The 56854-nt window shown below is 61.3% G+C and carries 54 protein-coding genes (2 of these 54 only partly in view); 32 read left to right on the top strand and 22 right to left on the bottom strand.

Annotation, left to right across the window (positions count from 1 at the left end; translation table 11 throughout):
* The 5 genes in view from sufC to KJP28_RS11055 are tightly spaced (at most 2 nt apart) and all read left to right on the top strand, a layout consistent with a single transcriptional unit that may run on beyond the window.
* A protein-coding gene (gene sufC, locus KJP28_RS11075) for a Fe-S cluster assembly ATPase SufC (RefSeq protein ID WP_218392595.1) crosses the window boundary here: on the top strand, window positions 1-581 show its 3' portion. Its footprint begins 175 nt before the window's first position; only the last 581 of its 756 coding nucleotides appear in the window; the start codon falls outside the window, past its left edge; the stop codon is at window positions 579-581.
* Entirely contained in the window at window positions 581-1876 is a 1296-nt protein-coding gene (gene sufD, locus KJP28_RS11070) for a Fe-S cluster assembly protein SufD (protein WP_218392594.1), read from the top strand. The genes sufC and sufD overlap by 1 nt, the downstream gene beginning before the upstream one ends.
* 2 nt (window positions 1877-1878) lie before the next feature.
* The gene (locus tag KJP28_RS11065; protein WP_218392593.1) at window positions 1879-2367 is read left to right on the top strand and encodes a YIP1 family protein; all 489 of its coding nucleotides are present in this window, start codon (window positions 1879-1881) and stop codon (window positions 2365-2367) included.
* A complete protein-coding gene (locus tag KJP28_RS11060; RefSeq protein ID WP_218392592.1) occupies window positions 2364-2969 on the top strand; it encodes a Yip1 family protein in 606 nt (201 codons plus the stop codon). The genes KJP28_RS11065 and KJP28_RS11060 overlap by 4 nt, the downstream gene beginning before the upstream one ends.
* Window positions 2962-4176, top strand: coding sequence for a cysteine desulfurase (locus KJP28_RS11055; RefSeq protein ID WP_218392591.1), 1215 nt, complete (start codon window positions 2962-2964; stop codon window positions 4174-4176). Before KJP28_RS11060 ends, KJP28_RS11055 begins: the two co-directional genes overlap by 8 nt.
* A gap of 229 nt (window positions 4177-4405) precedes the next feature.
* Here the strand turns inward: KJP28_RS11055 and KJP28_RS11050 are convergent, their stop codons facing one another.
* Genes KJP28_RS11050 through guaA form a run of 9 tightly spaced genes read right to left on the bottom strand, consistent with a single transcriptional unit; the run spans window position 4406 to window position 12233 of the window.
* Window positions 4406-4555 (bottom strand): hypothetical protein, encoded by a 150-nt coding sequence (locus KJP28_RS11050; protein WP_218392590.1) that lies wholly within the window; start codon window positions 4553-4555, stop codon window positions 4406-4408.
* The gene (locus KJP28_RS11045; protein WP_218392589.1) at window positions 4555-5178 is read right to left on the bottom strand and encodes a TetR/AcrR family transcriptional regulator; all 624 of its coding nucleotides are present in this window, start codon (window positions 5176-5178) and stop codon (window positions 4555-4557) included. Before KJP28_RS11045 ends, KJP28_RS11050 begins: the two co-directional genes overlap by 1 nt.
* On the bottom strand, window positions 5178-6047 hold the full coding sequence (gene ppk2, locus KJP28_RS11040; protein WP_218392588.1) for a polyphosphate kinase 2: 870 nt from the start codon (window positions 6045-6047) through the stop codon (window positions 5178-5180). Before ppk2 ends, KJP28_RS11045 begins: the two co-directional genes overlap by 1 nt.
* Window positions 6048-6072: 25 nt before the next feature.
* The gene (locus KJP28_RS11035; RefSeq protein ID WP_255552364.1) at window positions 6073-7026 is read right to left on the bottom strand and encodes an alpha/beta fold hydrolase; all 954 of its coding nucleotides are present in this window, start codon (window positions 7024-7026) and stop codon (window positions 6073-6075) included.
* A 1-nt stretch (window position 7027) separates the two neighbouring features.
* A complete protein-coding gene (locus KJP28_RS11030; protein WP_218392586.1) occupies window positions 7028-7966 on the bottom strand; it encodes a homoserine O-succinyltransferase in 939 nt (312 codons plus the stop codon).
* 43 nt (window positions 7967-8009) lie between these two features.
* On the bottom strand, window positions 8010-8873 hold the full coding sequence (locus KJP28_RS11025) for an ATPase (RefSeq protein ID WP_218392585.1): 864 nt from the start codon (window positions 8871-8873) through the stop codon (window positions 8010-8012).
* Between the two features lie 57 nt (window positions 8874-8930).
* On the bottom strand, window positions 8931-9794 hold the full coding sequence (locus tag KJP28_RS11020) for a DMT family transporter (protein WP_218392584.1): 864 nt from the start codon (window positions 9792-9794) through the stop codon (window positions 8931-8933).
* Between the two features lie 45 nt (window positions 9795-9839).
* Window positions 9840-10649, bottom strand: coding sequence for an FkbM family methyltransferase (locus KJP28_RS11015; RefSeq protein ID WP_218392583.1), 810 nt, complete (start codon window positions 10647-10649; stop codon window positions 9840-9842).
* A gap of 21 nt (window positions 10650-10670) precedes the next feature.
* Entirely contained in the window at window positions 10671-12233 is a 1563-nt protein-coding gene (gene guaA / locus KJP28_RS11010; protein ID WP_218392582.1) for a glutamine-hydrolyzing GMP synthase, read from the bottom strand.
* A 103-nt stretch (window positions 12234-12336) separates the two neighbouring features.
* Here guaA and KJP28_RS11005 point away from each other — a divergent pair, with 103 nt between their 5' ends.
* Together KJP28_RS11005 and KJP28_RS11000 are read left to right on the top strand one after the other, a co-directional pair.
* On the top strand, window positions 12337-12822 hold the full coding sequence (locus KJP28_RS11005; protein ID WP_218392581.1) for a cupin domain-containing protein: 486 nt from the start codon (window positions 12337-12339) through the stop codon (window positions 12820-12822).
* Window positions 12823-12920: 98 nt separating this feature from the next.
* Window positions 12921-14477 carry a trimethylamine methyltransferase family protein gene (locus tag KJP28_RS11000; RefSeq protein ID WP_218392580.1) on the top strand — a complete coding sequence of 519 codons (1557 nt, stop codon included), beginning with the start codon at window positions 12921-12923 and terminating at the stop codon, window positions 14475-14477.
* 3 nt (window positions 14478-14480) lie between these two features.
* Here the strand turns inward: KJP28_RS11000 and KJP28_RS10995 are convergent, their stop codons facing one another.
* Window positions 14481-14771, bottom strand: a complete 291-nt coding sequence (locus tag KJP28_RS10995; protein WP_218392579.1) for a DUF6477 family protein — start codon at window positions 14769-14771, stop codon at window positions 14481-14483.
* 230 nt (window positions 14772-15001) lie between these two features.
* Here KJP28_RS10995 and KJP28_RS10990 point away from each other — a divergent pair, with 230 nt between their 5' ends.
* On the top strand, window positions 15002-16099 hold the full coding sequence (locus tag KJP28_RS10990; RefSeq protein WP_218392578.1) for a DUF6456 domain-containing protein: 1098 nt from the start codon (window positions 15002-15004) through the stop codon (window positions 16097-16099).
* Window positions 16100-16122: 23 nt separating this feature from the next.
* On the opposite strand, the gene KJP28_RS10985 is transcribed toward KJP28_RS10990, so the two are convergent.
* Window positions 16123-16539: a hypothetical protein gene (locus tag KJP28_RS10985; RefSeq protein ID WP_218392577.1), complete on the bottom strand. Its 417-nt coding sequence runs from the start codon at window positions 16537-16539 to the stop codon at window positions 16123-16125.
* A 178-nt stretch (window positions 16540-16717) separates the two neighbouring features.
* Here KJP28_RS10985 and KJP28_RS10980 point away from each other — a divergent pair, with 178 nt between their 5' ends.
* From KJP28_RS10980 to KJP28_RS10945, 8 genes are all read left to right on the top strand, one after another.
* Complete coding sequence (locus KJP28_RS10980; RefSeq protein ID WP_218392576.1) at window positions 16718-17746, top strand: sensor histidine kinase; 1029 nt, start codon at window positions 16718-16720, stop codon at window positions 17744-17746.
* A gap of 130 nt (window positions 17747-17876) precedes the next feature.
* Window positions 17877-18911 carry a substrate-binding domain-containing protein gene (locus KJP28_RS10975; protein WP_218392575.1) on the top strand — a complete coding sequence of 345 codons (1035 nt, stop codon included), beginning with the start codon at window positions 17877-17879 and terminating at the stop codon, window positions 18909-18911.
* Window positions 18912-19013: 102 nt separating this feature from the next.
* On the top strand, window positions 19014-20486 hold the full coding sequence (pstC, locus tag KJP28_RS10970; RefSeq protein ID WP_218392574.1) for a phosphate ABC transporter permease subunit PstC: 1473 nt from the start codon (window positions 19014-19016) through the stop codon (window positions 20484-20486).
* Entirely contained in the window at window positions 20483-21811 is a 1329-nt protein-coding gene (gene pstA / locus KJP28_RS10965; RefSeq protein WP_218392573.1) for a phosphate ABC transporter permease PstA, read from the top strand. Before pstC ends, pstA begins: the two co-directional genes overlap by 4 nt.
* Window positions 21812-21872: 61 nt before the next feature.
* The gene (gene pstB, locus KJP28_RS10960; RefSeq protein ID WP_218392870.1) at window positions 21873-22631 is read left to right on the top strand and encodes a phosphate ABC transporter ATP-binding protein PstB; all 759 of its coding nucleotides are present in this window, start codon (window positions 21873-21875) and stop codon (window positions 22629-22631) included.
* A gap of 17 nt (window positions 22632-22648) precedes the next feature.
* The gene (gene phoU / locus KJP28_RS10955) at window positions 22649-23383 is read left to right on the top strand and encodes a phosphate signaling complex protein PhoU (protein WP_218392572.1); all 735 of its coding nucleotides are present in this window, start codon (window positions 22649-22651) and stop codon (window positions 23381-23383) included.
* Window positions 23380-24069: a phosphate regulon transcriptional regulator PhoB gene (gene phoB / locus KJP28_RS10950; RefSeq protein ID WP_218392571.1), complete on the top strand. Its 690-nt coding sequence runs from the start codon at window positions 23380-23382 to the stop codon at window positions 24067-24069. The genes phoU and phoB overlap by 4 nt, the downstream gene beginning before the upstream one ends.
* A gap of 134 nt (window positions 24070-24203) precedes the next feature.
* The gene (locus KJP28_RS10945) at window positions 24204-25100 is read left to right on the top strand and encodes a helix-turn-helix transcriptional regulator (RefSeq protein WP_255552303.1); all 897 of its coding nucleotides are present in this window, start codon (window positions 24204-24206) and stop codon (window positions 25098-25100) included.
* 305 nt (window positions 25101-25405) lie between these two features.
* Here KJP28_RS10945 and tsf read toward each other — a convergent pair whose 3' ends face one another.
* Both tsf and rpsB read right to left on the bottom strand, forming a co-directional pair.
* Entirely contained in the window at window positions 25406-26281 is an 876-nt protein-coding gene (gene tsf, locus KJP28_RS10940; protein ID WP_218392570.1) for a translation elongation factor Ts, read from the bottom strand.
* 99 nt (window positions 26282-26380) lie between these two features.
* The gene (gene rpsB, locus KJP28_RS10935; RefSeq protein WP_218392569.1) at window positions 26381-27166 is read right to left on the bottom strand and encodes a 30S ribosomal protein S2; all 786 of its coding nucleotides are present in this window, start codon (window positions 27164-27166) and stop codon (window positions 26381-26383) included.
* 187 nt (window positions 27167-27353) lie between these two features.
* Between rpsB and KJP28_RS10930 the strand changes: the two genes are divergently transcribed.
* The 5 genes from KJP28_RS10930 (at window position 27354) to KJP28_RS10910 (ending at window position 32666) form a co-directional block, all read left to right on the top strand.
* The gene (locus KJP28_RS10930; RefSeq protein WP_218392568.1) at window positions 27354-28247 is read left to right on the top strand and encodes a PfkB family carbohydrate kinase; all 894 of its coding nucleotides are present in this window, start codon (window positions 27354-27356) and stop codon (window positions 28245-28247) included.
* Window positions 28244-29149: a pseudouridine-5'-phosphate glycosidase gene (locus KJP28_RS10925; RefSeq protein WP_218392567.1), complete on the top strand. Its 906-nt coding sequence runs from the start codon at window positions 28244-28246 to the stop codon at window positions 29147-29149. The genes KJP28_RS10930 and KJP28_RS10925 overlap by 4 nt, the downstream gene beginning before the upstream one ends.
* A 104-nt stretch (window positions 29150-29253) precedes the next feature.
* Window positions 29254-30015: a DUF502 domain-containing protein gene (locus KJP28_RS10920; protein ID WP_218392566.1), complete on the top strand. Its 762-nt coding sequence runs from the start codon at window positions 29254-29256 to the stop codon at window positions 30013-30015.
* Complete coding sequence (locus KJP28_RS10915; RefSeq protein WP_218392565.1) at window positions 30012-30623, top strand: LysE/ArgO family amino acid transporter; 612 nt, start codon at window positions 30012-30014, stop codon at window positions 30621-30623. Before KJP28_RS10920 ends, KJP28_RS10915 begins: the two co-directional genes overlap by 4 nt.
* Before the next feature lie 201 nt (window positions 30624-30824).
* Window positions 30825-32666, top strand: a complete 1842-nt coding sequence (locus tag KJP28_RS10910) for an extracellular solute-binding protein (protein WP_418887925.1) — start codon at window positions 30825-30827, stop codon at window positions 32664-32666.
* Between the two features lie 45 nt (window positions 32667-32711).
* On the opposite strand, the gene queA is transcribed toward KJP28_RS10910, so the two are convergent.
* Both queA and KJP28_RS10900 read right to left on the bottom strand, forming a co-directional pair.
* Window positions 32712-33788 (bottom strand): tRNA preQ1(34) S-adenosylmethionine ribosyltransferase-isomerase QueA, encoded by a 1077-nt coding sequence (queA, locus tag KJP28_RS10905; RefSeq protein ID WP_218392564.1) that lies wholly within the window; start codon window positions 33786-33788, stop codon window positions 32712-32714.
* A gap of 1 nt (window position 33789) precedes the next feature.
* Window positions 33790-37110 carry a DUF3971 domain-containing protein gene (locus KJP28_RS10900; protein ID WP_218392563.1) on the bottom strand — a complete coding sequence of 1107 codons (3321 nt, stop codon included), beginning with the start codon at window positions 37108-37110 and terminating at the stop codon, window positions 33790-33792.
* A gap of 87 nt (window positions 37111-37197) precedes the next feature.
* On the opposite strand from KJP28_RS10900, the gene bcp reads away from it, so the two are divergent.
* From bcp to KJP28_RS10885, 3 genes are all read left to right on the top strand, one after another.
* Window positions 37198-37671, top strand: a complete 474-nt coding sequence (gene bcp / locus KJP28_RS10895) for a thioredoxin-dependent thiol peroxidase (protein WP_218392562.1) — start codon at window positions 37198-37200, stop codon at window positions 37669-37671.
* A 442-nt stretch (window positions 37672-38113) separates the two neighbouring features.
* Entirely contained in the window at window positions 38114-39475 is a 1362-nt protein-coding gene (locus tag KJP28_RS10890) for a M23 family metallopeptidase (RefSeq protein WP_218392867.1), read from the top strand.
* Window positions 39465-40016 carry a bactofilin family protein gene (locus KJP28_RS10885; protein WP_218392561.1) on the top strand — a complete coding sequence of 184 codons (552 nt, stop codon included), beginning with the start codon at window positions 39465-39467 and terminating at the stop codon, window positions 40014-40016. Before KJP28_RS10890 ends, KJP28_RS10885 begins: the two co-directional genes overlap by 11 nt.
* A gap of 52 nt (window positions 40017-40068) precedes the next feature.
* Here the strand turns inward: KJP28_RS10885 and KJP28_RS10880 are convergent, their stop codons facing one another.
* The 7 genes from KJP28_RS10880 to KJP28_RS10850 form a co-directional block, all read right to left on the bottom strand.
* The gene (locus KJP28_RS10880; protein WP_218392560.1) at window positions 40069-40878 is read right to left on the bottom strand and encodes a DUF2189 domain-containing protein; all 810 of its coding nucleotides are present in this window, start codon (window positions 40876-40878) and stop codon (window positions 40069-40071) included.
* A gap of 91 nt (window positions 40879-40969) precedes the next feature.
* Window positions 40970-42097: a peptide chain release factor 2 gene (prfB, locus tag KJP28_RS10875; RefSeq protein ID WP_218392559.1), complete on the bottom strand. Its 1128-nt coding sequence runs from the start codon at window positions 42095-42097 to the stop codon at window positions 40970-40972.
* 385 nt (window positions 42098-42482) lie between these two features.
* Entirely contained in the window at window positions 42483-43574 is a 1092-nt protein-coding gene (locus tag KJP28_RS10870) for an ABC transporter ATP-binding protein (protein ID WP_218392558.1), read from the bottom strand.
* Complete coding sequence (locus tag KJP28_RS10865; RefSeq protein WP_255552302.1) at window positions 43567-45252, bottom strand: alpha-amylase family glycosyl hydrolase; 1686 nt, start codon at window positions 45250-45252, stop codon at window positions 43567-43569. The genes KJP28_RS10870 and KJP28_RS10865 overlap by 8 nt, the downstream gene beginning before the upstream one ends.
* 7 nt (window positions 45253-45259) lie before the next feature.
* A complete protein-coding gene (locus tag KJP28_RS10860; protein ID WP_218392557.1) occupies window positions 45260-46411 on the bottom strand; it encodes a carbohydrate ABC transporter permease in 1152 nt (383 codons plus the stop codon).
* Window positions 46411-47415 carry a carbohydrate ABC transporter permease gene (locus tag KJP28_RS10855; RefSeq protein ID WP_218392556.1) on the bottom strand — a complete coding sequence of 335 codons (1005 nt, stop codon included), beginning with the start codon at window positions 47413-47415 and terminating at the stop codon, window positions 46411-46413. The genes KJP28_RS10860 and KJP28_RS10855 overlap by 1 nt, the downstream gene beginning before the upstream one ends.
* A gap of 93 nt (window positions 47416-47508) precedes the next feature.
* The gene (locus KJP28_RS10850; RefSeq protein ID WP_218392865.1) at window positions 47509-48867 is read right to left on the bottom strand and encodes an ABC transporter substrate-binding protein; all 1359 of its coding nucleotides are present in this window, start codon (window positions 48865-48867) and stop codon (window positions 47509-47511) included.
* Between the two features lie 258 nt (window positions 48868-49125).
* Between KJP28_RS10850 and KJP28_RS10845 the strand changes: the two genes are divergently transcribed.
* The 8 genes from KJP28_RS10845 to KJP28_RS10810 form a co-directional block, all read left to right on the top strand.
* Entirely contained in the window at window positions 49126-50181 is a 1056-nt protein-coding gene (locus KJP28_RS10845; RefSeq protein WP_218392555.1) for a LacI family DNA-binding transcriptional regulator, read from the top strand.
* Window positions 50178-51506: a GH1 family beta-glucosidase gene (locus KJP28_RS10840; RefSeq protein ID WP_218392554.1), complete on the top strand. Its 1329-nt coding sequence runs from the start codon at window positions 50178-50180 to the stop codon at window positions 51504-51506. The genes KJP28_RS10845 and KJP28_RS10840 overlap by 4 nt, the downstream gene beginning before the upstream one ends.
* A 23-nt stretch (window positions 51507-51529) precedes the next feature.
* Window positions 51530-52519: a glucokinase gene (locus tag KJP28_RS10835; RefSeq protein ID WP_218392553.1), complete on the top strand. Its 990-nt coding sequence runs from the start codon at window positions 51530-51532 to the stop codon at window positions 52517-52519.
* Window positions 52520-52562: 43 nt separating this feature from the next.
* Window positions 52563-52901 (top strand): STAS domain-containing protein, encoded by a 339-nt coding sequence (locus tag KJP28_RS10830; RefSeq protein ID WP_218392552.1) that lies wholly within the window; start codon window positions 52563-52565, stop codon window positions 52899-52901.
* Entirely contained in the window at window positions 52898-53266 is a 369-nt protein-coding gene (locus KJP28_RS10825; RefSeq protein WP_218392551.1) for a response regulator, read from the top strand. Before KJP28_RS10830 ends, KJP28_RS10825 begins: the two co-directional genes overlap by 4 nt.
* Before the next feature lie 4 nt (window positions 53267-53270).
* Window positions 53271-55562, top strand: coding sequence for a chemotaxis protein CheA (locus tag KJP28_RS10820; RefSeq protein ID WP_218392550.1), 2292 nt, complete (start codon window positions 53271-53273; stop codon window positions 55560-55562).
* A gap of 38 nt (window positions 55563-55600) precedes the next feature.
* Window positions 55601-56035, top strand: coding sequence for a chemotaxis protein CheW (locus KJP28_RS10815; protein ID WP_336245327.1), 435 nt, complete (start codon window positions 55601-55603; stop codon window positions 56033-56035).
* 89 nt (window positions 56036-56124) lie between these two features.
* Window positions 56125-56854 carry the 5' portion of a CheR family methyltransferase gene (locus tag KJP28_RS10810; protein WP_336245335.1) on the top strand. The gene runs 71 nt beyond the window's last position, so only the first 730 of its 801 coding nucleotides appear in the window; the start codon lies at window positions 56125-56127; its stop codon lies off the right edge, out of view.

The following is a 56854-nucleotide window of genomic DNA, read 5'->3' as shown; positions in this document are numbered from 1 at the left end:
AAGGGTCAGCGACGCTGGAAGGCGAAGACCTTCTGGACCTCGAGACCGAGGAACGTGCAGCCGCTGGCCTGTTCCTTGCGTTCCAATATCCGGTGGAAATCCCGGGGGTTGGGAACATGACCTTCATGCGCACGGCTGTGAACGCACAGCGCAAGGCGCGGGGGCAAGAAGAATTGTCGGCGACCGATTTCCTCAAGGAAATCCGCGCAAAGGCCAAGGATCTCAAGATCGACGCGGAGATGTTGAAGCGCCCGGTTAATGTGGGCTTTTCCGGTGGTGAGAAGAAGCGGAACGAAATCCTGCAAATGGCGATGCTCGAGCCGAAAATGTGCATCCTCGACGAGACCGATTCCGGGCTTGACGTCGATGCGATGAAGCTGGTGTCGGATGGCGTGAACGCGCTGCGTGACGACAATCGCGCATTCCTCGTCATCACGCATTACCAGCGGCTGCTCGACCATATCGTGCCCGATGTCGTGCACATCATGGCCAATGGGCGTATCATCAAGTCCGGCGGCCCTGAACTCGCGCTCGAAGTCGAGAAGAACGGCTATGCGGACCTGAAGCAGGAGACCGCCTGATGTCGGCTCTGAAACAACGCAAGATGGATGCGCTCGACGCGCGGCTCGCGGGACTGACCGCGCCTGAGGGCGGCGTCTGGATCACCGAAGCTCGCGCTGCGGCCCGCAAGCGGCTCGAGGCGATGGGGCTGCCGGGCCCGCGTGACGAATACTGGCGCTTCACCCGCCCCGACACGCTCAACGCGGTGGAGGCGCCGGTCGCAGCCGTGCTGGACCACGGCGACGAAACTCCGGTCTTCGGCGAGGTCGATCGTCTGAAGATCGTCTTCGTCGATGGTGTCTTTGTCGCGGAGGAGTCAGACGACCTGACGCTCGAGGGTGTCGAGGTCGAACGGCTGGCCGTCGCGGCATCTGCCGACATACATTGGGCCAAGGACATCTACGGCGAGATCGAAGCCCTCGGGCAGACCCCCGTGGACCGCCCCCATGCGGCGCTCAATACCGCCTTCGCGACCGACGGCGTGCTCATCCGTGTGAACGGGAAGCCGTCGAAGCCGATTTCCATAATCTACCGGCACGAAAGCGAAACTTCGGATGCCTATCTGCATCACGTGGTGAAGCTCGAAGAGGGTGCCGAACTCACACTATTGGAGAACGGTCCGGCGGCAGCACGGTTTAACAAGGTCGTGGAAGTCGACATCGCTGATCGTGCCCGGTTCCACCACGTCCGTGCGCAGGGACGCGACCACGAACGTCGTGCCGTGACCGGCCTGTTCGTGCGTCAGGGGGCGGAAAGCCTGTTCAAGTCATTCACGCTCACGGCCAACGGGCGGCTCACCCGCAACGAAGCCTATATCGAGATGCAGGGCGACAATGCGTCGGCCCATATCGCGGGTGCGGCTTTGGGTCATGGTGACTTCCACCACGACGATACGGTTTTCATCAAGCATGACGCCGAGAATTGCGAAAGCCGACAGGTCTTCAAGAAAGTGCTCCAGAAGGGCGCGACCGGCGCGTTTCAGGGCAAGATCCTTGTGGAACGCGGCGCGCAGAAGACCGACGGGTACCAGAAATCCCAGTCGCTGCTTCTGGACGATGACGCCGTGTTCCTCGCCAAGCCTGAACTCGAGATCTACGCCGACGATGTGGCCTGTTCGCATGGGTCGACGTCGGGCGCGATCGACGAGGACATGATGTTCTATCTTCGCGCCCGGGGCATAGACAAGGAGACCGCGATGGATCTTCTGGTACTGGCCTTTGTCGCGGAAGCGATGCTGGAAATCGAGGACGAAGGCTATGCCGAAGAAATCACAGGTCGTCTGGAGGCGTGGCTTCATCGCCGCCGGCAGGGTTAACCATGTCGGTCGTGCGTGACATCGGGCGCGCCTATTTGCAGCCGCGTGCCGTGTTCAGAGAAAGGGTGGTGGGTGCCGACCGCGAAGGGCAGGCGCTCGCGATCCTGTTCGCGGCCTGCGTTCTGATATTCGCGAGCCAGGCGCCTGTGAAACAGCGTCTCGCTCTCGAAACCGGCGCTGATTTCCAGCAGGAAATGGGGGGCGTGTTGTTCGCCTGGCTCTTCATCGTGCCCCTGGCGGCGTATCTGATCGCCTGGGCGAGCCATGGCATTGCACGGCTGATCGGCGGCAAGGGAACCTCGTTCTCGGCCCGTATAGCGCTTTTCTGGGCGCTTCTGGTCGCGAGCCCGCTTTGGCTGCTGAACGGCCTTGTCGCGGGTTTCATCGGTCCGGGTCCTCAGGCCGAAATTGTCGGCGCAGTGGCGCTACTGGCGTTTCTCGCACATTGGGTGGTCAACCTCAGCGTTGCCGAACGGGAGGAGATCGCGTGAGGTTCGAGCCGGGATATCTGTTCGGCATGGCGTTGCAGTCGATCCCCGAACCGCGCAAGGTCGCCCGCGACCTGTTCGCGCTCGGCATTCCGCGCGACACGCTTTGGCAGATGCTCGCACTGCTATTGGTGATTGGCGCTGCCATCGGGGTCGGCTCCTCGATGCTGTTTCCGGTCGCACCGGAACTTGAAGGGTCGATTCTGGGTCGTCCCATGCTGGTCGCCGGTCTCGAGGCGGGTGTCGCCGTGATGACCGTTTTCCTGATCTATCACATCGGACGCGGGGCAGGTGGGACCGGGACGTTCGATCAATCGCTGGTCACGGTGATCTGGCTCAACTTCGTGCTCCTGATCGTCCAGTTCGGCGTGTTCATCCTGAGCCTGTTCGCCGCGCCGATCGCCGCGCTTCTGTGGATGGCCGGCGGCGTCGCCGGTTTCTACATCCTCAGCCATTTCATAGCCGAGATGCATGGATTCACGTCGGCCGGCAAAGTTTTTGCGGCGATCCTGTTGATCTCGTTCGTCGCGGTCGCCGTGCTGTCCGTGATCCTGGCCCTGATCGGTTTCGGGACCGGCACCGTCGAGGAGTTGGGCAATGTATGACGTCGAAAAAATCCGCGCCGATTTCCCGATCCTGGGCCGGGAGGTGAACGGCCAGCCTCTTACCTATCTCGACAATGGTGCGAGCGCGCAGAAGCCGCAGGTCGTGATCGACGCGGTGACGCGGGGGTATGCCCAGGAATATTCCAACGTACACCGGGGTCTGCATTACCTGTCGAACCTGTCGACCGAACGATACGAGGCCGTACGCGGCACCATCGCGCGGTTCCTGAACGCGCCGTCCGAAGATCACATCGTGATGAATTCCGGCACCACGGAAGGTATCAACATGATCTCCTATGCCTGGGCCGCGCCACGGATGGGCGAGGGCGACGAGATCGTATTGTCGGTGGCGGAGCACCACGCCAACATCGTGCCGTGGCATTTCCTGCGCGAGCGGCAGGGCGTGAAACTCGTCTGGGTCGAACCGAGGGATGACGGGTCGATTACCGCCGAGGACGTGCTGGAGGCCGTGACCGAGCGCACCAAGCTCATCGCGATCACGCAATGCTCGAACGTGTTGGGCAGCGTCGTGGACGTGAAGGCGATCAAGGCGGGTGCAGGCGACGTGCCGGTGCTGGTCGACGGAAGCCAGGGCGCGGTGCATATGCCGGTGGATGTGCAGGATCTGGGCTGTGACTTCTACGCGATCACCGGCCATAAGCTCTACGGGCCTTCGGCGTCCGGCGCGATTTATGTCCGTCCCGAGCGGATGGACGAGATGCGTCCTTTCATGGGCGGCGGTGACATGATCCATGAGGTGACGCGCGATGCGGTCAGCTACAATACGCCGCCGATGAAATTCGAGGCCGGCACACCGGGGATCGTGCAGATGATCGGGCTTGGCGCAGCCTTGGAATACCTCATGGAGATCGGGATGGAGAATATCGCGGCGCATGAGGCCAGACTCGCCGCCTATGCGGCCGAGCGGTTCGAAGGGCTGAACTGGCTCAACGTGCAGGGCAAAGCGCCGGGCAAGGCCGCGATCTTTTCGCTGACCGTCGAAGGTGGCGCACATGCGCATGACCTGTCGACGATCCTCGACAAGAAGGGCATCGCGATCCGAGCCGGTCACCATTGTGCCCAGCCGCTCATGGAGCATCTCGGTGTGCCCGCAACCGCGCGCGCGTCGTTCGGCATGTACAACACGACCGACGAGGTCGACCGGCTGATCGACGGGCTTGAGCTTTGTCACAGGCTGTTCGGCTGATTGGCTGATTGGCTGAGCAGTTTCGGATCACGCTGGCGCGCGATCCGACCGACCGGGGGGCCAGCCCCCCGGGCCCCCCGAAGTATTTAGGGAACAATGAAGAAGTTCACGTCGTGCAGTGGCGAGGTTGGGCGAGCCGGTCGTGGAATTCGTCCGAGTCCGCGCGGCGGCGTTCGAGACATGCGGTTTGCGCGACCGTCTGGATGAGCGCCGCGTCTGTGGAGGAGAACTAAGCGATCTGGAACCGGGTGCGCAGGAACTCGGTCTCGGGCGTTGCGATGGTGTGCGTGACGAGCACCTCGGCGACGACGACCGTGCTCCTGTTCGCAAAGGCAAGACCCGAATTGAAGTAGGCCCAGTTTCGGAGGTGTAAGGGCATCAGGCGTCCGGTTTGATCAACCCCAGACCGCGCAGGTAGATGCCGATCCCGCTTTCGAGAAGGTCCTCGGGCGGGAAGGGCGATTTGGTCCCTGGCGAGCCGCGCGAGAAGAGTTCGACGACGCCGTGAGACATGGCCCAGACATGTGCGGAGACCATGCGGGCGGGGGGGCGCCGGTCCTCGGGAAGCTCCGACATGAGGCTTTCGGCGGCGCGTTCGAGCGTCGCGAAGGCGCGGGCCGAGACATGGGCGAGATCCGGGTTTCGATTGATCGAGATCCCGCTTTCGAACATCGAAATGTAATGGCCGGGAAATTTCCGCGCGAAGGCGAGATAAGCCCGGCCTGTCGCCTCGAACGAGGCCAGCGGCGATGGTTGGCCTTTTTCATAGGCATGTTCCATGAGGTCCGCGAAGATCTCGTACCCCTGACGCGCGGCTTCTGCGATCAGGTCTTCACGGCCTGCAAAATGGCGATAAACCGCGGCTGGCGTGACGCCTGCCTGTTTTGCGGCTTCTGACAGCGTGAACCCGGTCGGCCCCTTTGCCTCGATCAATTCGAGGGCCGCCTCGACCAGCGCCTGTTTCAGGTTGCCGTGGTGATATCCGCGCTTTTTCGTGGGCATCAGCGATCCCACGCTCGCGTGGAGATGGCGATTTTCGGATCGGGCGGCGTCGTGACGCTTTCGTCCTTGCGCTCATAGTCGATCCCCTGAAGCACCTGGGCGATAGCTGCGACACGGGCGCGGCGTTTGTCGTCCGAGCGGACGACCGTCCAGGGCGCGAAGGTGAAATCGCTTTTTTCGAACGTCTCGGCAATCGCCTCGGAATACTGGCTCCAGCGGTTCAGACCTTCGACGTCGATCCAGCTCAGTTTCCATTGTTTGTAGGGGTCCTGTTCGCGGGCGAGGAAGCGGCGAAGTTGCTCCGCGCGCGACACGTTGAGCCAGAGCTTGACGAAGTGATAGCCCTCGTCGACCAGCATGTTCTCGAACTCGGGGAGTTGGCGGAAGAAGGCGGCACGCTGCGCATCGGTGCAGAAGTCGAAGACCTTTTCCACGACGCCACGGTTGTACCACGACCGGTCGAAGAGGACGATTTCGCCCTCGGTCGGAAGCTGGCGGACGTACCGCTGGAAATACCATTCGCCCGCCTCGCGGTCGGAGGGCTTGGGGAGCGCCACGACACGGGCGACACGCGGGTTGAGATACTCGCGCATCCGCTTGATCGTGCCACCCTTTCCGGCCGCATCGCGGCCTTCGAAGAGCACCACGACGCGTTTGCCGGTTTCCTTTACGTCGGCCTGCAATTTCACGAGTTCAAGTTGAAGTGCGGCGAGCCGATCCTCGTAGTCGCCTTTGTCCATCCATTCGTCGTAGGGATGGTTCGGGTCGAGGATTTCCTTCTTCGACGCGCCCTCGATCGCCTCGCGCACATCCTTCGGCGCTTTTTCGGTGAAATATTCGGTGATTGCGCCGTCGAAGGGCAGGGCCATGTTAGTCTCCATTACATTATGGACACTATGGCGATTTCGCCCCCATGCGCAACGCTACGCGATCCACTGCGGCGACGATTTCGGACGTATGTGTGTGGTGAAGCATATGGCCCGCGCCGGGGATGCGGGTGAGATTGCCGTCTTCGACCTGGGCCACGAGCTTCTCGGCGTGCACTTCGACGCCCACGATGTCGTCGGCTTCTCCGTGAACCACCTCGACGGGAACGGTGATCTCGCCATAGCGGGTTTCCTGCCCGCGAAGCTGTTCGCGCAGATCGGTACGCTGCTGGGCGTTGGCGCGCAGACGACGCGGGCTGAGGTTCAGCCTCGGGCCGAAATGGTCGATGTAGCCTTCGGGCATGTCGTCGGGGCGGAATACCGCTTCGACCATGGAGTTCAGGCGGTTATCCGACATGATTGCAGCAACAGCATGGGAGAGAATGGGTCCGACCACGGGCCACGACAGGACCCGGTAAGACAGATCGAGCGGACCCTCCCAGGTGTGGGTCGCCCCGGCGATTGAGACGAGCCCCCCGATTTGATCCGCGTCCCGCAAGGCCCAGTTCGCGGCCAATGCGCCGCCGTAGCTTTGCCCCGCAACAATCGGATTTTGCAGGTTTATTTGTGCGGCCGCTGACGTGAGTAGGTCGACCTGATCGCTGACCGTCACGCCGCTATCGTCGAGCCGGGGGGTATAACCGAGGCCGGGCCGGTCGAAGGCGGTCACGCGATAGCCAGCTTCGACAAGTGCGGGCAGAAGCCGAAAGGTCGCGTCGCGTGTCGAGCCCATTGAACCGTGGATCAGCACCACGTCGGGGCCTTGTCCTTCTTGCACGTAGTGAACCTGATGGCCGTCGACGACCACGAATTCACCTTCGGGCGGGTAATCCTTTTCCGCCCAGATGGTGCGCATATTGGCCGCGAGAAAGGTCACGATAACTAGTGCGAGCGCGGAAAAGAGCGTGCCGTACAACCCCATGTCAGCCACGGCGATCCTCGACCGTCGAACCGATCTTGTCCACATCGAAGGGGGTGGTCAGGTACATCTCCGCGATCCAGTTGCCGTAAAGCAGATGTGCGTGCGATTTCCAGCGGTTTCGCGGTGGCTTCGATGGGTCGTCGCCCGGGTAGTAGTTCATCGGCACGTTGATTGGCGCGCCCTTGGCCACGTCGCGGTCGTATTCCTGCTTCAACGTGTCCGAGTCGTATTCGAAATGGTTGAAGATGTAGAGCGCACGGTGTTTCGGGTCTTCGATCAGGCAGGGGCCGGTATCGTCCGAGCCGAGCAGGGTCACGAGGTCTGGCACCTCATCGACATCCGACTGAGCGATCTCGGTCCAGCGGCTGACGGGAATGACGAAATTGTCCGAGAACCCGCGCAGGTAGGGCGAGATCGGCGACAGGTTTTCCTGCGGGAAACAGCCGAAGGATTTCTCCTCCAGCATCAGTTTGGGGATGCCGTGGAAATGGTAGAGCATCGCCATGCCGCCCCAGCAGACGCCGAAGGTGGAATGCACGTTGGTCTGGGTCCAGTCCATGATCTCGACCATCTCGTCCCAATAGGTCACTTCCTCGAACGGCAGATGTTCTATGGGGGCGCCAGTGATGATGAGGCCGTCGAATTTCTGCTCCTTCACATCCTGGAAGGCCTCGTAATGCGCGCCGATATGGGCCTGCGACGTGGTCTTGGAGATATGTTCGGTCGGGCGGATGAGTGTCAGTTCCACCTGAAGCGGAGACGCGGCGATGAGGCGCGCGAATTGCGTCTCGGTCTCGATCTTCTTGGGCATCAGGTTCAACAGCGCGATCCGCATCGGGCGGATTTCCTGACGCTCGGCTTCCTCGGCCTTCAGCATCATGATCCCTTCGTCGCGCAACGTGTTGTAGGCGGGCAGGGTGGAGGGGATCTTGATGGGCATTGGGTTCCGGTCTCCGACGAAAGGTCTGGATGAGATAAGGGGTCTAGCTCCGGGCCTCAAGAGCGCGCGAAATGAGCGCCGAGAAGTCCGCAGGCGAGCGGACCTGCGCGACGTCATCGGCCGACACCTTGACGCCCCAGCGCTCTGCCATCGCCGCATAGCGCGGCTGTCGGTGGGCCAGTGCGCGGGCATAGGTTAAGCGGATGAAATCATCTGGGTCGACCTCGTGTTCCTTCAGCTTGCGGGTCGAAAGGTATTCGTCCCAGCAGGCCTCCAAGAAACGGGGCTGGTAATACATTGGTTTCGGCGCACGTGAAAAACGCCGGATCAGTTCCTCGGTATGGGCCTCGGAACCCTCAATCCAGACAAGGAGAAGGTTGCGTGACAGGAGCGAGAGCAACTCGTCGTCCGGATCGTCCGGGTCGACGACCTCGCAGATAGACCCACCGGAATCGCAGACGAAATCTTCGTAACCATAGAGCGCGCGCGCGCGGTCGATGAAGCGCACGGTATCCTTGAGTGCAGCGATTTCGGCGTCGCGATGCTGACGCTGACGTTCCATGTACTCGGAGAACGGCAGGCCACCTTTGGCCGGATCACCGGGTTTTCCCAGATAGGTGGACAGCGGTGCCAGGTTCTCGAACGTGATGTTCGAGGCGATGTAAACGCTGTCGGTCAAGAGCAGTTCGCGCAGGAACGGGTTCTTCATCGCTTCGCGTTTGAAGTTGTCGGCGATGTATTCGCCCATATATCGCGTGCCGATGCGGTAATCGACCGAGTAATGGAACCACGCGCCTTCATCGCGAAGCATGTTGGAGAGGTAGGTCTTGCCCAGTCCCGACATCCCGAACAGCAGCGCATGTTTGCCCTTGGCATCCTGCCAATCCTGAGCCGTCTCGTAGGTCATCTGTGCCTCATACTCGCCTTGCCGCTTTGGTAGCGGTCGGGGGCAGGCTGGGCAAGCCTAGCGGCTTTCGCGGACGCCGGCGCGGAGGTTGACATAGTTTGCCGTGAGAATGATCGCGGCCCCGATTACGACGGCGCGTTCCAGCGGTTCCTGATACAGCACCCAACCGACCGCCGCGATCAGCGGCAAGCGCGCAAAATCGATGGGCATGACCAGGGTCGCCGGAGCCAGTGCCAGAGCTGACGTCAGGCAGAAATGCGCGAAGAGGCCCGCGCAGCCGATCACGAACAGCCATGGCGCGGAGACGAGTGTCGGAAGTGCGATGTCACCGTCCAATCCAGCCATGACGAGGCCAAAAACGGCCTGCATGGTCGTCAGGAAAAACAGGATCGTACCAAGACTTTCGGTGCGGGTGAGGCGGCGCGTGAACACTGCGGAACCGGCAAAGCCGATGGCCGCGCCAGCGGCAGCGAGGATGCCCGGTGTAAGCGGCTCGGTCCAGGGTCGCGTCAGAACCAGAATGCCCACGAAGCCGAGTATGGCGGCGAATGCCCGGACGCGGGTGATGTGTTCGCCGAGAAAGATGGGTGACATGAGAAGCACCCATAGCGGCACGGTGAATTCGATCGCGAAGACCTGCGCCAGCGGTGTCACCCCGACGGCAAAAAACCAAAGGTTCTGCCCGGTGAAATGCGACAGGTTTCGAACCGTGTGAAGCCCGATCCGTTCGAATCCGATCTCGCCCCAACGCCGGGCAAGGCTCAGGGCGGCGGTCACGATCACGATACCGACCAATGAGCGGTAGAACATGATCTCGAACGTGTCGTGGTCGAGCGATATCTCGCGCCCTGCCACTGCCATGGTCGAGAAACTGGCAATCGCGCCGATCATCCAGAAAGAAGATTTAAGGATGGGGTTCATGGCGCTGCGTTCATGTTCGTGACGACGTGATAGACCATTCGGCGGTCAGTCGCGTTTCTTCGGCGTGAACGCGAAGACCGTGTTGGGGGCGAAATTCACGTTCGGCAATTCGGTCTCTTGCACGTAAATAACGTCCTGACGCAGATGTGCGACCTGGCGATAACCCTTTTCGTCGAGAAGAAGATCAAGCTCGATTGTCGGGTTCTCGATCGTCATGCACCGGAAACTGTATTTCTCGAACGGAAAGGACCGAAGCGCGATCCATTCCGCGCCCTCTATGTCGAGAGACAGGAAATCAATCACGGAAGGCGCTCCCGCCGCGTCGAGTTCCTTCTCAAGCGTGGTCGTCGGAATGTCGACAACAGTCGCATCCGCCAGTTCTTCACCCCGGATTTTCGCGTTGTTGTCGGTTTCGTTCGACACGATCCCGCCGAGCATCCCGTTGTCGATCCGGAATTTCACCGTCTCGCCAGCCGTGTCCGTGACGCAATCAGTCACGAGAGGGGAGCGGCGTGCGGCGCGGATCTTGTCGTGAAACTCCGGGTTCGGCTCGAACAGAAGCCCGGTCCAGTTCAGGTGCTTTTCTAGAAAGTAGGTATTGCTGATATAAACGCCGTCCGCGCAGGCGAGATCGACGAAGTAGCCGTTTTTCGGCAGTCCGTTTTTCTCATAGTCGAGGACATTGTTCACCAGAAAGTCGACCTGACCTTTCTGGTCGCGATAGGTGAACTTGCGATTGCGGCGCAGGATCGCGGTGTTGGCGTTAGAGCCGTATTCCGATGGATGAACGATTTTCGCGCGGGTTCCGTCACCGGACGTCTTCCCTGAATCACGCTTCGTCTTGGTTCTGAACATGTCGTTGCAATGGCCTTCGTTCTATTCCCACTCGATCGTGCCCGGAGGCTTCGAGGTGATGTCGTAGGTCACACGGTTGATCCCGGGCACCTCGTTGATAATGCGGGTCGCGGTTTCGCCTAAAAATTCATGGCTGAAAGGATAATAATCTGCCGTCATCCCATCGACGCTGGTCACGGCACGCAGCGCACAGGCGTAGTCGTAGGTCCGCCCGTCGCCCATGACGCCGACGGTGCGCACCGGAAGGATCGCGACGAAGGCCTGCCAGATTTCGTCATACAGCTCATGCCGTCTGATCTGGTCGATATAGACCGCGTCCGCCTTTCGCAGGATCTCCAGCTTGTCGCGGGTGATCTCGCCGGGGCAACGGATGGCGAGGCCGGGGCCGGGGAAGGGGTGGCGGCCGATGAAGCTTGCCGGCAGCCCAAGCTCATGGCCCAAAGCGCGGACCTCGTCCTTGAAGAGCTCGCGCAGGGGTTCGACCAGCTTGAGGCCCATCTTCTCGGGCAGCCCGCCCACATTGTGGTGCGACTTGATCGTGACACTCGGGCCACCCGAAAAACTGACGCTTTCGATCACATCCGGGTAAAGTGTGCCCTGGGCCAGGAACTCGGCCCCGTCGATCTCGCTCGCGTATTTCTGGAACACGTCGATGAAGAGCTTGCCGATCGTCTTGCGCTTGGTTTCCGGGTCCGAGACGCCCTCGAGCTCGCCAAGAAACAAGTCGGACTCGTCGGCGTGGATGAGCTTCATGTTGTAATGGTCGCGGAACATGGTCACGACCTCGTCGGCTTCGTTCAACCTCAGCAGCCCGTGATCGACGAATACGCAGGTCAGCTGATCCCCGATCGCTTCGTGCAACAGCACCGCCGTCACCGAGCTGTCGACCCCGCCGGACAGGCCGCAGATCACCTGTTTGTCACCGACCTGTTCGCGGATCTTGGCAATCGCCTCGTCCTTGTAGGCGCCCATGGTCCAGTCGCCTTCGAACCCGGCGATGCGCACGAAGTTCTCGTAGAAGGTCGGGCCGTTCGGCGTGTGATGCACTTCCGGGTGGAACTGCACCGCGTAGAACCGTCGCTCAACATCGGCAGTGATCGCGAACGGCGCGTTGGGTGAGGTGCCGTAGACCTCGAACCCGGGCGCGATTTCGGACACATGGTCGCCGTGCGACATCCAGACCTGCTCGCGCCCTCCGACGAACCAGCCGAACAGAAGGTCGCTTTCCGCCCCGGTCGGCTCGACATAGGCGCGGCCGAACTCGGCGGTTCCGTGGCCGCGCTCGACCTTGCCGCCGAGCATCTGCATCATGACCTGCTGGCCATAACAGATGCCAAGGATCGGCACATCGAGGTCGAAGACGCTTTCGGGCGGGCGGGGTGAGCCTTCGTCGATCACGCTGGCCGGACCACCTGAAAAGATCACCGCTTTGGGCGCAAAGTCCTTCAGGAACGCGTCGGTCACGTTCTGATAGGGGTGGATTTCGCAATAGACATTCAGCTCGCGAAGGCGACGCGCGATAAGCTGCGTGACCTGGCTGCCGAAGTCGATGATGAGAAGGCGGTCGTGCGAAGTCGTTTGCATAGCCGCTGATTAGGACCCGCCGCCCGCCCGCGCAAGACCAAAGCGCGGTTTGCAGGCTGCGCGGGGTGCGCATATTCTGCAAGGCAGCATGAAAGGGCGCAGGATGGGTGACGACGTTTATCTCGTGAAGGCCGAGGAAATTGCCGCGATGGAGGGTTTGTCGAAGTCGCATTTTCTGAACGACAACGCGCAACGTGTGAACAAGTCGCTGGGTGACGTCACCGGGCTGACGGGGATCGGGTTCCACATCATCGAGGTCGAACCGGGCCACGAGACGACGGAATTCCATCGCCACTACCACGAGGACGAATGCGTCTATGTCCTCTCCGGCACCGCCACGGCGCGGATCGGGGAGGACGAGCACGATATCGGACCGGGTGATTTCATCGGTTACCGAAAGGGTGGCGCGGCGCATTCGATCTTGAATACTGGCACCGAGACGTTGCGCTGTATCATCGTCGGCGAAAGGCTTTCCCACGATGTCGGCGACTATCCCGACAAGGGAAAACGTATTTATCGTCAGGCCGGGATGCCATGGAACCTCGTCGACATGGACGCGATCACCGAGCCGAAGGGCGGCGCGAAGTAACCGCGCATCAAGTCGCTTTCACGCGCGAAACGTCGCAAATTCGACGCAGCTTTTCCGGTGGACAGGTAAAAACGGACAAAGGCCATCGGGAGTAGAACATGTCCGAAGATCAAGCAGCACCCGCACGTCGCGGTCGAGGTCGGTCCGGAGGCGGCGCGGCGCGCCGCGCTGAGCGGACATCGGTCAAGTTCGATGTCGCCCCGACGATCCAGCGCAAGATCAAGCCGCTCGAGTATCTCGACGAAGAGGCGTTGACGATCATCGAGACGAACGCGGAGACCGTGCTGGAAGAGATTGGCGTGGTCTTTGCAGAAAACCCCGGCGCGCTTGCGCGTTGGCGGGAAGCCGGGGCAGACGTTCGCGGCGACCGTGTCCATATTCCGCGTGGCTTGGCGCGAAAGCTGTGCGAAACCGCACCGCGCCAGTTCACCCATCATGCGCGAAACCCGGAGCGTTCGGTCGAAATCGGCGGCAACAATCTCGTCTTCGCGCCGGTCTATGGCCCCCCGTTCGTGCGCGACTATGACGGCGGGCGTCGGTACGCGACGATCGAGGATTTTCGCAACTTCGTCCGTTTGGGTTACATGTCGAAGTGGCTGCACCTGTCCGGCGGCACGCTGTGCGAACCGACGGACGTGCCGGTGAACAAACGCCACCTCGATATGATCCACGCCCATGTCACCCTGTCCGACAAACCCTATATGGGCGCCGTCACCGACCACGAATGGGCGCGGGACTGTGTGAATATGTCGAAGATCGTCTTCGGAGATGACTTCGTCGACCAGAACGCGGTGATGACGTCGCTCGTCAATATCAACTCGCCGCTGACCTTCGACAACGTGATGATGAACACGCTCGAGGTCTATGCGGCGGCGGGTCAGGCCTGCATCGTCTCTCCGTTCATCGTCGGCGGGGCGATGGCCCCGGTCTCGGTCATGGGGACATTGACACAGGTGCTGGCAGAAGTGCTGGCGGGCGTGGCCTATTCCCAGCTCGTGCGCCCCGGCGCACCTGTCATCTTCGGCGCGTTCGTGACCTCGATCGACATGAACTCCGGCGCCCCGACTTTTGGAACGCCCGAGGCCACGCAGATCACGACGGGCGCCGGACAACTCGCCCGGCGCGTGGGTTTGCCGTTCCGGTCTGCCGGCGGCTTCACCGGGTCCAAGATCAATGACGCGCAGGCTGGCTACGAGAGCGCCAATTCCCTTCAGATGGGTCTGAACGCCGGTGTGAATTTCATGCTTCATGCCTGTGGCTGGCTCGAGGGCGGGCTGGTGTCGAGCTTCGAGAAATTCGTGATCGACGCCGACCAGCTCGGCACGCTCCACAAACTGGCCGCCGGGATCGCCACGGACGAGAATGCCCAAGCCATGGACGCGATCCGCGAGGTGGGGCCGGGGGGGCACTACCTTGGCTGCGCTCACACGCAGGCGAACTTCAAGGAAGCGTTCTGGGCGTCGAAGGTGTTCGATTACAAAGCGTTCGAGACCTGGGAAGACGAAGGCGCGCGCGATACGGCGACGCTTGCCTCGGAAAAGGTCGCGGCGATGCTCGCGAATTACCAGGCGCCGGCACTCGATCAGGGCATTCGTGAAGCGCTCGATGCCTATATCGCCAGGCGTAAGGAAGAGATGCCTGACGCCTACACGTAGCATTCAAAGCGGGCGCGGTCCCTTTAGGAACCGGGCCTCCGCCAGGATGGCCGTGAGCACCTGAATGTGGCGCGGCGTGGAGTATCCAGCGTCACCGCGGCGCCGGGTTTCATTCAGTTGGGCTTCTTCGCCCAAGAGATATTCAAGCGCGCCATGAGGCGCGAGACCGACGCTTTTCCCAAGTACCCGCGCAAGATCCCGGTCACGATCGTATGCCGTTGCCGCGTGGCGGGCTGCGCTGAGAAGCAGGGCCGGGCGTTTCAACCGGGACAGAGCCAGAAGAACGTCAGACATTTGCACACCTCCGAAGGATGATTCGGATCGGTTATCGCACAACTAAAACGGGTGTTGCGTCGCGCGATTGAGGTGCGTTCGGTGCGTTTGCGATGTGTTATCCACAGTCTAACAGGCTGATTTTATGCCGAACTGTGTAGGTAATCCACCATGTTTCCGGTTTGCCTGTGGATAAAAATACATCCTAAGGTTGAGTCGTTTCCAATTGGTGGACAATCAGGAGGGATTGGATGCACGCGCATCTCAACGGGCACACGTGCCCGAAACCAGCCTTGCCCGACTGGGTCCCGGACCCGGTGAAGACCTACCTCGCTCACCTCGAGGGAGGAAACAGTTTCCGGCATATCGCCCGAAAGCGCGGTTGCCATGCGTCCACGATCATGCGGCAGGTCCGACGGACCGAGGGTCTGAGAGACGATCCGCTGGCCGATGCTGCGCTTTCGACCCTGGAAACATTCTGGCGCACCGGGGGATCCGGGTGCGCAGGTCGAAAAGGAACGCATATGTCTCTGGCCGGAACCGAACGGGAGCGGAAAAAGCTCGACCGAGATATTCAGCGCGCGCTCAAGGCACTGACCGAGCCGCGTGCTTTACTCGTCATTGCGGAAGGTGTCGAAGATGCCGTGATCGTTGCGAATGAAGAAGGCGACCGGCCGGTGCGTCGCGCTGTCATTCCCCGAGAAGTGGCCGAGATCATGGCTCTGAAGGAATGGATCGAGGGGCGGATGAAAGGCCGCCTGGGGCGTTACGCGATCACGGCGGCGGGGCGCGCGGAACTCGGGCGTCTTCTGGCACGGACCGAGTCGCAAAGGGCGCAGGGCAGGGGCGAAGCGGACGAGCGGATCGACGGAAGCATTCCGAAGGGCCGCCTCAGCCGGTCGGCCGGGACGGAAGCGCCTCTCAGGGTTCTGGCGCGTCGAAAACGGGGCAATGGACAGGCGTTTCTCGCCGCACCCCTCGTCCAGGCCGCCGAGAGGTTCCGCGAAAGCTTCGAAATCGCGCGCGTCTCGGGTGCACTCGGCGATGATCTGGCAGCGCTGATGGAGGGTCGCGTCAAGGCGCCGGTCCGGCAAGAGGGCGCCACGGCGCTGGCGGTCTCACGGGGTGAACTGGCGCTCGGGCATCTCGTCGATGCAGTCCGCGCGATCGGGCCCGAACTTGCGGAAACCGTGGTCATGGCCGTCTGCGAGGAATGGGGCATGGAGAAGATCGAGAAAGAATACGAGTTTCCCGCACGATCCGGGAAAATCGTCCTTCGCATCGCACTCCACGCGCTCGCCCGCCATTACGAAAAGGTCGGATCGCAAGACCACGATCTCATCTTCTGACGCGGCAATCGGGCTCTGTTCTCTCAGGCGACCGGTACGGCGCGGGCTTCTTCGAAGTACACGAGATCAAAATCCAGCTTCGGAAACTGCCCGCGCACTTCGGCCCTCACGAGGTCCGGGCGCGGCAGTTTCGGTGAAAGCGCCCGGTAACGCCCTGAATACCCGAAGCGTTCAAGGCAGTTTGCCAGTTCAAGACAATCGAAACGAGGTGTCACCAGAGGCGACAGGACCACGTCAGGCGCGATGGCCAGGAAGCGTTCCTCTGTCAACGTTTCGAATGCGACGAATGTCCGCTGCGCGTTGGCGCCGGCCTGCTTCGCGACATAGCCATCAGGTGTCTCGCCGATGACGAGCACGCGAAGGGTGCCGGTTTCTGGTGTTGGAGATATCGTGTTCGACGGGTCGTCGGTTGTCTCCCGACGTGCCTGAATGAGAGTCAAAGCTTCTGCGCCCCCAGGGAAAGGGTTTCAACTAGGTCCTGACTTCAATCACGCGATATTACCTTAGGTTGTGCTCTCGAAAGAATCAATCGACTGAGTCGAAAAGGCACGTTTAAAGATGCCTAACTCTCGACGTGTCCCATTTTCGCCGCGTAAAGAGAGTGCCAACGGGGAACATATGGACCGAAATCACTTTCTCAGCGCCATACCGATACCGGCCGCCTGGATTGGGCCAAATGACCGTATCGACGCGATGAATCCGCAAGCTGTCGCGCTTTTCAGCGAAGCGGTTCTCGGTCGCCATTATGCCACCGTGTTTCGTCAACCCGCACTGCTCGGCGCCATAGAAACGGCTTTGGACGAAGGGCGGGCGACCCATGGGCGTCATGCAATGCTGCGCGTGGGGCGGGAACGCAATTACGACGTTCTCGTCACGCCGATGTCACGTGGTGCAGAGGGGCTGATCCTGACATTCGAAGACATCACTGCCGCCGAACAGGCCGGCGAAATGCGATCCGAGTTCGTCGCGAACGTAAGCCACGAATTGCGCACGCCGCTTACGGCGATTTCCGGGTTCATCGAAACGCTGCGGGGGCCGGCCCGCGATGATTCGGACGCGCGTGCACAGTTTCTCGAGATCATGGAGCGTGAGACCCGACGCATGCACCGGCTTGTCGATGACCTGCTGTCCCTTGCGAAGGTCGAGGACACGGAAGGTCAGCGCCCCACGGACACCGTCGATGTCGCGGGTCTTCTGACAAGTGTTGCGCGGTCCTTCGGCCCGAAGGCGGAAGAGCGCGGTGTCGAGATCGTGCTCGACGGATGTGCGGCACCGGTGGTCGTGCCCGGCGATTCCGACCAGCTGACCCAGGTGTTTAACAACCTCGTCGAGAACGCGATCAAGTATGGTGGGTCCGGGGGTATCGTAACCATCGCGCTGGAACAGGTCGGCCACGATCCCCGCCTGCGCGGGCCCGGCGTCATCATTCGCGTCGAGGACAAGGGGGATGGAATCGACGACCGCCATCTGGGCCGTCTCACCGAGCGGTTCTACCGCGTCGACACACATCGGTCGCGCGGTATGGGCGGCACGGGGCTGGGTCTCGCCATCGTAAAGCACATCATCAACAGGCACCGTGGGCGGTTGCGTATCACGTCCGAACCGGGGCAGGGCAGCCGCTTCGAGGTCGCGCTGCCGGTCGCGTGACTTATGCCCAGGTTTCTCGCGGTCTGTTACACAGTTGTTACAAACCTGTCACAAAAGGATAGCAGACTCACCCTAGGACCGCGGGCAGTCGCCATTCGGCGCCTGTTGCAAAACAATCCAGGAGACTGACATGTCCTTCGTGAAACTGACCGCCTCGACCTTGGCGATCGCTGCCGTTTCTGCGTCCGCTGCCGTGGCGCAATCTCGTGAAAACGTGCAGATCGCAGGGTCGTCGACCGTGCTGCCCTATGCCTCGATCGTGGCTGAAGCATTCGGCGACAACACCGACTTCCCGACGCCCGTCGTGGAATCGGGTGGCTCGTCTGCCGGTCTCAAGCGCTTCTGTGAAGGCGTGGGCGAGAACACCATCGACGTCGCCAACGCATCGCGCGCCATCCGTGACAAGGAAGTCGAAGCCTGTGCCGCCAACGGCGTGACCGACATCATGGAAGTGCGTATCGGCTACGACGGCATCGTGTTCGCGAGCCAGAAAGATGGCCCCGCCTTCACCGCATTCGAACCGACCGACATCTTCAATGCGCTTGGCGCGAAGGTCCTGGTAGACGGCGAAGTCGTCGATAACCCCTACAACACCTGGGCCGAATTCAACGCCGAACTGCCCGACGTCGAAATCGCCGCGTTCATCCCCGGCACCAAGCACGGCACCCGTGAAGTGTTCGAGGAAAAAGTGCTTCTGATCGGCTGCGAAGAAACCGGCGCGATGCAGGCGATGATCGACGGCGGCATGTCCGAAGACGACGCCGAAGACGCCTGTCTCGACGTGCGCACCGACGGCAAGTCGACCGACATCGACGGCGACTACACCGAAACGCTCGCCCGTATCGACGCCAACGTGAACGGCATCGGCGTGTTTGGTCTCGCGTTCTACGAAAACAACACCGACAAGCTCAAAGTGGCGACCATGTCGGGTGTCGAACCCAAGACCGAAACCATCGCGTCGGGTGAATACCCGGTGTCGCGTCCGCTGTTCTTCTACGTGAAGAAAGCGCACATCGGCGTCATTCCGGGCCTCAAGGAATACGCTCAGTTCTTCATCTCCGACGAACTGGCCGGCCCGAACGGCCCGCTTGCCAACTACGGCCTGGTGTCCGACCCCGAATTGTCGGCCACGCAGAGCATGGTTGAAGGCGAAGAGACCATGTAATCCGGCTCGCCGGATAATAAGGGGGCGGCATATTCCGCCGCCCCCACGCCTTTTAGGAACTTTTTAAGCTCCACGAAACGCAACCTGAACCCTGGGGGGCAAATGCCTGTTTTCTGGCTCATCCTGATCGTCCTGGCGATCGCAGCGGCCGGGTTCGTCGTCGGGCGATCCCGTGCGCTCTCCTCCGCCGAGGGCGATGCGCGCAAGCTTCACTCCTTGCCGAGCTTTTACGGCAACAACGTGGTCATCAAGGCAATCGTGCCTGCATTCCTTGTGATGATCGTCTGGCTGCTCGCGCAACCGCTTGTCGTCGCGTCCAGCGTCTCGGGCCTGATCCCTGAAAGCGCCATACCGGACAATTCGTCACGCGGGCTGGTGATGGCCGAGGTTCGCCGCGCGGCAGACGGGCTGGACGCAGCCGTTGCTTCAGGCGGCATGACCGAGGATTTCGCCAGGAATGCCCGCGCCGATTTCAATGACGTGACGGAAAGGCTTCAGGAAGCCGGTGCCATCGTGACCTCGCAGGTGACGCAGCCCGTCTTGCGGGCCGCTCAAAGGTTCCGTGTGCTCAATGCGACCGGAAAAACGCTGATGAGCGGCGCCGTGATCGCGCTGTCCATACTCGGGGCGCTTTGGGGGATCCGGGAAACCAAGGCCGAGTTCCGGGCACGCAACACGGTCGAGACGTCGATCAGGATGCTCCTGATCGCAGCCGCGTCCATTGCGATCCTGACGACGGTGGGCATCGTCCTGTCGCTCGTGTTCAACACCGTCGAATTCTTCCGGCTCTATCCAGCGTCGGACTTCTTCTTCGGGACCACCTGGTCGCCGAGTTTTTCCGGGCGAGGGGGCTCATCCGAGCTCGGCGTCCTGCCGCTTCTGTGGGGCACGTTCTATATCTCGATCGTCGCGCTGCTCGTCGCCGTTCCGATCGGTCTGTTCTCGGCCATCTATCTTTCGGAATATGCCTCGTCGCGGGTGCGCTCGGTTGCCAAACCGATGCTCGAGGTGCTCGCCGGCATTCCGACCATCGTCTATGGTCTTTTCGCACTCCTGACGGTCGGGCCACTCCTTCTGTCTGTCTTCGGCCCCAACGGGCTGGGCTGGATGCAGGCAGGAACGGCAGTGATGACCGCTGGCCTGGTCATGGGAATCATGCTGATCCCCTTCGTCTCGTCGCTCTCCGACGACATCATCAACGCCGTTCCACAGTCCATGCGAGATGGTTCCTACGGCCTGGGCGCAACCCAGTCCGAGACCATTCGCCAGGTCGTGCTGCCGGCCGCGCTGCCGGGTATCGTCGGCGCGATCCTTCTGGCCTCATCCCGCGCCATCGGTGAAACGATGATCGTCGTGCTCGGGGCAGGGGCGGCGGCCAAGCTCGACCTCAACCCGTTCGAGGCGATGACCACCGTGACCGCCAAAATCGTGAGCCAACTCACGGGCGACGCCGATTTCGCTTCACCCGAGGCGCTGGTCGCGTTCGCGCTCGGTATGACGCTGTTCGTCATCACGCTCGGCCTCAATGTCTTCGCGCTCTACATCGTGCGCAAATACCGGGAGCAATACGAATGACCGACGCAACCGTTCAAGGCGGCGCACCGGCCCCGCGCGGCTCGATCCATTCAATCGACGCGCGCACCGCGAAGCGTAACCGCGCCGAAAAACGCTTCCGCACCTATGGCAAGATCGCGATCGGAATTGGGCTGTTCTTTCTGGTCGTCCTGTTTGCCTCGATCATCCGCTCCGGCGCGCCGGCGTTCACCCGGACCGTGGTCGATGTGCCATTCACCCTGACGCAAACGCAATACGAAGAAGCCGAAGGCACCCTGTTCAAGACCAAGGCCTATTCGGATTTCTTCATCGCGGCGCTCGACAACCAACTGCGCGAACAGGGCGTGGAGGCGGAGTTCGACGCCGATACCATCGAACGTCTGCTCGGCAAGGTGGGGAGCACGATCCGCGAATATTATCGCGCCAACGAAAACCAGTTGGGCGAAGAGGTCAGTTTCAGCCTGGCCACCTCATCGCGCGTGGATGGCTACCTGACCGGGCGCGTGACGCGCGAGTCGATGACCGACAGCCGGTTCCTCATGGCCGCCGACCTCGACCTCGTCGACCGGCTGGTCGAAGGCGAGATCATCACCAGTGAGTTCAACTGGCCTTTCATCACCGGCGCCGACAGCGGCGTCGACAACCCGGGCGGGGCAGGGATCGGCGCATCGGTTGTCGGCTCGTTCTTCATGATGCTGGTCGTTCTGTTCCTGTCGCTTCCCATCGGTGTCGCGGCATCGATCTACCTCGAGGAGTTCGCGGTACAGAACCGGTTCACGGACCTGATCGAGGTGAATATCTCGAACCTCGCGGCCGTGCCGTCGATCGTGTTCGGTATTCTCGGCCTCGCCGTTTTCATCCAGTTCATGCATCTGCCGCAATCCGCGCCGCTGGTGGGTGGGCTTGTCCTGACGCTGATGACACTGCCGACCATCATTATTTCGACGCGCGCCTCGCTCAAAGCGGTGCCGCCGTCGATCCGCGAAGCGGCCCTCGGCATCGGCGCGTCGAAGATGCAGACCGTGTTCCACCACGTCCTGCCGCTCGCCATGCCCGGCATTTTGACCGGCACGATCATCGGGCTGGCGCAGGCGCTCGGGGAAACCGCGCCGCTTCTGCTCATCGGCATGGTCGGTTTCGTGGCGCGCGGCTATCCAGACGGGTTTCTGCAGGGCTTCGTGGAGCCGAACTCGGCCATGCCCGCACAGATCTACACCTGGGCTGCACGCGCCGACGTGGCCTTCTACGACAAAGCCTGGGGCGGGATCATCATTCTGCTGATCTTCCTCATGATCATGAACATTGTCGCGGTGGTTCTGCGCCGTCGCTTCGAGCGCCGCTGGTAATCGCGGGTAGGGGAACCTTATGATGAAAGACAATATCGATACGAAGGTCGGGGTGGACGCGATGGAAACCAAGTTCAATTGTCGAGACGTGCAGGTCTATTACGCCGACAATCACGCGATCAAAGACGTGAACGTGGACATCCTCGACAAGACCGTGACCGCCTTCATCGGGCCGTCTGGCTGCGGCAAGTCGACCTTCCTGCGCTCGCTCAACCGCATGAACGACACGATCCCGATTTGCCGGGTCGAGGGCGATATCCTGCTTGATGGCGAGGATATCAACGATGCGAAAGTCGACCCGGTTCAGCTTCGCGCGAAGGTCGGCATGGTGTTCCAGAAGCCGAACCCGTTTCCCAAGTCGATCTACGACAACATCGCCTACGGTCCGCGCATTCACGGGCTCGCGCGAAACAAGGCCGAGTTGGACGAGATCGTCGAGAAGTCGCTGCGTCGCGGCGCGATCTGGGACGAAGTCAAGGATCGGCTCGACGCGCCCGGAACCGGCCTTTCCGGCGGTCAGCAGCAGCGCCTGTGTATCGCCCGTGCGGTCGCAACTGAACCGGAGGTGCTCCTGATGGACGAACCCTGCTCGGCGCTCGACCCGATCGCCACCGCTCAGGTCGAGGAACTGATCGACGAACTGAAGGCAAACTACTCGGTCGTCATCGTCACGCACTCGATGCAACAGGCGGCCCGCGTCAGCCAGAAGACCGCGTTTTTCCATTTGGGCAACCTCGTGGAATACGACGACACCAACGAGATTTTCACCAATCCTCGCGATCAGCGAACGGAAAGCTACATCACCGGCCGGATCGGGTAGGGAGACAGGAAACCATGATGAGTGATCAACATATCGCCTCGGCGTTCGACCGCGATCTCGAGGCCTGCCAGGCGCTCGTGATGAAGATGGGCGGGCTTGTGGAAGAGGCCATTCGCGCGAGCGGCAAAGCCCTCAAGTCCCGTGATGTCGAAGAGGCCGAACAGGTCCGGCGCGGCGACAAGCAGATCGACGAACTGGAAGAGATGATAAACACGCAATGCGCCACTTTGCTCGCGCTGCGGCAACCGGCCGCGCGGGATCTGCGCACCGTTCTGTCCGTGATGAAGATTGGCGGCAACCTCGAACGCATCGGGGATTATGCCAAAAACATTGCGAAGCGGACCGAAGTGCTTGCCCAGATGCAGCCCATCGAAGGCACCTCCAGTGCGATCCGGCGGATGACAAAAGAAGTCGAATCCATGCTGTCCGACGCGCTGGACGCCTATATTCGCCGGGATGCGACCGCTGCAAACGAAGTGCGGCACCGCGACCTTGAAATCGACCAGATGTATAATGCCCTGTTCCGCGAATTCCTGACCTTCATGATGGAAGACCCACGCAATATCACGGCCTGCATGCATCTTCATTTCATCGCCAAAAACATCGAGCGCATGGGCGACCACGTGACGTCCATCGCCGATCAGGTCATCTATCTTGCGACCGGCGAGATGCCCGAAGAGTCCCGACCGAAATCGAACACCGAGATCTATCAGATGGACGGTGGGGACGGCAGCGACGAGGCAGATGAATGAGCGCAGAGAAACCTCTCGTGCTCCTCGTTGAGGACGAGCCGGCCCAACGCGAGATCCTGCGCTACAATCTGCGGTCGGAAGGATATGACGTGTCGATGGCCGAGAACGGCGATGACGCGATGGTTCTGGTCGACGAGATCGGCCCCGACCTGATCCTGCTTGACTGGATGTTGCCCGGCGTATCAGGAATCGAGATCTGCCGCCGCGTGAAATCGAAACGCGAGACCTCGGACATTCCCGTCATAATGCTGTCGGCCCGGTCCGACGAGATGGACCGCGTGCGGGGTCTGGAAACCGGCGCCGACGATTACATGATCAAGCCGTTTTCCGTGCAGGAGCTCATGGCACGCATCCGCACGCAGCTCCGACGGACAAGACCCGCATCGCTGGGGCAGGCGCTCTCATACGACGATATCCTGCTCGACGGTGAAACCCATCGCGTGTCCCGCGGCGGTGAAGCGATCAAGCTGGGGCCGACCGAGTTCCGTCTGCTGTCGACCTTCATGGAGAAACCGGGACGCGTGTGGAGCCGTGAGCAATTGCTCGACCGTGTCTGGGGTCGTGACGTTTACGTCGACACCCGGACCGTCGACGTTCACGTCGGGCGGTTGCGCAAGGCGCTGTGCCAACACGGCGGGTCGGACCCGCTGCGAACCGTGCGGGGGACGGGGTACGCTTTGGGCTGAGCCCGGCCTCATGGTTAATGCGTATAATCGGTATTATGTAAAGTGCGCATATTGCCCGACTCTGTATGATATCAACGGCCTACGCTCCTGCGTCCGGTGTACGGCCCAATTGCATTCCGCAATGATTTTGCAATTTGAAGGTTTCCCTCTCGACAGCAAGCGCTAACATGTGTCTGTTGGACTGGAACCACGGGAAGCCGCGCGCCTCGAGAACGCGGTACCAGATACGGGAAGGCTTTGAACCGATGCTGGAATTCCTCGACCAGCTCGTGCGCACATCATCGCTACAGCACGTCTGGCACCTGAACTGCGTTCGTATGAAGTCCTACGGATTCGACCGCCTGATCTACGGCTACACGAAATTTGCGACTCAACATGGTGTCGGCGAGCTGGAAGACGCGCTGTTCCTGACGAACCACGATCCGGATTATTTCAACGAATTCATCGGCGGTAAGATGTTTCTTCACGCGCCGCTGACTCGCTGGGCGCGGCAGAACCGAAGTGGCTCGACGTCCTGGGGCACGATCTGGACCGACCGTGCGAACCTTTCCCCCGAAGAACTTAACGTGATCGCGTTCAATCAACAGATGGGCGTCACAGCCGGATACACGATCGCGGTCCCTACCCTGTCCCCGCGCTCATACGCGCTGTTCGCCTTGACTGGTGCACGTGGCCACAACCAGGCTGACCTCGACCGCATCTGGGCGGAGTTCGGTCGCGAGATCGAAGTTTTGTGTAATCTGGTCCACCTGAAAATCGCTTCCTTACCGATTGAAACCAAACGAACAAAACTCTCCAAACGACAGCTTGAGGCGCTCGAATGGGTTGCGGAAGGCAAATCGAACCAGGACGTTGCAACGATCATGGGTGTTTCGGTCCCGACCATCGAGAAGCACCTGCGGCTGGCGCGCGAAAAACTAGGCGTCGAAACGACGCCCCAGGCGGTCGCGAAACTGACGTTCCTCAACCAGATGTACGTGCGTAGCCACAGCGACACATTCCGCCTGAACGATGAAATCGGAAAAATCTGACACTCGTTGATTGTTTCTGCTTTCGAAACAATTAAGCGCGCCTCTTCATGTGTCACTCCCTGTCCCATGTGTGAGGCAGACAGGTTACAGGTAAGGAAAACCTTACTGGTGATCCGGAGGTGAATCGCGGAGTATCGGAACGTTCCGTGAGTGGTGGCTTTTTAGGCCTTTAGGAACGGGGATGGAGCGCCCGCGATTACGGGATGTTCCATCCCAATACTCTCGACACGAAAACGGCGCATGAGTTTCCCCATGCGCCGCGACGCGGACCAGACCCCGGCCTGATCCGACGGTGTCCTTGAAGATCAGCCTTGTGCGGCTTTCGCCACTTCAGCAGCGAAATCTTCTTCTTCCTTTTCGATACCCTCGCCGACTTCCATACGGATGAAGCCGGTGATCTCGGCGCCGGCCTCTTTCGCAGCAGATTCGACGGTCAGGTCCGGGTTGATGACGAAGGCTTGGCCGAGAAGCGTGACTTCGCCCATGAATTTCTTCATGCGGCCAACGATCATCTTCTCGATCACTTCTTCGGGCTTGCCGGATTCGCGGGCGATGTCGATCTGGATCTGGCGCTCTTTCTCGACCACGCCAGAATCCAGCTCGGCTTCGTTCAGCGCGGCCGGGTTCGCAGCGGCGATGTGCATCGCAACCTGTTTGCCGAAGGCTTCATCACCACCTTTGAGCGCGACGAGAACGCCGATCTTGCCCATGCCGTCGGTGACGGCGTTGTGGATGTAGGTCACGACGGTTTCACCGGTGATCTTCTCGACACGACGAACGCCCATGTTCTCGCCGATCTTGGCGATGGCGTCAGTCATGGTGTCAGCCACCGACTTGCCGTCGATGTCGGCGGCGTTCAGCGCGTCGATATCGTCCACTTTCAAGGCGGCGTTCGCGATCTTGGCGACCATGCCCTGGAATTCGGCGTTCTTGGCCACGAAGTCGGTTTCCGAGTTCACTTCGACGGCGATGCCGGTGTTGCCTTCGACGGCGACGCCGACGAGACCTTCGGCAGCGGTGCGGCCCGATTTCTTGGCGGCCTTTGCGAGACCCTTGGTGCGCAGCCAGTCGATTGCGGCGTCCATATCGCCATCGTTTTCGACAAGCGCCTTCTTGGCATCCATCATGCCCGCGCCGGTCATTTCACGCAGTTCTTTCACTTGTGCAGCGGTGATCGCCATGTTCGGCTCTCCTTACGTCGATAGGGTTCCGGGGGCGGTGTGCCTGCCCCCGGTATCAGGAATGTGACAGGCGTGGCCCGAGGGCCGCGCCGACCGCACTCAGCTTTCGGCAGGTTCTTCTGCCGGGGTCTCTTCGGCAACGGCCTCTTCGACCGGTGCTTCTTCGAGCGCACCCACGTCGATGCCGGCCGCTTCGAGCTGACCCGACATGCCATCGAGCGCGGCGCGTGCGGCGAGATCGCAGTAAAGCGCGATTGCACGAGCGGCGTCGTCGTTGCCCGGGATGATGTAATCCACGCCATCAGGCGAGCAGTTCGTGTCCACCACGGCCACGACCGGGATGCCCAGTTTGTTGGCTTCCTTGATCGCCAGTTCTTCTTTCTTGACGTCGATGACGAACAGGAGATCAGGACGGCCGCCCATTTCGCGGATCCCACCGAGCGAAGCGGTGAGTTTCGCCTGGTCGCGTTCGATCCCAAGACGTTCTTTCTTGGTGAGGCCATCAGCGCCGCCTGCGAGCGTTTCGTCGTAACCCTTGAGGCGGTTGATCGACTGGGACACGGTCTGCCAGTTGGTCAGCGTGCCACCGAGCCAGCGGTGGTTCATGTAGAATTGTGCCGACTTGTCGGCCGCTTCCGCGATCGGGCGGGACGCCTGACGCTTGGTGCCGACGAACAGGATGCTGCCGCCCTTGGCGACGGTCTCGCGGATCACGTTCAGCGCCGCGTCGAGCATCGGGAGCGTCTGGGTCAGGTCGAAAATGTGGATGCCGTTCCGCTCACCGTAGATGAACTCGCCCATGCGGGGGTTCCAACGCTGAGTCTGGTGGCCGAAGTGAACGCCAGCTTCCAAAAGCTGACGCAAAGTGAATTCAGGGAGCGCCATGTCCAATATCCTTTTCCGGTTTGCGCCTCGACGGAACCTTGAGGTTTGGTGCACGCGGCACCTCACCAACCGGCGGACACGAGCGGGATGTCTCCCCGCAAGGCCCAAGCCCCGTCTGTGAAGTGCGCGCGATTTAGCGCAGGCCAAGCGCTATTGCAACCCCCTGCCCCTCATGGTCCAAGGTCACATGGACAAGACACCCGACATTCTGTGCATCGGCAGCGTCCTTTGGGATGTCGTCGGACGCACTGGTGCCGAAATGGTCAAGGGCAATGACGTGCCGGGGCGGATCGTCCGCATTCCCGGGGGCGTCGCACTGAACATCGCGATGACGCTCAAGGGGTTCGGGTTGGTGCCGGGTCTCGTCTCGGTGCTCGGGACCGATCCGGCAGGCAATGAACTCGCCGCCGCCTGCGAGGACATGAACCTCGTCACACGCTATCTCACCCGCGACCCGGACCTGCCCACCGACAGTTACATCGCGATCGAAGACGGGAGCGGGCTTGTCGCCGCCATGTGCGACGCCCATTCGCTGGAGGCCGCGGGAGAGCGCATCCTCGCGCCACTGCTCGACGGGCGGCTCGGGAGTGACGCGGCACCCTACCCCGGCACCATCGCGCTTGACGGCAACCTGACCGAAACGCTCCTGGCCAACATCGCCGAACGACCCGCGTTCCGCGCCGCCGACCTGCGCATCGCACCGGCCAGCCCCGGCAAGGCCACGCGGCTCACGCCGCTTCTGGCCCATCCGGGCGCGACGCTCTACGTCAACCTGGAAGAGGCGGGGCTGCTCTTGGGGCGCAGCTTCGACGGGGCGCATCTCGCGGCTGAGGCGCTCGTATCCGCTGGCGCGACCCGCGCGATGGTCAGCGATGGCGCGCGGTCTGCCGCCCTTGGCACCTTCGAAGGCACGATCAGTGCAGCGCCGCCCAAGGTCGCACAGGTCCGCGTAACCGGCGCCGGCGACACCTTCATGGCCGCCCATATCGCCGCAGAGCTTCGCCGCGAAGACGCGCAAGCGGCGCTCGACACCGCACTTCGCGCAGCAGCAACCTTTGTGTCGGGAGGCACGCCAAAATGATCGAGCTCCAATTCTCGCCCGAGGTCGCAAACGCACGCGCAACGGGTTCGCCCCTCGTCGCGCTCGAAAGCACGATTATCACCCACGGCATGCCCTATCCGCAAAACGTGGAAACCGCGCGTGCCGTCGAAGCCGAAATTCGCGCGGCCGGCGCGGTGCCTGCGACCATCGCGGTCATCGACGGGCAGATCCTCGTCGGCCTGACCGAAGATCAACTCGAAGCCTTGGGCCAGACCACAGACGTCGCCAAGCTGTCACGCGCCGACCTCGCTGTCTGCGTTGCGTCCGGCGGCACAGGTGCGACGACAGTGGCTGCAACCATGATCGTGGCCCATCTCGCCGGTATCCGCGTGTTCGCGACCGGCGGGATCGGCGGGGTGCATCGCGGATGGGAGACGAGCCTCGACATCTCGGCCGACCTGCTGGAACTCGCGCAGACCCCGGTGACGGTCGTCGCTGCGGGTGCAAAGGCGATTCTCGACATTCCGGCGACGCTCGAAGTGCTGGAAACCAACGGTGTGCCGGTGATCGCAGTCGGACAGGACGACATGCCGGCCTTCTGGTCCCGGTCTTCGGGTCTTCGCGCTCCTCTTCGCCTCGATACTGGCGCGGAAATCGCGCGGGCAGCGGACACGCGTCTGGCGCTCGGCCTTCCGGGAGGACAACTCGTCGCCAATCCGATCCCCGAAGACGCAGAGATTCCGCGAGATGTGATCGAGCCGGTGATTGCCGAGGCCCTGTCGCTGGCCCAGACTCAGGGCGTATCGGGCAAGGACGTGACGCCGTTCCTGCTCGACCGCGTGTTCCATGCAACCGAAGGCGCGTCGCTTGCCGCCAACATCGCGCTTGTGCTCAACAATGCGCGTCTCGGCGCAGCGATCGCCATAGCTACGACAACCTGACGATTGGCGCGTCACGTGAAAATGAACCAAACGCGGCACTAACCGTTGCCGCGCCGCGCTGCAGCGCATAGATATGCAAGGACTTTGAAGGCCGCGCAGCACATATGACAAAACAACCTCACGACCCCGAGCACCGCCGACGCTGGCGTCCGTTCGCAGGGCTTCGCAACAATTTCCTGACCGGGCTCGTGGTGGTCGCCCCCATCGCCATCACCCTTTGGCTGATCTGGACCTTCGTCGGCTGGATCGACGGCTGGGTTCTTCCCTTCGTTCCGAAGGCTTATCACCCCGATATGCTGATCCAGCGCTGGTTCGGCGAAAGTGACTGGTTCATTTCGATCTTCGGTGAGAACGTGACGGTCAACATCCGTGGCCTCGGTGTTGTGATCTTCCTTCTCTTCACGGTCTTTGTCGGATGGATCGCAAAGGGTCTCATCGGCCGCCAGTTCATCGCCTGGGGCGAAACGATCGTCGACAGGATCCCTGTCCTTCGGTCGCTCTACAACGGGATCAAGCAGATTGCCGAAACCGTGTTCGCCCAGAGCGAAGCAAAGTTCGACAAGGCCTGTCTCGTGGAATACCCGCGCAAGGGGATCTGGGCCATCGCCTTCATCTCGACAACGGCGAAGGGCGAAATAGATTCCAAGATCCCGGTGGACGAAGATCTGATTTCCGTATTCCTGCCCACCACACCGAACCCGACGTCCGGATTCCTGCTCTTCGTGCCCCGCCATTCCGTAATCGAGTTGGGCATGGGGGTGGAGGACGCGGCGAAACTGGTGATTTCCGCCGGCCTGGTCTATCCCGGCGGGAAAAACGGTGAGCCGCCAAATCCGGAAGCCGTGAAAGCGCTCGTGAAAGAGTGACCGGAGCGGCCGTCACAGGATTTGCAACCGGGTTCTCCCTGATCCTGGCCATTGGTGCGCAGAACGCGTTCGTTCTGCGTCAGGGGCTTCTGCATCAACACGTATTCTGGCTCTGCCTGTTCTGCGCGGGGTCCGATGCGCTTCTGATTACGGCTGGTGTCGCAGGTTTTGGTGCCCTGACCGAAGCGATCCCCGCCCTGCCCGTCGTGATGAGCATTGGCGGCGCGATCTTCCTGACGGCCTACGGCCTGAGCCGTCTCTGGGCGGCGCGGAGAGCCCACGAAGGCATGAACATCGCTGGACGCGGGCATTCCCTCGGGCGCACGCTCGCCATTGCGGCGGCGTTCACCTGGGCTAATCCTCATGTCTATCTCGACACGCTTGGGCTGATCGGCGCGGTTTCGACGCAATATGAAGACTGGCATCTACGGCTGGCATTCGGCATCGGTGCCGTGATCGCGTCTTTCGTGTTTTTCTTTTCGCTTGGATATGGCGCCCGCCTGCTTGCTCCGGTGATGAGCGCGCCTCGGGCATGGCAGGTCCTCGATGCCATCATCGGTCTGGTCATGCTCGCGATCGCCGCGAAACTGGTCCTCAATCTGGTCTGATGCTCTCATGCGGTCAAAAAAAACGCCGGCACAAGGCCGGCGTTCAGTCATTGAGGCAGGTTTCATACAGGCAAGAAACCTATCGAGCAGTGATCTCAATATAGACAACGTGCTGCGCGAGTCCAAGCTAAAAGTTTGAAAACGCAAGAAACGCCCACTACGCTCGGTTGAAACTCCAGCTCAAAAGGAGAGGCGGCAGTCATGCGCTTCACAGGATATCCCCAATTCACCCAACATATGCGGGTTTTCGCGCTCGCCTGCACAATCGGCGCGTTCGCCGCTCCCGTGTCGGCGGAACCGATGCACGGGATCGCCATGTACGGCGACCCGGAGCTTCCCGCTGATTACCAACATCTTGAACAGGTCAACCCGGACGCCCCCAAAGGTGGCACGGCGACTTTCGGCGAATCGGGGACGTTCGATTCCCTGCACCCCGTGATCACCAAGGGCACACCACCCTGGCAATTGCGCTTCGTCCTGTTCGAATCGATGCTCGGACGGAACTACGACGAACCCTTCACGCTCTATGGCTTGCTCGCGGAAACCGTCGATACTGATGAAGACAGAACGTGGGTTGAATTCACCCTGCGCGAGGAAGCTGAATTCTCGGATGGCAGCCCGGTCACGATCGAAGACGTCATGTGGTCCTACGAAACCCTGGGCACTGTCGGGCATCCGCGCTACCGAAACAGCTGGTCGGCGGTGGAGACGATGGAGCAGACCGGACCGCGTTCCGTGAAGTTCACCTTCAACACCGACAACCGTGAACTTGCCCTGATCATGGGATTGCGCCCGATCCTGAAAAAGGCGCAGTGGGAAGGGCTGGATTTCGAACGCTCCGGCGTCGAGGTCCTGCCCATCGGTTCCTCACCCTACGTGATTGGCGATTTCGAACAGGGCCGATACCTCGAACTGAACCGTAACCCCGATTATTGGGGCAAGGATGTACCGTTCATGCAGGGCCAGGCCAATTTCGACACGTTGCGTTACGATTTCTACGCCGACGGCGATGTGATCTTCGAGGCGTTCAAGGCGGGCGAAGCCGACATCTACCGCGAAGGCAACGCCGAGAAGTGGGCGACGCTTTATGATTTCCCCTCGGCCCAAAGCGGTGATGTGGTCCTGTCCGAGATCAGCCACAAGCGCCCGACCGGGATCGAAGGGCTGGTGATGAACACCCGCCGCGCTCCGTTCGACGACTGGCGCGTGCGTCAGGCGATGATCGAGCTGTTCAATTTCGAATTCATCAACCAGACCCTCAACGGTGGACGTGAACCGCGTATCCAATCGTATTTTTCAAACTCCGTGCTCGGAATGGAGGTCGGCGAACCTGCGACGGGGCGTGTCGCCGAACTGCTCGAACCCTTCTCCGACGACCTGCTTCCCGGCACGATCGAGGGTTACGCCCTGCCCGTCGGCGACGGATCGGAACGCAACCGCAGCGGCGTGGCCCGTGCACTCGACCTGCTGGCAGAGGCCGGGTACGAGCCGGTGGACGGCGTGATGCAGAACGCCGACGGCGTGCCGCTGAGCTTCGAGATCGTCATCAGCCCAACGGCCACCCGAGACCCGACACGTGACCGGCAGATCACGCAAATCTATCGCGGCGCGTTGCAACGCGTGGGGATCGACCCGACGATCACATCGGTCGACACCGCGCAATACACCGACCGCACGAATACGTTCGACTTCGACATGACCTCCTATTGGCGCTCGGTGTCTTTGTCGCCGGGCAACGAGCAGAAACTCTATTGGGGCTCGGGGTCACGCGATCAGGAAGGCAGCCGAAACTGGATGGGCGTCGCGGACCCGGCCATCGACGCGATGATCGACAAGATGCTTTCGGCGACGAGTCGCGAAGAGAGCCTCGCGGCGACCAAGGCGCTCGACCGCATCCTGACCGCTGGGCGCTACGTCATTCCGTTCTGGTATGCCGACATTTCGCGCATCGCCCACGCCAAGGAGCTTCGGTATCCTGACCGGCTGCCGATGTATGGCGATTGGCAGGGGTTCATGCCCGAAACGTGGTGGTACGAGGAGTAGCGCCTCGTCTCGGCCCCGGACCGGAGGCGCTTCGGGGCCGCCACTTCACCCGTTCGGCAAGAGCAGCGACGCATCTCCGTAGCTGAAGAACCGATAGCGTTCAGCGATTGCGTGGGCATAAATCGCGCGCATCCGTTCGATCCCCATGAGCGCCGAGACGAGCATCATCAAGGTCGATTTCGGCAGGTGAAAATTGGTCATCAACCCGTCCGCGATCCTGAACTCATATCCAGGCCGGATGAATATGTCGGTCGCCCCCTGCCACGCCGCGATTTCCCCCGGCGCCGTCGCCGCGCTCTCGATTAGGCGCAGGGCGGTGGTCCCAACCGGAATGACGCGTCCACCGGCCGCCCGTGTTGCCATGATCGCGTCGGCCGCGTCACTGCTCACCCGGCCCCATTCGGCGTGCATCCGGTGTTCGCGCACGTCGTCCACCTTGACCGGAAGGAACGTGCCCGCTCCCACATGCAGCGTCACGTGACTCGTCTCGACGCCGCGCGCCGCGAGCGCCTTCAGTAGCGTGGCATCGAAATGGAGCGACGCCGTCGGAGCCGCGACCGCGCCAAGCTCTCGCGCCCAGACCGTCTGATAATCCTCTCGGTCCTGTGCGTCGGCGCGGCGCTTTGCCTCGATATAAGGCGGAAGCGGCATGCGCCCGGCCTCGGACAAAGCGGCGTCGAATGCATCACCTGTGACGTTGAAACTCAGCCGTGCCTGCCCTTCGTCCCGGCCCTCGATCCGCGCCACCAGCCCGGCACCGAAGACGATGGATTCGCCGTCTTTCACCTTGCGCAATGGCTTGACCAGCGCCATCCACTGGCCCGGTTCGGACGCGGGCGCGAGGAGCGTGACTTCGATTTTCGCCTGCGCCTCGCCCCGCGCACGGTATCCTTCCAGCCGCGCCGGGATCACCTTGGTATCGTTCAGGATCAGCCGGTCGCCGGGGTTCAGGAAACTCACCAGATCGGTCACACCCCGATCAAGGATCGCATCTCCCCGCGCCACCAGAAGCCGCGCGGATGAGCGCGGTTTCGCGGGCCGCGTCGCGATCAGGTCTTCGGGCAAATCGAAATCGTAATCCGACAGCCGCTCACCGAAGGCGGGCTGGTTTTCGTGCGTCACATCATTCTCCGGGCTTGGTCGGGGCCTGGCGGCGGAAAATCTCGCGCAGAAAGCCGGGCGTCAAGGCCGAGAGCGGGTTAAGCCCGACATTTGGGTTGCTGTCCGGCCCTGTGAGCGTGAACGAGAACCCGAGCAGCCCCTCGCCGTCCCGCGCCGACAGAACCCGCCCGATCGAGTTGATCAGGTAGAACGGGGACAAGACGCCCTGCATGTCGAGCGTATTGGAATCGAGGTTGTAATACCCGTCGAGCGACAGGCCGATGGACGACGAAATCGCGGAACTCTCGTAAAGCGTCACCCGCTTGGGCGACAGACGGAAACGGCCCTTCACCTCGGAGAAGAAAATCCCCTTGCCGTCAAGCTGGTCGATCAGCCCGACCACCGAGATTGCGGCCAGCATTTCGGCCATAGCGGGGGCATCGACCAGTCGTGTGTTCGTCAGGAGCATGTCGCCTTCGAACGTGCCCGGCTCGCCCGTCGGGACAAGCACCACTTCCAACTGCCCCGCCTGCGCCTTGGCGAATACGCCCAACCCCTTGAGGGTCCGGCCCCCATCCTTCGACGTGATACGATACGCCGCCCCTCGCGCGGTCTGAATGACCGTGCCTTCGATGGGGATGCCTCCCTCTACTTGAGCCGTGAAGTCCCCCGACAACCCTCCGGCGAGGTCGAAAGCTCCCCGGAAATTGTGGAGGACGATGCCCTCGGCGATGTCGAGCCGTTTGAGCCGGATCGAAAGTGGCTGGCTCGGACCGCCAGCGCCAAGGCTCCCACCCCCGCCTGTATCGAAGCCCGCCTGTCTGAGGTCGGCCAGCCCTCCCAGCACGTCGATGGACATCGGCTGGCCGCCACGTCCGGTCAGAGTGACGGGGGCGTTGAGCCAATTGCCCAGCTTTACGCGCGACATCCGCACACGGTCGAGCCCGCCCCCTTCGCGCGTCGTGATATCGCCAAGCGCGGTCAGGCCGGGCGCGACGAGCCGGAAGTCCGTCACTTCGGGCTGGGGCCCGAGAATGGCGCTGGCCGTCAGGTTGCCTGAACTGTCGGGAGACTTGCGATATCCGACCTGCGGGATCGTGATGCCCAGCCCTTCGAGCTTCGACAATGCGGTGAGTTTCGGCGGCTCTCCCGGCACCAGATCGAGCACGAAACTCGTGGGTGTCGACCCGCTGATCATCTCCCCGATTCCAAGTCCGAACTCGTCGCTGAGCGAAGACGAAAGCGCGACCCTTCCGGTGACACTGGACCCCGCCTGCGCGGCATCCTTGCCGAACGGTTGTGTCCATGTTGCCGTGACCGCGCTGTCGCCGATCTTGCCCGGCCCCCAGATAGTGACCGATTGCGGATCGGCCTTGAACGACAGGTTGTCCGCCGTCAGAACGCTTCCGGGAACGATCTTTTCTGTTTCGACGTCGACCAGATGGCCGGCGACATCGTATTCGATTTCGTTGGCGGGCAGGTCTTTCAACAACGGAAACCGCGCTGTGCCCTCTGCGTCGAACTTTCCCGCCACCACATCCGTGCCAAACCCGGTGCCGTCAAGCGCGCGTATCGGTGGCAGGTTCAGAAGCCCGAGGCCAGCATGCACCGGCCCCGCCAAGCGCAGGTCGACGACCCCTCGGCCCGGCTTCTGGGTCACGTCCGGGATCGTGAAGGTCGTTCCCGACGCATCAACCGCATCTCCGGCAGGAGACGGGAACTCGCCCGCCTCCACATGCACGACCATTTCCCGGTCGGACAACGACAGGTATCCGCTCGCCTTTCGGGCCGATGGCAATGTCGGCAGCACCTTCACGGTGCCATCGGAAAGCCTGCCTCCGATAACAAGGCTCGCATCTTGCAAGTTCGGACCTCGCAAAGCCATGTGCACATCCCGGATCGTGCCGCTTTCCGTGCGATCGAACACCCATTTGCGTGCATTGGCCGAGACCGGCTTCGGCCAGACCGATTTCAGCTCATCCACGGTCAGTTCCGGCACATGCATGTCAAGGGCGAGATCCCATTCCTCACGCGTCGCGCTTATCTCCCCGGTCACTTCATAGCGATGATCGTCGTGGAACAGCACGGCCTGCCCGATGTCGAGCTCGAACGGTGAAAGCCGAACCCGCATGTCGGCATAACCGCGGTCGATCTCGAGCGGTGCATCGAACAGGCGCGTGTCCGTCAGAAGCGCACGCGACAGCCGGATCTGACCGAGCACCGACTGCGGCCACCCCGCCGCGTAATCCACGAAATGGAGTTTTGCGTCCATTTCGATCTCACCCAACTCGGACGAGAATGTCAGGCTCGACAGGTTCAGCTCTGATTTATCGGGATCATAGTCGATATAACCTTTCGCGCCGCCAAACGTCACCGGCTTGGCGCCCGGTGCGGCCTTCACGGCACCTTGGTCCATCGAAAGCACGCCCGCGAGGTCGGTGAGTGCACCATCCGCACCCATGGTCGTGCGCAACGCTCCTGACACCGGCGCGTCGATGAGTTGCAGGAATGAAAGCGCGGGCGATTGGGCGCCAATGTCCGCCGCCCCGGCATTCTGGAACGTCGCCGAAAGGCTTGCGGCAGACGTGGCCTTGTCAGACCTGAGCGACAAGTCCACAACCGCAAGTTCTTCGGTCTGGTTGAACACGTCGAACTTGACCTGGGTCTCGACGATCTTGTCCGTCTGGGTGATCTCCAGTCGCCCGTCCGTGACCTGCCAAAGTCTGCCGCTGCGCGCGTCCTCGAGCGTGATGGTCAGCCCCTCGGCCGCCACGCGACCGGCCTCGTTCAACATCCCCTGCGCAAAGGTCGCGTCGATCGCGTCGATCATGTCGGCGAGGTTGCCGGTTGCCGTGTCGCCCTGGCCGAACTGAAGCGCGAACGATCCGTCGCCCAGACGGCGGAACGTCACCTGTGCGCCCGACAGGATCGCCGTGCGCGGGATCAATTCCCCCCGAAACATCGGTGCCAGCCGAAGGCCGCCTTCGATGGCGTTGAGCTGCGCTATGTCCAGTCCCGATGCGTCGCGCAAGCTGACATCGACCAGCCGGAACCGTGGCCGCCCCTTGCGCGTCACGCCGAACTCGAACTGCCTGAGCGTGATTTCGCCCTCGGGAAGCGCTCCGTTCAATCGGGCCTCGACACGTTCTGCCACCCAGTTCGGCAAAGCGATGGAACGTCCGGTCAACGACATCGAGGCGAAAACGAGAAACAGAAAGATCAGGCCAACGGCGAGGATCGACCAGAACCCAAGATGGAAGTGGAACCTGTAGCGTTTCCACCAGCTGGCCCGAGGGGGGTCCTCTCCTTCCCTCATCCCGGCCGGGTTGTCCGTGTCGCTCATATGGGTCTCGATGTCGTGCGCCTTTGCAATCTGGCGCAAATTGCCTAGACCGTCCTATAGACCGATGGCGACGTGGAAGGAAATGAAATGGCGAATGCACCTCTTGAAATTGGCGTGAAAGCGCCCGATTTCCGGCTGCCCCGCGACGGCGGAGATCACGTCGCCCTGAGCGATTATGCGGGCCAACCGGTGGTGCTGTTCTTCTATCCGAAGGCATCGACGCCCGGGTGCACCACCGAAGCCATCGACTTCACCCGCCTGTTGCCGGACTTCGAGAAAGCCGGCGCGGCCGTCATCGGTATTTCCAAGGACAGCGTGAAACGTCAGGAAAACTTCTCTGCGAAGCAGGAACTCGGCGTGCCACTCCTATCGGACGCCGAAGACGAGGTGTGTGAGGCTTACGGGGTCTGGGGCGAAAAGAAGATGTATGGAAAAACCTTCCTGGGCATCACCCGCACGACATATCTGATCGGGGCGGACGGCAAGATCGCCCACGTCTGGTCGAAGGTTAAGGTGCCCGGCCACGCCGAAGAGGTGCTCGAAGCGGCCCGCGCCCTTTGAGCGTGGTCCAAGCGGATCTGGGCGTAGTGGACATGCGGAGAGGTTCGGAAGTGGACGAAAAATGACGCTTTTTCAGAGACGTAAATCACGCACTTAAGAGCGACGAAGGCTCTGAGTCCCAGAGCCCGAACTTCACCACTGACGACAATCAACCGCTCCCCGTGGCTTCAACCGTATTTGTTCCAGTCAAAGAATACGGCGTATGCATATCCAAAAAACCTGACCAGCGGAGCGAAACAGGCTTCCCGCCGGACGTTGTCCGGTCGCTTGTTCTGAGACCGGCACTTCTGCCGTGAGCGTTGGAAAACTACAATTATCGGCAAGAACTCGCCCGTAGGGCGGTGCGACAGGTTGCAGCGGGCAAATTTCCTTGCGCAGCGCGGCGGGCGCAAGTTACAGACCGTTGAGCGCACCCGGGGGGGACTGGATGCGCTCCATATGCATGGGGCAACGGGACGGAGAAGTCTTGCAGAGCAGGCTGAATAATCTTTGGCATCAGTTCAATCGCCGACTGGAACGCCATTTTCCGGAACAGCGTTTGTTTCTTCGGTCGGACGAGACCACCCGTTTCGTGATCCTTCCGCCCCTGACGCAACTGATTGCATGGACCGGGAGCGCGGCCTTCGTGGCCTGGGCGATCATCGCCACCGCAGTCCTGATGATGGACTCGATTTCTTCCGGCAACGTCCGCGAACAAACTGCACGTGAACAACGTCTTTACGAAGAGCGGCTCCAGACGCTCGCCACCGAACGTGATGCCCGCGCCGCGGAAGCGGCCGCCGCGCAGGAACGGTTCAACCTCGCCCTGGCCCAGATCTCCGACATGCAGTCAGAACTGTTGTCGTCCGAAGAACGCCGGCGGGAACTGGAAGTCGGGATCGACGTGATCCAGTCGACATTGCGCCGCACCATGTCCGAACGCGACGAAGCGCGCGGATCGGTCGAAGCGATGCTGGCGGAAGCTCGCGGCGACGCCCCCTCCCCCAATGCCCCTGCGATCGCGACCGGCACGGACATGTCCGGCACCGTCGACGTGCTGACTGCCGCGCTCGAGGCCACCGCCGAGGAACGCGACCGTGCCATGGAAGACGCGCGTCAGGCGCGCAGCGAGACCGAAGACCTGATCTACGAAGCCCGCCTGCGCGAAGAGCGCAACGACCAGATATTCACGCAACTCGAAGACGCCGTGACAGTCTCGCTCGAACCGCTCGACAAGATGTTTTCCGCCGCCGGGATGTCGACCGACAACATCCTGAACACCGTGCGGCGCGGTTATTCCGGCCAGGGCGGCCCGCTGATGCCGCTGATCCTTTCGACGAAAGGCGAAGAGCCGAGCGCGGATATGGAACGGGCGAACCGCATCCTGAACGAGCTGGACCGCATGAACCTTTACCGGATCGCGGCCGAGAAACTGCCGTTCGATATTCCCGTGCGTCCCGGAACGTTTCGCTACACCTCTGGATTCGGAACGCGCTGGGGCAGGCTTCATGCCGGCACGGACATGGCCGGACCGGTCGGAACGCCGATCCATGCCACCGCAGATGGCGTCGTGATCCACGCGGATTGGCAATCAGGCTATGGCCGGCTCGTGAAGATTCAGCACGAATTCGGGATCGAAACCCGCTATGCCCATATGTCGCGGATCGCCGTGAAGAAGGGACAAAGGGTATCGCGCGGAGAAAGAATAGGTGATATGGGGAATTCCGGTCGGTCAACGGGTCCCCATCTGCACTACGAAGTGCGCGTCGGGGGCAAGGCCGTCAATCCAATGACATATATCAAGGCAGGTCGCGATGTTTTCTAAAAGCCGTATCAACGAACCGGGCCCGAAAGCGGGCGAAACCGATCAGAAAGCCGAAGGAGATCGGCCCTTGTCCCTGAAACCTTCCATGCCGTCTTCGTCCGGCCAGTCCTCGTCGCCGGCCTCGCCGAGCAAGGCGAAGCCGCCCGCGTCGACCCTGTCTTCGGACCTCACGGTCGTCGGCAACATGAAATCCACTGGTGACATCCTCGTCGAAGGAACCATCGAGGGTGACATCCGCGCCCATCAACTCACCATCGGCGAGAGCGCCACGGTCAGGGGTGAAGTCGTTGCAGACGACGTGGTCGTGAATGGCCGGATCGTCGGGCGCCTGCGTGGCCTCAAGGTGCGCCTGACTTCGACCGCGCGCGTCGAGGGCGACATCATTCACAAGACCATCGCGATCGAAAGCGGTGCTCACTTTGAAGGGTCCGTGCAGCGTCAGGATGACCCGCTGAACAACAGCGGCGGACAAAAGCCCGCGCAGGCGGCCCCGACCCATGCGCCCGGGCCCGCGCCGCAAACGGCACGCTCGGAAGGCTGAAACGTTCTCGAAATCTCTCAAGAGGCCGCCCCATCGGGTGGCCTTTTTCGATTCAGGCCGGATGCACCAGGGCCCGTCGATAAAGATGCCATGTCGCATGGCCGAGGATCGGCATGACAAGGAACAACCCAAGGAACGCCGGGATCATTGCCGCGAACAGCAGGACCGAAATGACGATCCCCCAGACGATCATCACCGCCCTGTTTTCCGCCACGAATTGCCAAGACACGATCATCGCAGTGATGAAGTCCAATTCCTTGTCCAGCAGGAGCGGCAGGCTCACCACCGTCAAGGAAAACAGAACATAGGCAAAACCCAGACCGACCAACGACCCGACCGCCAGCATCTTGATCCCGTTGAAAGAGAAAATCGTGTGCTGCCAGTCCGACAGGATGTTCGTCATGGGCATCAGCCCGAGAAACAGCGCGAAAACCATGTGCGCGATGAACACCCAGAACAGGAAGATCATGATGATGACCACGGCCATCGACGGCATCTGTCTGTCCTTTTGCCGAAACACGACGCCCAGTATTTCGGACCATCGGCAGTCCATCCCGGAATGAAGGTCACTGTCGCGCAACTCCAGCCGCCGGGACACTTCATAGAGCCCTACCGCAAGAAACGGTGCGAGGAGCGGGAAGCCTAGTGCCACCGGGATGATCGAGTAGCTCTGGTCGGCATGGCGAAGCTGGAAATACAGGATCAACCCACCAACCACATAGAATGCCGAAAAGAAAAGTCCGACGAGAGGCACGCGTCTGAAATCGTGCCAGCCGGCGGCGAGCACGTCCCCGATCACCGACATATCGAGCTTGGCCACCTCAGGCGTCGGGGATGGCCCCATTTCGCTGATATCCGTCAATCGTCCCTCCCTGCACGTTGCGTTGCGCGCGCAGGGTAGTGTTCACGAGCCGGGGGCGACGGTCAAGCACGCATGCGCAACCACGCATGTGTCAGTCCTCGGCGTTCGCCTCGGCGCGGGATTTGCCCGACACGTCCATCGCCAGCGTCGCGGCCATGAGACCGTCCAGGTCACCGTCCAGCACGCCTTGGGTATCCGACGTTTCAAAGCTCGTGCGCAGATCCTTGACCATCTGATAGGGCTGGAGAACGTAAGACCGGATCTGGTTGCCCCAACCCGCATCGCCCTTGGAGGCATGCGCCTCGTTGATCGCTTCGTTCCGGCGGTCGAGCTCCATCTGGTAAAGCCGCGACTTAAGTGCCTTCATCGCGATATCGCGGTTCTGGTGCTGCGATTTCTCCGACGACGTGACAACGATCCCCGTCGGTTCGTGTGTGATCCGCACGGCGGAGTCGGTGGTGTTGACGTGCTGCCCGCCTGCCCCCGACGAACGGAACGTGTCGATGCGGATATCGGCCGGGTTCACCTCGATCTCGATGTTGTCGTCGACGACGGGATAAACCCAGACCGACGAGAACGACGTGTGACGCCGGGCAGCGCTGTCATATGGCGAAATGCGGACCAGCCGGTGGACACCGCTTTCGGATTTCAGCCAGCCATAGGCATTGTGCCCGGAAATCTTGTAGGTGGCGGATTTGATCCCCGCCTCTTCGCCGGGCGACATGGACTGAAGCTCGACCTTGTAACCCTGCTTTTCTGCCCAGCGGACATACATGCGCGCAAGCATCGAGGCCCAGTCGCAGCTTTCCGTGCCACCGGCCCCGGAATGAACCTCGAGATAGGTGTCGTTGCCGTCGGCCTCGCCGTTCAGAAGCGCTTCGAGTTCGGCCTGCGCCGCGCGCTCGCGAAGCGCCTTGAGCGCGTTCTCGGCATCCTTGACGACTTCCTCGTCGCCTTCCATTTCACCCAGTTCGATCAGCTCGACGCTATCGGATTTCTCCTGCGCCATAGCCTTGTAACCGTCCATCGCTGCGACGAGCGTCTGCCGTTCCCGCATGAGCGTCTGCGCCCTGTCGGGATCGTTCCAAAGCTCCGGATCCTCGGTCATGGCGTTGAGTTCCTCGAGCCGGTGCTCGGCCGAATCCATACCGATCCGCTGGTGCAAAAGCTCCAGCGATTTCTCGATCGCCTCGACGTTGTTCTGAGCTTCAGCCCGCATGGAAGACCCTTCTTCGCGTTATCCGCGTCTACCTATCAACGCCCGCGAAGCGGGGCAAGCGGCGGCAAATTGCCGAGGTATGGATTCCACCACCTGTAATCCGTTTCAGGTCATCTTACCCTAGGTAAAGCAGGTCCGAGATCCGGGGGGTGTTTCGGGCCAGGATGCTCGCACTTCTGGCTCCATCGCCTTCGTTCGGACCCCACCGACGATCGCAGCGGCGACCGGGCCAAAGGACCCCCCAACAATCGGGTGAACGCTTGCGGCGTTTCCATCGGCGCAAGAACGGCACCAGCGCCCCGCCTCGCGCTCTGTCCCGGAGCCAGGGCGGGGCTTGGCCGGGGCTGCCCCAGCCCCGGCCACGAGCGCCCGCCCAAGGAATGGGTCATCCCCGCATGGAGTTTCCGTTCGAGAACATATGCACCCGTGCCGGATCGGCGGTGAGTTTCACCGTCCGGCCGCGCAGGTCGCCGTGAATCCCCGGCAACTTCGCGATTACGGGATTTGCGCCGCTGTCGGCCTCGAAATAGAGCAGCGTGACCTCACCCAAGGCTTCGAGGTAGTCGACCTTGCCCTCGTAAATCGCCGCCCCCTCACCTTCGAGCACCGTGAAGTCCTCTGGTCTGATGCCGACGTTGACATCGCGCCCCTTGTCCGCCGTCTGGGTCGGGATCGCCGAAGTCGCCATGCCGCCCCCTTTCAACGTGACCTGGGTCTCGTCGCCCGGCCCCGTGATCTCACCCGCAAGCAGGTTCATCGAAGGCGATCCGATGAACTGCGCGACGAATTCATTGTCGGGTGTTTCGTAGAGTTCGAGCGGGCTGCCGACCTGAGCGATGCCCTTGTTGGCCAGCACAACGATCTTGTCGGCCAGCGTCATGGCTTCGACCTGATCGTGGGTGACGTAGATCATCGTGGAGTTCGGCATCGCTTCCTTGAGCTGCGCGATCTCGATCCGGGTTGCCACCCGCAACGCGGCGTCGAGGTTCGACAGTGGTTCGTCGAACAGATAGACCTTGGGGTCGCGCACGATGGCACGCCCGATTGCGACCCTCTGACGCTGGCCCCCAGATAGCTCCTTTGGCAGCCGATCGAGAAGCTGGTCGAGTTGCAGGATGCGTGCGGCGCGTTGCACGCCCTCGTCGATCTCTTCCTTCGATTTCTTGGCAATCTTCAGCGCGAAGGACATGTTGTCGTAGACCGTCATGTGCGGGTAGAGCGCGTAGGACTGAAAAACCATCGCGATGCCACGCTCCGACGGGGGCACGTCGTTCACCACCTGCCCGTCGATTTCCAAAGTCCCGCCCGTGATTTTCTCAAGCCCCGCGATCATGCGCAGCAGGGTCGACTTACCACAGCCGGACGGACCGACGAACACGATCAACTCGCCCGTCTTGATGTCGAGGTTGATGTTCTTCAGCACCTCGACCTTGCCACCGTAGGTTTTGCCCACATCGGTCAGTTTCAGGTCAGCCATTCTCGCTCTCCTCCCCCTCTACGCGCACTTTCAGCAGGATCGAAGGCTGCCAATGCGCGAGATGTATCTGCCCGTCGAGGCGCGGATGCGCCGCATTCAGTTCGGCCCCGATTTCCATCCAATCGCCTTTCGGCGGCGTGATGTTGACCGGGTGTTCCCCCAGATTGATCGCGAAGAAGATTTCTTCGGTCTCCGAGACACGCCGGAACGACAGAACCTGTCCATAGGCCCGCAGATCCTCCAGCGTGCCTTTCTTGAGCGCCGTGTGCGTGTGGCGGAACGCGATAGCGCGGCGGTAGTGATGAAGGAGCGCGCCCGGGTCGTTGTCGGCTTTGCTCACCGCCAACCCCAGGTGTTCGGCGGGCACCGGCAGCCAGGAATTTCCGCCGCTCGTAAAACCACCGAGCGCCCTGTCATGATCCCAGACCATCGGCGTGCGGCACCCGTCGCGGCCTTTGAATTCGGGCCAGAACTCGATGCCGTAGGGGTCCTGCAGGTCCTCGAAGGCCAGATCGGCTTCCGGCAACCCCAATTCTTCGCCCTGATAGATGCAGGCCGACCCCTTGAGACACATGAGAAGCGTCGCGAAACCTCGCGCCGCAGCCGGCGACAGGTTCCACCGGGAAATGTGCCGTATGACATCGTGGTTGGAATAGGCCCAGCACGCCCACCCGTCGGGCGCGAAATCCTCGACCGCCTGAAGTGTCTCGGCCACGTACCCCGCGGAGGGCGTCGACCCGGACAGAAGCTCGAACGCATAGCACATCTGCACCATGTCCGCGCCTTTGGTGTATTGCCCGAGGATCTCCAGCCCCCGCTGGTCGTCGCCCACTTCGCCAACGGCGGCCGCGTTGTAGTCGGACATGAGATCACCGAGCTTTTTCAGGAAGATCAGGTTCTCGTCCCGCGATTTGTCATAGAGGTGGATCTGCCAGGTGTAGGGGTTCACGTCCGGCGCGATCTTGGACCCGCGCTGCTCGACCGGCAGCGGCGGGTTGTCCCGAAGCTCCGCGTCATGGGTGTAGAAATTGATCGTGTCGAGCCGGAACCCATCCACGCCCCGCTCCAGCCAGAATCGCGCGACGCCGAGCAGCGAGTTCTGGACGTCGTCGTTGTGGAAATTCAGGTCCGGCTGGGACGTCAGGAAGTTGTGGAGGTAATATTGCAGACGCTTGGAATCCCATTGCCAGGCACTCCCCCCGAAAATCGAGAGCCAGTTGTTGGGCGGCGTCCCGTCCGGCTTCGCATCCGCCCAGACATACCAATCCGCCCGCCCGTTGTCGCGCGACGACCGGCTTTCCTTAAACCACGGGTGTTCGTCCGACGTGTGCGACAGCACGAGGTCGATCATCACCTTGATCCCGAGCGCATGGGCGGTCTCGATCACCGCGTCGAAATCCGCGAGCGTCCCGAACATCGGGTCCACGTCGCAGTAATCCGACACGTCGTAGCCGAAATCCTTCATCGGCGAGGTGAAGAAGGGAGAAATCCAGATCGCGTCCACACCCAGTGAAGCGATGTATGGCAACCGGTGCACGACACCGAGAAGGTCGCCGATCCCGTCCCCGTTGGAATCCTGGAACGAGCGCGGATAGATCTGGTAGATCACCGCGCCGCGCCACCAGTCGGGGTCTTTCGCGAGGTGCGTCATTTTCGGTTCGCTTTGTTCAAGGGACATTCAGGCCTCATTTTACCGACCCGGCCAACAGGCCGCGCACGAGATAACGTTGCATTAGGAAGAAGACGAGAAGCGGCACCGCCATCGACACGAAGGCGGCGGTTGCGAGGATTTCCCAATTTCCGCCGCGCGTGCCGAGAAGTTCGACGATGTGGCGCGTCATGACCGTCGTATCGCCCGAAGAATCGACGAGGAACACGATGGCGACGAGCAGGTCGTTCCAGGTCCAAAGGAACTGGAAAATTGCGAAACTCGCCAGCGCCGGGAAGGAAAGTGGCAGGATGATCCTGACGAAGATCTGGAAATCCGTCGCACCGTCCACGCGGGCATTCTCGATAATGTCGCGTGGAAGTCCGGCCATGTAGTTGCGTAAGAGGTAGACCGCCAAGGGCAAACCGAACCCGGTATGCGCGAGCCAGACGCCCAGATACCCCTTCCCGATCCCGATCGACAGATGGAGCTTGAGCAGCGGTATGAGGGCGAGTTGCAAGGGCACGACAAGAAGCGCGACGATGAATGCGATCAGGAGCGCGCGACCCGGAAAATCCATCCAGGCGAGCGCATAGGCGGCGAAAGCCGCGAACAGGATCGGAATGATCGTCGCAGGGATCGTCACCGTCAGCGTATTGAAGAACGCTTTGGAGATGTTGTCGTTGCCCCTCCCGAACAACATGCTGTCGTAATTGTCGAGGGTAAATTCCGGCGGCACCTCCGCGGTCACGAACACCCTTTGTCCGCGTCCCGAAATCTGATCGTCATTCCCGGTCCAGGTGTAGCTTCCATCCTCGAGAAGCGTCAGGTTTTCGCCCTCACCCATGTCCGCCGTGTCGCCCGGGCCATAGGCCGAGACATCGCGGCTCGACACGCCCCAAGCCGAAATCGGCGGCCCACCCTCTTCGCCGTAGAAAGACCCCTCGACGACGAAGGTGCCGTCATCGGTCTCGATCCGTGTATCGTCGGGGTCGGACGTGCGGACCTGTTCGGTCTGCTCGGTTGGAAAAAACGCCTTCCACCACCCCGAGGACGCGATCTGGTCCGCGGTTCGGAACGACGACACCAGAAGCCCGACCGTAGGGAAAATCCACAGAAGTACGATGAAGATGACGCTGAGATTGACGGCCCAGCCAAGCGCCGGTTTGCGGCCTGCGATATTATCCATCAGCGCATCTCCTTGCGGGCCTGCCGCACGTTCCACACGAGGATCGGCAGAACGAGTAACATGATCACCATGGCCGCCGCCGACCCCATGCCCCAGTCGTTGGCGCGAAACAGCTTGTCGTACATGTAATTCGCCAGAACCTGCGTGCCCCATTGCCCATTGGTCATGGCGAACACGATGTCGAAGATCTTGAGGACGACGATGGTGATCGTGGTCCAGACCACCATGATCGTCGGCATAATCTGCGGCACCTTGATCTTGAAGAAAATCTGAAACGGGTTGGCCCCATCCACGATGGCCGCCTCGATGGTTTCCTCGGGGATGCCACGCAGAGCGGCGGACAGGATCACCATGGCAAAACCGGTCTGAATCCAAATCAGCACGATCATCAGAAGAAACGAGTTGAGGCCGGGTATCGTCAGCCACGCTTGCGGCTCGCTGCCGCCGAGGGCGAGATAGGCCGCATTCAGAATGCCGATCTGCTCTTCTCCGGCCGGTCGGTAGTCATAAACCAGTTTGAAGATCACCGAAGCGCCGACAAAGCTGATCGCCATCGGCATGAAAATGATCGACTTGGCGATGTTTCCCCAAGACAGGCGGTCGGTGAGCTGCGCGATTATAAGCCCGAACGCCGTGGAAAGCCCTGGCACGACGAGCAGCCAGAAGAAGTTGTTGCGCAGCGCCTCCCAGAATTTCGGGTCCTTCGTCAGCGCGACGTAATTCTCCGCCCCCGCCCATTCGTAACCGCCGGGCACCCTGTCGGTCAGGGAAAGCCGGATGGTCTCAACCACGGGATAGGCGAGATAGAGGCAAAGAGCGAAAAGCGCGGGGAACAGGAACACCCACGGCCGGATCATGTTGGCGCGGTTGATGTTGCGGCCCGCATTCGCGCCGCGTGGCGGAAACAGGACTTTGTCGAGGAACATGTTGGCGAGGTAGAAATACGCGATCGCCGATGACACGCCGATGCCGACCGTCAGAACCGCCTGTAGAGCTGGATGCATGTTTCTTCCCCCGTTCGCCTTTGAAAAGCCTAGGCAAAAAGGGCGGCCCGTGGCAAACGGCCCGCCCTCATTTTCTCGTGGTCGGTCAACCGATCACTTCAGGGCGTCCCAGCTATCCTGGATCTCCTGCGTGACCTCTTCGGCGGATTTCCCGCCTGCATAGTCGACCATGCCGGTCCAGAAACTGCCGGCACCGACGCCGCCCGGCATGAGGTCCGAACCGTCGAAACGGAAGGTAGTGGCGCCCAACAGGATGTCACCCTGCGCACGGAGCGTGTCGGTGGCATAAGCCGCGGTATCTGCGCCGGAATGCGGCGTGAGGAACCCGCCCTGCGCCATCATGATCTCGTTGGCAAAGGCGGTTTGCAGGAATTCGATGAAGCCGCGCGTCGCGTCGCTGTCATCCGTGATCCCCATAAGGGTGCCGGCACCCAGAACCGGACGGCCCAGATCCTTCTCGGCGTAAGCCGGGAAATAGAAGAAGTCGGCATCCACGCCCACTTCCGTCCCTTCCGGGAAATAGGCCGGGATGAAGGACGCCTGACGGTGCATCATGCACTGTGGCGGCGCGTCGAACAGGCCCTTGGGCGAGTCGCGGAAATCGACCGAAGCCACCGCTTCAGCGCCACCCGACACGCGGTCCCCTTCAAGGAACCATCCGAACTCTTCGATTGCGCCGACCACCGCAGGATCGTTGAACGGAATTTCGTTCGTCACCCATTGGTCATAGACCGACGGCTCCTGCGTGCGGAGCATCAGGTCCTCGACCCAGTCGGTCGCGGGCCAACCGGTCGCACCACCGGAGCCGAGCCCGATGCACCACGGCGTTTCGCCATCCTCGACCATCTGCTCGGTAAGCGCCTTCAGGTCTTCCATCGTTTCCGGGATCTCATAGCCGAAATCCTCGAAGTTTTCCGGGATGTACCAAACCAGCGACTTCACGTTGACGTTGAAGAAGAAGCCGAAGAACTGGTCTTCGCCATTCTCGTTTGCGTAGGTCCCGAGATCGACCCAGCTTTCACCAGCCGCGTAATTGTCCGTGATGAAGCTCGCCGTTTCATCCGAAAGCGGCGCGAGAAATCCGCGCTGCGCCATGTTCGCGGCAAGACCCGGTTGGGGGAACACCGCGATGTTCGGGGCCGAGCCGGCTTCGGCGTCGATTACGATCTGCTGTTCCATAGAGTCGGAGCCGACATAGGACACGGTCGCCCCGGTTGCTTCCTCGAAAAAGCTCAGAAGGTTCTCGAAGTTTTCCTGTTCCGCGGCCAGCCACGGGCCCAGAATGGTCACTTCCGCGCCGGAATAATCATGCTCGGCAGCGAAGGCATCGAGCCCTTCCCAATCATAGGGGCCTTCACCCGGCGTGAACATGCCACCTTCATGGCTCGCACCGTGGGCCGCGCCCGCGATCAAGGCCAAAGCCGCCGCGCTCGCCGCAAGTTTCTGTTTCATCATTGTCATGGAATCCTCCCAGATCCGCGATTTTAATTCATTTTCGCTCGTCACCGGCTTGCAACAGCAGCGCTCCAAACCGCTTTGGATGGGGTCACTCTTGCCCGTCACCGATACGGAGTCAATTGCGATTCCCAAGATGCCCCCAATTTAGACAGTTTACGCAAACATTGACTACAAAACGCGCCATACCTTTGACGGATCACCCCGCCCCGTCTACGGTCGGATCACTCCAAACCGGTTTGAAATGCGCAGAAAATGACCCTCAAGGAACTTGCCAAAGCCCTGAACCTGTCCCCCACGACAGTGAGCCGTGCGTTGAACGGCTTTCCCGAAGTGTCTGAAGCGACACGCAAAAAGGTTCAGGCCGCGGCAGACGCATATGGCTACCGCCCGAACATGCGGGCCCGTTCGTTGGCCACAGGCCGGGCGATGGCGATCGGGCATGTGATTCCCGTCTCTTCCGAGCACGAGATGATGAACCCGGTCTTCGCCGATTTCATCTCTGGCGCAGGGGAAGTTTATGCCAGCCACGGCTATGACATGCTGATTTCGATCGTTCCTGACGAAGACCAGGAACGCGCTTACGAGGAATTCCGGACGAAAGGCTCCGTTGACGGCATCATCGTGCACGCGCCACGCGCCGGAGATCAGCGCATTCATCTTCTGAAACAGGTGGGCATACCTTTCGTTGTCCACGGGCGCGCTTCCGACAGTGACGAGGCCTATTCATGGGTGGATATGAACAACCTCCGCGCTTTCCACCGTGCGACCAAATTCCTGATCGACCTCGGTCATCGCCGCTTCGCCCTCATCAACGGGCTGGAGGACATGGATTTCGCCATCCGCCGCCGCGCCGGTTTTGAGGCCGCACTTGAGGAACATGGCTTAAGTCCCGGTGATTGTTCTTACTTCTCCGGCGAGATGACAGAGCAATATGGCCACGACAGCACGCTTGAACTCTTGCGACTGGCAGAACCGCCGACCGCCATCCTGACGTCCTCCATGATCCCCGGCATCGGCATTCGTCGTGCGCTGCGCGAAGCCGGTCTGACTCTCGGGAAGGATGTCTCGGTCATCATCCATGACGACGACCTCTCCTATCTGCCCAATGGTCGGGAGGAACCGCAATTCACGGCCACCCGCGCCTCGGTGCGCGACGCTGGGAAGCGCGCCGCCGCAATGCTGATCGACCTGATCGAAAGCGGAAACCCCGCTCCCCGGACCGAGATGATGGAGGCCGAACTCATACTCGGGGCGTCCACCGGGCCGGCCCCGGCCCACAAGCCAATGAGACAGACGGAGCCCTCATGACCCTCAAATACCGCCGCGCGGATTTCCCCGACGATTTCCTCTTCGGGGTGTCCACATCCGCCTACCAGATCGAAGGCCACGCTTACGGCGGTGCCGGTTCGACCCATTGGGATACCTTCGCCGCCACGCCCGGCAACGTGGTAAACGCCGAAAACGGCGACATCGCCTGTGACCATTATCACCGCTGGTCTGAAGACCTCGACCTGATCGCGGACGGTGGCTTCGACGTCTACCGTTTCTCCGCGAGCTGGGCGCGGGTCATGCCCGATGGTCGCAGCGTGAACCCGGAGGGGCTCGACTTCTACGACAGGCTCGTGGAAGGGATGCTCGAGCGCGGCATCAAGCCCGCGCTCACGCTGTATCACTGGGAACTACCCTCGGCGCTCTCCGATCTCGGCGGCTGGCGAAACCGCGACATCGCTGGATGGTTCGCGGATTATGCCCAAGCGCTGATGGCCCGGATCGGGGATCGCCTCTGGTCCACCGCGACGATCAACGAATTCTGGTGCGTCAGCTGGCTCAGTCATTTTCTGGGCCACCACGCCCCCGGCTTGCGCGACATTCGTGCGGCATCGCGCGCGATCCATCACGTGCTTCTCGCGCATGGCACGGCGACGCAGGCGATGCGCGCGGCGGGACACGACAATCTCGGCGCGGTCTTCAACCTCGAACATAGCGAACCGGCTGACGCCAGCCCCGAGGCACGGGCCGCCGCAGACCGATACGACGCGATCTACAACGGAGCTTTCCTTGGCCCGGTCTTCAACCGCGCCTATCCAGAGCCGCTTCTGGACGGCATCGCGCCGCACCTGCCAGACGATTGGCAGGACGACATGGACACGATCGCAACGCCGGTCGACTGGGCCGGGATCAACTACTACACACGCAAGCTGATCGCCCCCGCGCCCGGCCCCTTCCCGTCTCTCGCCGAGGTCGAAGGACCATTGCCCAAGACCTACATGGGGTGGGAGATTTATCCCGACGGCCTCGGCCAGTTCCTGCGCCGTGTAGCGCGCGATCACACCGGGTCCCTGCCCCTCTACGTCACCGAAAATGGAATGGCTGCACCGGACGCCTTTCAGGATGGCCAGGTCGATGACGCAGACAGGATCGGCTATTTCAACGGTCACCTCGCCCAGGTCCGCGGTGCCATTGACGATGGCATCCCTGTCAAAGGCTATTTCGCGTGGTCACTGATGGACAATTACGAATGGGCCTTCGGCTACGACAAACGCTTTGGCATGGTCCACGTGGACTTCGACAGCCTTGAACGCACGCCCAAAGCGTCCTACCACGCCTTCAAGCACGCGCTTTCGCGCGATTGACGCCGCACCAATCACGGAAGCCGATGACCCACGCCGCCAACACTCTGTCGCTCGTAGCCGATATCGGAGGCACCAACACCCGGGTCGCGCTGGCCGAGGATGGCCGTTTGCTCCCTGATACGATCACACGATTTCGCAATGCGGAACATGAGGGTCTGGAAAGCGTGCTCGCGAGTTACCTTTCCGATCATGGCTCCCCCGGCTGCGCGGACGCCAGCGTCGCGCTTGCCGGACCCGTTCGCGATGGCATCGGCAAGATGACGAACCTCGATTGGACCATCGACCCCGACCGGGTCGCACGTGCCACCTCTGCCGAACGCGTCGCAATCCTGAACGACCTTCAGGCGCAGGGACACGCGCTCGGGTATATCGCGGAAGAGAAACTCACCTGTCTGAAAAGATGCGATACACCGAAGGACGGCGCGACGCGCCTCATGGTCGGCATAGGCACCGGGTTCAACATCGCACCAGTGCTGATTGAAACAGGTCAACGGATCGTGGCGCCGGCCGAAGCCGGACACATCACGTTGCCGACGCGCACCGATGAGGACGACGCGTTGTCCCGCCATCTTGAGGCCTTGCACGGGTTCCCGTCCGTCGAAGAAGCCCTGTCCGGTCGCGGCATCGCCGAAGTTGCGCGGTTTCACTCCGGGCGTTCGGGCGCGCCGCGGGACTGGACCTCCGCCGAAGTGATCGAAGGCGCCCAATCCGGTGATCCGGTGGCGCTTCGCGCGGTTCAACATGCGACCCGGCTCTTCGGCACCCTGGTCGGAGATCTCGCGCTCATTCACCTTTGTTTCGGTGGTGTGTTTATTATCGGAGGCATGGCCCGCGCGCTCGCCCCCTGGCTCAAGACGCCCGCCTTCGCCGAGGCGATGGAGGACAAGGGCCGCTTCGGAAACCTTGTGCGCGACATCGGCGTATTCCTGATCGAAGACGACTACGCCGCGCTTGTCGGCCAGGCCCGTTTCCTGTCGCAGGACAGAACAGCGCGAAAACTGCTTTCCCAGTAAGCCAATCTTAACGCCCCCTGCCGTATGCCCTTCGGTGAACCGAATGGAATACAGGGGATGTCAGGATGACCACGGCGCAATCGGTGCAGGTAGCGATGCCATGACGGCGACACTCGCGCTCACCCCGAAACTCGACCTGCGCGCAGCCGGGCCGCTGCGCGACGAGATCCTCGACCGTTCAGGAGCCGACCTCGTGCTGGACGCAAATGCCGTCAACTATGTCGGGGCTTTGGCACTTCAGGTCATCCGCGCGGCAGCGAAGAGCTGGGAGGCAGACGGCCATGTGCTGTCACTGACGAATGTTTCGACGGATGTGGCAGACCAGCTCGCGCTCCTTGGCTTCACACCCGAAACCGTGACCCGTTGGGAGCAGCCGCAATGACGATACAGGTACTTGCCGTGGATGACAGCCGCACCATGCGCGACATGGTAAGGCTCGCCCTGACGAGCGAAGGAATCCAAACGCATCTCGCCGAAGACGGCGTGCATGGTCTTGAAGTGCTCGATGAAATCTCCCCGCCGGACGCGATCATCACGGACATCAACATGCCGCGTATGGATGGATTCGGTTTCATCGACGCCGTGCGCACGCGTGAGGAGTTCCGTTCCATCCCCATCCTCGTGCTGACCACTGAAAGCGCCTCCGAAATGAAAGCAAGGGCGCGGGAGGCCGGTGCGACGGGGTGGATCGTTAAGCCCTTCGATCCGGCCAAGCTGGTCAAGGCCCTCAGAATGGTAGCGGGGTAAGCCCATGTCCGACCCTATGGCCGAAATCAAGGCATCCTTCTTCGTTGAATGCGAAGAACTTCTGGAATCGCTCCAGGACGGGCTTCAGGTGATCTACGATGAGTCGGATGACGAGGAGACGATCAACGTCGTCTTTCGGGCGGTTCACTCGATCAAGGGCGGTGCCGGGGCCTTCGGGCTCGATACGCTCGTGTCCTTCGCCCACAAATTCGAAACCACACTCGACGAGGTCCGCTCCGGCCGTCTCAAGGCCGAAGGCAATGTTCTCAAACTCTTCTTCACCTGTGGCGACATGCTGGGCGACCTCGTCCGCGAAGCCCGCGACGACGAAACACACGACGAGGCGCGCCTCGAACCGGTTGTCAACGACTTGGAAAAGCTGATCGGAACCGATGAAGTTACCGGCGAGCAAACGAATATCGAATTCGAAGTCACGGCCCTTTCGCTCGATCTTGATATTGGCACGCCCGAAGACGCGGGCCTGGGAAGCGATCCGGCCTGGCGGGTGTCCTTCACGCCGTCATCGCTTCTCTATGCCAATGGCAATGAGCCCCAGTTCCTGTTCCGCGCGCTTCGCGATCTCGGCGAAATCGAGGTTACGTGCGAGACGCCCGATCTGCCGCACCTTGCCGAGCTCGATCCGGAACATGGGCACATGTCCTGGGTCATCTCCCTGAAAACCAATGAAGCAAAAGATGCAATCCGCGAAGCATTCGAATTCGTCGAAGACCTTTGTCAACTCGACATTGCGCAATCACAAGACCAGCCACCGGGTCTCGGTAACTTGCCTCCGGCCGATCATTCGGGAACCGACGAGCCGATGGCCACAATGGGCGGCGATGCGGACCTTCCGGCACCACCCGACGAGATCACATCTGATACCGACGCGACCAGCGACGAAGTCCACCCTTCACCGGCATCGGGTTCAGACGTTCCAACTGCTGACGCTCGGCCCGATCCACAAGACTTGGAACCGGCATCAGCTCCGCCGCCCCCTATACCGAGCGACCCGAGTGCCCCTAACGCCCGACGCGGGCAGAACAATGCCACGCCGAAAGCCACGGTGCGCGTAGATCTCGACAGGATCGACCGCCTGGTGAACCTCGTCGGAGAAATCGTCATCAATCAGGCAATGCTCAGCCAGAGCGTCGAAGCCGTCGGCATTCCACCCAATTCACCCGTTCGCACCGGGTTGGAAGAATTCCAGCAGCTCACCCGCGACATTCAGGAAAGCGTCATGATGATCCGCGCCCAGCCGGTCAAATCGCTCTTCCAGCGCATGTCACGTATCGTGCGGGAATCTTCGGCTGATATCAAAAAAGACGTTCGGCTGCGCACCGAAGGCGAGAATACCGAGGTCGACAAGACCGTGATCGAACGGCTCGCCGACCCGCTCACGCATATGATCCGCAACGCCGTGGACCATGGGCTGGAAAGCAATGCAGAGCGCGAGACGCTCGGCAAGAGCCGAGAAGGCAACGTGTATCTCTCGGCCTTGCACCGCTCCGGGAGGGTCGTGATCGAAGTGCGCGACGATGGAGCAGGCATCAACCGCGAAAAGGTCCTCGCCAAGGCGATCGAAAAGGGTCTCATACCGCCCGAAAGCCAATTGTCGGACGGTGAGATCGACAACCTTCTTTTTCTTCCCGGGTTCTCCACGGCCGACGAAGTCTCGAACCTGTCGGGGCGCGGTGTCGGGATGGATGTCGTCAGAAGTTCGATCCAGGCGCTGGGTGGCCGGGTGTCCATCCACTCCGAACCCGGCGAGGGCACCACGTTTTCGATCTCGCTTCCGCTGACGCTTGCCGTACTGGACGGTATGGTCGTGCGAGTTGAAGACGAAACGCTCGTCATACCCCTGAACGCGATCTTCGAGACGCTGGCTGTTTCCAGCGATGACCTTCGCACGTTCGGACCTTCGACGCATGTCATCAACATTCGCGACACGTTCGTTCCGTTGATAGACCTCGGCACCGAACTTGGCTACCGAAGCCCTCTCGGCGATTACACAGGTGGCGTCGTTCTTCTGATCGGTCAGGAGGACGGCCTGTCGGCCGCCGTGATCGTCGACTCGATCGAGGATCAGCGCCAAGTCGTCATCAAGGGATTGCAGGACAGCTACGGGCGCGTCCCCGGTATTGCCGCCGCCACGATCCTCGGCGACGGCCAGATCGCACTCATATTGGACCCGGCAGACCTGATCGCTCAGGCCAGCGGACGGACGAAACCATACTCCGCCGTCGATCCCTGCAACCATCCCTCTGACGGCACAACACTGGAGGTGCGAGAATGGTGACCGCCCACACGTCTAACGACAAAACAAGAGATAGCAACGTGCACGAGTATCTCTCTTTCCTCGTCGGGGGTCAGGATTACTGCGTCGATATCATGCAGGTTCGAGAAATCCGTGGCGGCGCGAAGGCGACAACCCTTCCGCATTCCCCGGATTACATGCGTGGCGTGATAAACCTGCGCGGAACCGTTCTCCCGATCATGGATCTGGCGTCCCGCCTCGCACTGGATACCGAGACCGACGGCGACCGAAACGTGATCATCGTGGTCGCGATATCGGACCGGATCGTCGGGCTCATGGTGGATGCTGTGTCCGACATTCTGGCGATTGCCGAGGACGACCTCCAGCCGCCACCGGATCTGCCAGCCGACCAGCAACGCAACTTCGTAAGTGCTTTGACCATCATGGAAAACCGCATGATCAGGGTTCTGGACCTGACAGCCGTTCTTCCATCACAGGATGAGGAAGCCGCGTGACACATCCGACTGCGATCGAGCCGCCGGATCCCGTCGCACCCTCCGGTCCGGCGCAAGGTCCTTCTCTATCAAAAGCCGCATTCGAGCGTATCGCGCAGATCGCCCGGCGTGAGGCAGGTCTAGCGATCAATGACGGCAAGTCTGCGATGGTTCGAACCAGGCTTGCGCGCCGTTTGCGTGCCGTCGGGATCGACAACTTCGAGGGCTACTGCGATCTTATCGAAGCGCCGGGGAATTCGGAATTGGGGCATTTGATTTCTGCCCTGACGACGAACGTTTCACATTTTTTTCGTGAGTCGCATCACTTCGACTTCCTGCGCACCGAAGTGGTCCCGAGACTGAGAGATAATTCTAAGATGGGGCGCAAGAGCATGATCTGGTCAGCAGGTTGTGCAAATGGGCAGGAACCGTATTCGATCGCCATGGTCCTGCATGAAGCCGGGCTTCCGCCTTCAGATGTCAGAATTCTCGCCACCGACATCGACCCGGTGGTGGTGTCCACGGCACGCCGCGGTCGGTACCCGGAACATATGACCAGCGGCCTGACGAAAGAGCATCGTGCGCGGTTTCTGGACGCCAGCGAAGATGGCCAGTCCTGCATCTCCGCAGATCTTCGACCCTATATCCTGTTCAATACTCTGAACCTTCTCGATCCATGGCCGATGCAGAAGAAATTCGACGCTATTTTCTGCCGCAACGTGGTCATTTATTTTGACAAGCAAACGCAAAGCGCCCTCTGGCAGAGATACGGATCCATGCTTCACCCGAACGGTTGGCTATTCCTCGGACACAGCGAAAGGATCGACGCGGCTGCGGAAA

It is taken from the genome of Maritimibacter dapengensis (assembly GCF_019218265.1).
Taxonomy (GTDB): Bacteria; Pseudomonadota; Alphaproteobacteria; order Rhodobacterales; family Rhodobacteraceae; genus Maritimibacter; species Maritimibacter dapengensis.
This window is presented reverse-complemented; position numbering and strand designations above follow the sequence as displayed.

Excerpts from the sequence above, each read along its gene's own strand:
- KJP28_RS11035 (WP_255552364.1), bottom strand. The coding sequence starts at position 7,026 with ATGGGGTTGTACGGCACGCTCTTTTCCGCGCTCGCACTAGTTATCGTG.
- guaA (WP_218392582.1), bottom strand. The coding sequence starts at position 12,233 with ATGCAAACGACTTCGCACGACCGCCTTCTCATCATCGACTTCGGCAGC.
- KJP28_RS11020 (WP_218392584.1), bottom strand. The coding sequence starts at position 9,794 with ATGAACCCCATCCTTAAATCTTCTTTCTGGATGATCGGCGCGATTGCC.
- rpsB (WP_218392569.1), bottom strand. The coding sequence starts at position 27,166 with ATGGCGCTCCCTGAATTCACTTTGCGTCAGCTTTTGGAAGCTGGCGTT.
- KJP28_RS10910 (WP_418887925.1), top strand. The coding sequence starts at position 30,825 with ATGCGCTTCACAGGATATCCCCAATTCACCCAACATATGCGGGTTTTC.
- phoB (WP_218392571.1), top strand. The coding sequence starts at position 23,380 with ATGAGCGCAGAGAAACCTCTCGTGCTCCTCGTTGAGGACGAGCCGGCC.
- KJP28_RS11025 (WP_218392585.1), bottom strand. The coding sequence starts at position 8,873 with ATGACCTACGAGACGGCTCAGGATTGGCAGGATGCCAAGGGCAAACAT.
- KJP28_RS10820 (WP_218392550.1), top strand. The coding sequence starts at position 53,271 with ATGTCCGACCCTATGGCCGAAATCAAGGCATCCTTCTTCGTTGAATGC.
- KJP28_RS11015 (WP_218392583.1), bottom strand. The coding sequence starts at position 10,649 with ATGTTCAGAACCAAGACGAAGCGTGATTCAGGGAAGACGTCCGGTGAC.
- ppk2 (WP_218392588.1), bottom strand. The coding sequence starts at position 6,047 with ATGGCCCTGCCCTTCGACGGCGCAATCACCGAATATTTCACCGAAAAA.
- bcp (WP_218392562.1), top strand. The coding sequence starts at position 37,198 with ATGGCGAATGCACCTCTTGAAATTGGCGTGAAAGCGCCCGATTTCCGG.
- KJP28_RS10830 (WP_218392552.1), top strand. The coding sequence starts at position 52,563 with ATGGAATACAGGGGATGTCAGGATGACCACGGCGCAATCGGTGCAGGT.
- KJP28_RS10865 (WP_255552302.1), bottom strand. The coding sequence starts at position 45,252 with ATGTCCCTTGAACAAAGCGAACCGAAAATGACGCACCTCGCGAAAGAC.
- KJP28_RS10900 (WP_218392563.1), bottom strand. The coding sequence starts at position 37,110 with ATGAGCGACACGGACAACCCGGCCGGGATGAGGGAAGGAGAGGACCCC.
- KJP28_RS10845 (WP_218392555.1), top strand. The coding sequence starts at position 49,126 with ATGACCCTCAAGGAACTTGCCAAAGCCCTGAACCTGTCCCCCACGACA.
- KJP28_RS10995 (WP_218392579.1), bottom strand. The coding sequence starts at position 14,771 with ATGTCTGACGTTCTTCTGGCTCTGTCCCGGTTGAAACGCCCGGCCCTG.
- KJP28_RS11055 (WP_218392591.1), top strand. The coding sequence starts at position 2,962 with ATGTATGACGTCGAAAAAATCCGCGCCGATTTCCCGATCCTGGGCCGG.
- KJP28_RS10925 (WP_218392567.1), top strand. The coding sequence starts at position 28,244 with ATGATCGAGCTCCAATTCTCGCCCGAGGTCGCAAACGCACGCGCAACG.
- pstC (WP_218392574.1), top strand. The coding sequence starts at position 19,014 with ATGCCTGTTTTCTGGCTCATCCTGATCGTCCTGGCGATCGCAGCGGCC.
- KJP28_RS10920 (WP_218392566.1), top strand. The coding sequence starts at position 29,254 with ATGACAAAACAACCTCACGACCCCGAGCACCGCCGACGCTGGCGTCCG.
- KJP28_RS10855 (WP_218392556.1), bottom strand. The coding sequence starts at position 47,415 with ATGCATCCAGCTCTACAGGCGGTTCTGACGGTCGGCATCGGCGTGTCA.
- pstB (WP_218392870.1), top strand. The coding sequence starts at position 21,873 with ATGGAAACCAAGTTCAATTGTCGAGACGTGCAGGTCTATTACGCCGAC.
- KJP28_RS11000 (WP_218392580.1), top strand. The coding sequence starts at position 12,921 with ATGTCCGAAGATCAAGCAGCACCCGCACGTCGCGGTCGAGGTCGGTCC.
- KJP28_RS10930 (WP_218392568.1), top strand. The coding sequence starts at position 27,354 with ATGGACAAGACACCCGACATTCTGTGCATCGGCAGCGTCCTTTGGGAT.
- KJP28_RS10850 (WP_218392865.1), bottom strand. The coding sequence starts at position 48,867 with ATGAAACAGAAACTTGCGGCGAGCGCGGCGGCTTTGGCCTTGATCGCG.
- KJP28_RS10825 (WP_218392551.1), top strand. The coding sequence starts at position 52,898 with ATGACGATACAGGTACTTGCCGTGGATGACAGCCGCACCATGCGCGAC.
- KJP28_RS11045 (WP_218392589.1), bottom strand. The coding sequence starts at position 5,178 with ATGCCCACGAAAAAGCGCGGATATCACCACGGCAACCTGAAACAGGCG.
- KJP28_RS10840 (WP_218392554.1), top strand. The coding sequence starts at position 50,178 with ATGACCCTCAAATACCGCCGCGCGGATTTCCCCGACGATTTCCTCTTC.
- KJP28_RS10975 (WP_218392575.1), top strand. The coding sequence starts at position 17,877 with ATGTCCTTCGTGAAACTGACCGCCTCGACCTTGGCGATCGCTGCCGTT.
- KJP28_RS10860 (WP_218392557.1), bottom strand. The coding sequence starts at position 46,411 with ATGGATAATATCGCAGGCCGCAAACCGGCGCTTGGCTGGGCCGTCAAT.
- KJP28_RS10980 (WP_218392576.1), top strand. The coding sequence starts at position 16,718 with ATGGACCGAAATCACTTTCTCAGCGCCATACCGATACCGGCCGCCTGG.
- KJP28_RS11005 (WP_218392581.1), top strand. The coding sequence starts at position 12,337 with ATGGGTGACGACGTTTATCTCGTGAAGGCCGAGGAAATTGCCGCGATG.
- prfB (WP_218392559.1), bottom strand. The coding sequence starts at position 42,097 with ATGCGGGCTGAAGCTCAGAACAACGTCGAGGCGATCGAGAAATCGCTG.
- tsf (WP_218392570.1), bottom strand. The coding sequence starts at position 26,281 with ATGGCGATCACCGCTGCACAAGTGAAAGAACTGCGTGAAATGACCGGC.
- pstA (WP_218392573.1), top strand. The coding sequence starts at position 20,483 with ATGACCGACGCAACCGTTCAAGGCGGCGCACCGGCCCCGCGCGGCTCG.
- phoU (WP_218392572.1), top strand. The coding sequence starts at position 22,649 with ATGAGTGATCAACATATCGCCTCGGCGTTCGACCGCGATCTCGAGGCC.
- KJP28_RS10835 (WP_218392553.1), top strand. The coding sequence starts at position 51,530 with ATGACCCACGCCGCCAACACTCTGTCGCTCGTAGCCGATATCGGAGGC.
- KJP28_RS11030 (WP_218392586.1), bottom strand. The coding sequence starts at position 7,966 with ATGCCCATCAAGATCCCCTCCACCCTGCCCGCCTACAACACGTTGCGC.
- KJP28_RS10890 (WP_218392867.1), top strand. The coding sequence starts at position 38,114 with ATGGGGCAACGGGACGGAGAAGTCTTGCAGAGCAGGCTGAATAATCTT.
- KJP28_RS10990 (WP_218392578.1), top strand. The coding sequence starts at position 15,002 with ATGCACGCGCATCTCAACGGGCACACGTGCCCGAAACCAGCCTTGCCC.
- KJP28_RS11050 (WP_218392590.1), bottom strand. The coding sequence starts at position 4,555 with ATGCCCTTACACCTCCGAAACTGGGCCTACTTCAATTCGGGTCTTGCC.
- KJP28_RS10870 (WP_218392558.1), bottom strand. The coding sequence starts at position 43,574 with ATGGCTGACCTGAAACTGACCGATGTGGGCAAAACCTACGGTGGCAAG.
- sufD (WP_218392594.1), top strand. The coding sequence starts at position 581 with ATGTCGGCTCTGAAACAACGCAAGATGGATGCGCTCGACGCGCGGCTC.
- KJP28_RS11065 (WP_218392593.1), top strand. The coding sequence starts at position 1,879 with ATGTCGGTCGTGCGTGACATCGGGCGCGCCTATTTGCAGCCGCGTGCC.
- KJP28_RS10885 (WP_218392561.1), top strand. The coding sequence starts at position 39,465 with ATGTTTTCTAAAAGCCGTATCAACGAACCGGGCCCGAAAGCGGGCGAA.